Source organism: Rhodoferax ferrireducens (genome assembly GCF_003347515.1).
In the GTDB taxonomy this organism is placed as follows: Bacteria; Pseudomonadota; Gammaproteobacteria; order Burkholderiales; family Burkholderiaceae_C; genus Rhodoferax.
Window position 1 is genome coordinate 1 of the sequence record NZ_QEII01000232.1, and the last position, 56,860, is coordinate 56,860.

A 56,860-nucleotide genomic window follows, 5' to 3' on the forward strand; every position below is an offset into this window, starting at 1 on the left:
CCAAACTTAGCTGCCAGCACGGTGGTGATGGCCGCCGTCAAGGTGGTCTTGCCGTGATCGACGTGGCCAATGGTGCCGACGTTAACGTGCGGCTTGGTACGTGCGAATTTTTCTTTTCCCATTATCAATTCTCCAAAGAGCTAATTCCCGTGTACAGGTTTAATGTTTGCACGATGTTGCTGATTCGCCCCGCACGGGAACAGGGCGGCACACCGTCGCAGACAGCTTGAAATTACTTCGCCCGGGCAGCCATGATGGCTTCAGACACATTACGCGGCGCTTCCGAGTAATGCTTGAATTCCATCGTGTAGGTGGCACGCCCTTGCGACATGGAGCGCAAAGTCGTCGAATATCCGAACATCTCGGACAACGGCACTTCGGCTTTGATCGCCTTGCCGCCGCCAACCATGTCTTCCATACCCTGCACCATGCCGCGACGTGACGCCAAATCGCCCATCACATTGCCGGCGTAGTCTTCCGGTGTTTCAACTTCCACGGCCATCATGGGCTCCAGGATCACGGGGCCGGCCTTGCGGCAGCCTTCCTTGAATCCGAAAATGGCGGCCATCTTAAATGCCATTTCGTTCGAGTCAACGTCGTGGTAGGAACCGAAGTGCAAAGTCACCTTGACGTCGACAACCGGGTAACCCGCCAGTACGCCTTGCGTAACTGCTTCGTGGATACCTTTTTCAACCGCCGGGATGTATTCGCGGGGCACCGTGCCACCCTTGATCGCATCGACGAACTCAATGCCCTTGCCAGGTTCATTGGGCTCGATCTTCAACACCACGTGACCGTACTGGCCCTTGCCGCCGGACTGGCGCACAAACTTGCCTTCAGCGTCTTCCACCGTCTTGCGAATGGTTTCGCGGTAGGACACTTGCGGCTTGCCGACGTTGGCTTCCACGCCAAACTCACGCTTCATGCGGTCAACAATAATTTCCAAGTGCAACTCGCCCATACCAGCGATCAGGGTCTGGCCCGACTCTTCGTCGGTCTTGACGCGGAAAGATGGATCTTCCTGCGCCAAACGCTGCAAAGCAATACCCATTTTTTCCTGATCAACCTTGGTCTTGGGTTCCACGGCCTGGGTAATCACCGGCTCCGGGAACACCATGCGCTCCAACATCACGATGGCCGATGGATCGCACAGGGTTTCACCCGTGGTCACATCTTTCAAACCAATACAGGCAGCGATGTCACCGGCGACGATTTCACTAACTTCTTCGCGGTTGTTGGCGTGCATTTGCACGATACGACCGATGCGTTCTTTCTTGCCGCGAATCGGGTTATAGACGGTATCGCCTTTTTGCAGCACGCCGGAATAGACGCGCACAAAGGTCAACTGACCCACAAACGGGTCCGTCATCAGTTTGAATGCCAGGGCCGAGAACTTCTCTTTATCGTCTGCTTTACGCACCACTGGATTTTCATCTTCGTCCATACCCTTGACCGGAGGAATATCCACCGGCGACGGCATGAATTCAATCACGGCATCCAGCATGCGCTGCACGCCTTTGTTCTTGAACGCAGAGCCGCAAAACATAGGCTGGATCTCGCTGGCGATCGTGCGCGTGCGAATACCAAACTTGATCTCGTCTTCAGTCAAGTCACCTTCTTCAAGGTACTTGTTCATCAACTCTTCGGACGCTTCGGCAGCGGCCTCGACCATTTTTTCACGCCATTCCTTGGCGCTTTCCACTAGGTCAGCAGGAATCTCGCGGTACTCAAACTTCATGCCTTGTGAAGCCTCATCCCAAATGATGGCCCGCATTTTGATCAGGTCAACCACGCCAGTGAAGCTTTCTTCTGCGCCGATTGGAATCACCATAGGAACAGGGCTGGCCTTCAAGCGCAACTTCATCTGATCCACAACCTTGAAGAAGTTGGCACCCGTACGGTCCATCTTGTTCACAAAGGCCAACCGAGGCACTTTGTACTTGTTAGCCTGACGCCAAACGGTTTCCGACTGGGGCTGCACGCCACCCACAGCACAGTACACCATGCAAGCACCATCCAGCACGCGCATCGAGCGCTCGACTTCAATCGTGAAGTCCACGTGTCCCGGGGTATCAATGATGTTGATACGGTGCTCAGGCAGGGACTTATCCATCCCCGTCCAGAAACAGGTAGTGGCAGCGGAGGTAATCGTGATGCCACGCTCTTGCTCCTGCTCCATCCAGTCCATGGTGGCCGCACCGTCGTGCACTTCACCAATCTTGTGGCTCACGCCAGTATAAAAAAGCACGCGCTCGGTCGTGGTGGTTTTACCAGCGTCAATGTGAGCCGAAATGCCAATATTGCGATAGCGCTCAATGGGGGTATGGCGAGCCATGATGGATCCTTGGTTGATCTATATCTTCAATTCGCTACCCGCACAACGCGGGGTAGCGAGCGGCTTTCAATTCAGGTGCAGCCCGAAGGCCGCGCAACAAGCGCGGCGAAGGGCCGAGACGACGAATGAAAGCCGCGTTGTAGCCGTCTTAGAAACGGAAGTGGGAGAAAGCCTTGTTGGCTTCTGCCATGCGGTGAACTTCGTCACGCTTTTTCATGGCACCGCCACGACCTTCGGTGGCTTCCATCAACTCGTTAGCCAAGCGCAATGCCATGGATTTTTCACCACGCTTGCGCGCAGCTTCTTTAATCCAACGCATGGACAGAGCCAAACGGCGGACCGGGCGCACCTCAACAGGCACCTGGTAGTTAGCACCACCGACTCGGCGAGACTTCACTTCAACCATAGGCTTGACATTGTTGATCGCCATGGTGAAGGCTTCAACCGGGTCTTTGCCGGGGTTCTTCTTTTCGATCTGCTCAAGTGCACCGTAAATGATGCGCTCGGCAACCGCTTTTTTGCCGCCTTCCATGATCACGTTCATGAATTTAGACAGCTCGACATTGCCGAACTTAGGATCCGGCAGGATTTCACGTTTAGGGACTTCGCGACGACGTGGCATTTTTTCACCTCTTAATTGCTTCAGTTGGCATCAAAATTTGACACCGCAAAAACCATTCTGGTTTTCACTTACTCGACCCAACAACGGGTCACTACGTTGATTCACCGCGCCACGCGGGAAACAACACCTGTTTTTTTCGACCAAGCGAAAAGCTTATTTGGCCTTTGGCTTCTTCGCACCGTACTTGGAGCGCGACTGCTTGCGATCTTTCACGCCTTGCAAATCGAGCGAACCACGCACAATGTGGTAACGCACACCAGGCAGATCCTTGACACGACCGCCGCGAACCAGCACGACACTGTGTTCCTGCAGGTTGTGGCCTTCGCCGCCGATGTAGGAAATAACTTCAAACCCATTGGTCAGGCGCACTTTGGCGACTTTACGCAGAGCCGAGTTAGGTTTTTTGGGCGTTGTGGTGTACACACGGGTGCACACACCACGACGCTGTGGAGAGTTTTGCATCGCGGGGCTTTTTGACTTGATCGTTTCGACCTCGCGCCCCTGACGTACTAATTGATTGATGGTTGGCACTTATGCCTCCTAATGATGAAACGTCCCTAAACGTTTGGTAACTAAAAAACTTCGAAAACGTGAAACCCTTCGGAAATTCCGAAAAGCCCTCGACTATAGCAGGACAAGGGTTTGCCCGCAATCATTTAATCCACAGCCGAACCGCATCCCAGGCTCGGCCCAGCACACCGGCCTGCTCAACCGCTTCCAGCGCAAGCAAAGGCACATCCGCCAGGGTCTGCTCTCCGCTGGTGACTTTCAGCGTTGCCAATTGCTGCCCTTTGGTAAAGGGAGCCACCAGTGGATCGGGACGAACCACTTGCGTCTTGAGCTTAGCTGCGCTGCCCGTAGGGACGGCTATGACGATGGCCTGCGGGCGACCCAGCTTGACCGTCGACTCCTTGCCTTTCCAGACCGCAGGGGACACGACGGCCTGGTTGGCATCAAACAGCTTGACCGCCTCATAGGCGGTGTAGCCCCAGTTCAGCAGCTTCTGGGACTCATTCGCACGAGAATTCTCGCTGGCGGCACCCAACACAATGGACAGGAGACGACGGCTTCCCGTCGCGCCTGGCGAACCAGCCACAGCACCCTGTGTACCCAGGCTCGCGAAGTCACGCTTGGCCGTGGCGATAAGGCAATAGCCGGCGGCATCGGTATGCCCGGTTTTTAAACCGTCCACCGACGGATCGCGAAACAAAAGCAGGTTCCGGTTGCTGCCGTTGGCCGCCGGAGTGCCCTGATAACGGTAGTTTTTTATGGCGTAGTAGGCGACGTAGTCCGGAAAATCGTGCATCAGGCGGGTGGACAAAATGCTGAGATCACGTGCGGTGGTGGTGTGGCCGGGCTCGGTCAGGCCCTCCGGGTTTTTGTAGCTGGTGGACTTCATCCCCAGGGCCTTGGCCTGCTCGTTCATGAGCTGCACAAAACGCTCCGCTGTGCCGCCCACGCCTTCCGCCAGTGCCATGGTGGCGTCATTGCCGCTTTGCACAATCATGCCTTTGATCAAATCCTCCACCGGCACCATCATTTTGGGGTCGATGAACATGCGCGAACCCGGCATCTTCCAGGCGCGCAAACTGACGGGCAGCGTCTGCTTGATATCCAGTTTCTTGCTGCGCAAGGCATCAAAAACCAGATAGGCCGACATCAGCTTGGTCAGTGACGCAGGCTCCACCGCAACATCAATGTCTTTTTCCGCCAGCATCTGGTTGGCCGTGACATCAAACAGAAGGTAAGAGCGTGCCGCAATCTCAGGCGCTTGTGGCGTTTGTGCGGCGGCCGAGAAACACACGGCGGCGGCAAGCGTGGCAAGAAGTTTTTTCATAAGGATGTAGTGTTTCCGTCGATCTGGCGACCGAACTGGAAATGATTAGACTGCTATAAAAATAATAGCTTTATGCGCTTATTTCTCGGGGACTAGAGGCCAAAAAAGCTTAACGCCCAATGCTTGCGGGAATGAGCAGGCGCTCGACCACTTTCCCATTTTTCAGGTGCGACTCCACAATTTCGTCAATATCCTCGTTGTCCACGAAGGTGTACCAGACCGCCTCCGGGTAAACCACCGCCACCGGGCCGGCGGCACAGCGGTCCAGACAGCCGGCCTTGTTGACGCGAACCTTGCCCGGGCCGGACAAGCCTGCGTCCTTGACCTGGGTTTTGCACCGATCAAAACCCTCTTGTGCCCGATGGAGGGCACAGCATTCCTCGCCATTCCTCCGCTCATTGAGGCAAAAGAAGATATGCCGCTCGTAATAGGAAGTCCCAGTCCGGTCGTCAGGACCGGCGTCCGCTTGGTCGTCGCATTGTGTTTCAGTCATGGGGGGAGATTCTAGTTTTTTGGCTCCTGGCCCCAGGCCCGCGTGAACACATAGACCACCGCGGCATAGGGCCACAGCCAACCGAGCCATTGCGCGAGACCGTGAAAACGGATAAAACGACCCTGTTCCCAGGTGGCCAATGTTTGCTCGAAATAAGGGCTGGCGGGCACCTGATTGAGCAGGCTGAGGTAAATCCCCAGCGCCAGCAACACCAAGCCAGCACTCACACGCGATGGCACCCAGAGCAGCGAAGCCGCCAGCACCAGCGCCGTCACCAATCCGGCTTTCACCGGCAGGCCAAACCATGCCCAGGCATGCTCCGGCCCGTAACTCAGGGCCGCTGACAGGGCCGTCGACCCGATGCCGAGGGCAAACAGCAGCAACAGGAACTGGATTCGCCGCCCGACCGAGCGGATGATGCAAAAGCCAATCAGACAGGGGATCAGCACGCCCAGCATGACACACACCAGCTCGACGCCGGGCACCAAAGGCTGCAGTTCAATGTCCCGCACCGGCAACCAGTCCAGAAATGGCGTGTCCTGCAGAGCATCGGCCACTGCCGCCTCCAGCCGCTCCATCACCTGTCCAAGCCCGAACGGCACTGTCGCCGGAAACAGCAAGGCCATCGGCCACAGGGCCAGCAACACAAGCCCCCCGCGCGCCTCTGCCACAAACCAGCGCGCCCTGAAACGGCTCCAGTGGTCGATAACGCCGAGTTTTTCCAGCGCCCAAGCCAGTAAGGCCCCTATCCATGCCCCTAGCACATTGAGCCCCAAGTCCACATTGGACGGCACACGGGCGGGTAAATAGTTTTGCAGCGACTCCATCGTCAGTGACAGCACGCCGGCCACCAGGGTTGCCAGGCCGACGGCGAAACGCGCTCGACCGGTACGCAAGGCACTGAGCGCCAGCAAAAACCCGACTGGCACATAACCCAGCGCATTGGACGCCACATCAAAGCCGGTCCAGTATTTGGGCAAAGGGCTGCTCAAAAAGGCCCACGGCACGATGCCCTGATAGCGCCACTCGGCAAACGGATACAGACTGGCGTAAACAATGAGCCCTATGTAGACCAGGGCCAGGGGCCACGCCGACGTCTTGTGCATCTGCGCCGTCACGTCAGAACGGCTTGACGACCACCAAGATCACCGCCACCAACAGCAGCAGCACTGGCACCTCGTTGAACCAGCGGTACCAGATATGGCTTCGCTGACCGTCCCCGCGCATAAACTTTTTCAGCATCACGCTGCAGGCGTGGTGGTAACCCAGGGCCAGGACTACCACCAACAACTTGGCATGCAGCCAGCCATTGCCCGGGCCACGCCCAATACCGTAGCCCAGCCACAACCAGAGTCCCAAGCCGACGGCGGGCACCGCCAACATCGTGGAAAAGCGCAGAAGTTTGCGAGCCATCAGCAGCAAGCGTTCACGCTCGGCGACCGACTCCGGCGGCACCATGGCCAAATTGACAAAGATACGCGGCAGGTAAAACAAACCGGCAAACCAACTGGCAACAAAAACAATGTGAAGCGACTTGATCCAGAGCATGAGGCAGTTTAGGGCAAAAAAAAACCCCAGCACGTGGGCTGGGGTGGTAAGCCTATTTGCTGTCACACATCAAGGCCCCGCTCAGGGAGGAAAAGCGGGAGGCAGCGAACTGCCCACGCGTAATTTAGCAAACTTGACCCGTCCTTACAAGCTTTTCGATGAAATATTGTGTGGTCAGCTTGTAAAAACCATTCACCCATTACACTTTTCGCCATGACAACGCATGCTCCCTTCCCCTTGGGTCGTCCCCGGCGCTTGCGCCGCGACACGTTCACACGCAATCTGGTCCGTGAAAACATCCTCACTGCCCATGACTTGATTTACCCGGTTTTTGTTGTTGACGGAAAACAACAGCGCGAGCGTATTGCCTCCATGCCGGGGGTTGAACGGCTGAGCCTGGACCTGCTGTTGCCAGTCGCCGAGGAGTGCGTCAAGCTCGGTATTCCGGTCATGGCCTTGTTCCCGGTGATCGATCCGGCGCTGAAAACACCGGACGGGCGGGAAGCACTGAATCCGGAAGGCCTGGTGCCGCGCGTGGTACAGGCCTTGAAGAAGGAATTTCCCGATCTGGGCGTCATGACGGATGTGGCGCTGGACCCGTTCACCAGCCATGGACAAGACGGGCTGCCCGACCCGAACCCGGCAGAAAATGGCTACATCATGAACGACGCCACCATCGAAGTGCTGGTGAAACAGGCCCTGACCCAGGCCGGCGCGGGGGTCGATATCGTGGCCCCCAGCGACATGATGGATGGCCGCATTGGCGCCATCCGCCAGGCGCTAGAAGCGAATCACTTCATCCACACCCGCATCATGGCCTATAGCGCCAAGTACGCCAGCGCCTTTTACGGCCCGTTCCGCGACGCGGTCGGCTCCGCCGCCAACTTGGGAAAAAGCAATAAAAACCAGTACCAGATGGACCCAGGCAACTCCGATGAAGCGCTGCGCGAAGTGGCCATGGACATTGCCGAGGGCGCGGACATGGTGATGGTCAAGCCCGGCATGCCCTACCTTGACGTGGTGCGCCGCGTCAAGGACGAGTTCAAAGTGCCCACCTTCGCCTACCAGGTCAGCGGCGAATACGCCATGCTCAAGGCTGCAGCCCTCAACGGCTGGCTCGACCACGACGCCGTCATGATGGAAAGCCTGCTGGCGTTCAAGCGCGCCGGGGCCGATGGCGTGCTCACCTATTTCGCACTGGATGCGGCCCGATTGCTTCAAAATAAATAGCATCTTGCGCAATACGGACAAGGGCTAGAGGCCAATTTCTTATATAAATCGGTACAAAAGAAACCCCATGCGGATATTCACCGTCAACGGCAGCAGCGTCGCCGAGTCCGATGCGCAAACCCCGCTGGACAAGCTGCGGCTGCCGGAAGCCGGCTACCTGTGGATCGCCTGCGGGCGCCGCGAGTTCGAGGTCATGCAGGCGCAGATTCAGGCCGCCTTGCAGTCGCTGTGTGGCATGCAGCTGGTTGATCTGCACATATCCGACCTGCTGAGCAACCAGTTGCCCTCGCATTACGACTACACCTCACAGTACGACATTCTGGTGTTCCGCCGCCTGGCGGCCGGCAGCACCGAGACCGATTTGGCACAGCCCGGCCTGCCGCTGCACCGTTTGCCGGCGCGCGGCGGCCCGCCCATTCTGCGACGCATCGACACCAGCCCGGTCGGGTTTGCCGTGTTCGATCACATCCTGCTGACCGTGCATCCCACCGATTGCGGGGTGCGAGACGCCTACGCGGCCAAGCTGCTGAGTGCCGCGTCCGCAGCATCGCACGCGGCCGGGGCTCGGCTGCCCGGCAGCCCGGCGGACCTGATGATGCGCATCGTCAACCACATGGTGGACGGCTATCTGGAACTGCGGCGCGAACTCACGCACCAGCTTGACCACTGGCAGACGGAACTGTTGAAGCCGAGGACGCGCTTCAACAATTGGGGCGCCCTGCTGGATGCCCGGCTGACCTTGCACCATCTGGACGAGATCTGCGAAGACCAGCGCTCCGCCGTGCAGGACTGGGTCGAGGCGATCAAAACCTGGCCCGATGCCGAGACGCCCACCGGTCAGCGTGAACACGAGTTACTGCATGTGCGCAGCCGCGATGTGCTGGAGCATATTGAGCGTGTCGTGCATCACGTGCGGCGGCTGGAACAAAGTGCCGAGACTGCGGTTCAGATGCACTTCAACGCGCAAAGCCACCGCACCAACGAGATCATGCGCACGCTGACGGTGCTCACCGCCATCTTTTTGCCCTTGAACCTGATCGCCGGCATCTTCGGCATGAACTTCGACTTCATTCCCCTGTTGCACCAGTCCAATGGCTTCTGGTTTGCCATGGTCTTGATGCTGCTGACAGCGGTCGGGCTGGTGGTGTTTTTCTGGCGTAAGCGCTATCTGGAGCACTCGGGGCGCTGACCTGCCAGGCAAGCCTAGCGTCCGGGGCCCCGGACGTTGTTGACGACCTGATCCAGGCCGTGTTTTTTGAGCTTGGTATACAGGGTGCTCTTCGCAATGCCAAGGTGCTTGGCCACCAGGGTCAGGTTTCCTTGGCACGCTTCGATGGTCTCGCGGATAACTTCCCGCCCTGACTCTTCCAGACTTCCCCTGGATGCGAACGATCGTTCAGCCCCCGTCACACCACCGGCAACGCCCGGTGCGGCAATTTCAGGGGGCAGGTCATTCAAACCCAATGACGGTCCATCATTCAGCAGAAACATGCTCTCGACGACATTGCGCAACTCACGCACATTGCCCGGCCACGCATAATTTTCCAGGGCGGTTATGAGCTCGGGCTCGATCTGCTTGACGGGAACGCCGTACGGCTCGGCAAACTTCCCGAGGAAGTGTTCCGCCAACGTCCGAATATCCTCTGGCCGCTCCCTGAGCGGTGGAATAGGAATGCTCGTTACCGAAACCCGGTAAAAAAGGTCCATGCGGAACTGCCCTGCAGCCACCGCGTCCCGCAAATTCCTATTGGTCGCGGCGATCAGTTTGATGCTGATTTTTCGGGGCGTGGTTTCACCGATTCGGTAAATTTCCCCTTCCTCCAGCACACGCAAGAAGTGCGGCTGCAACTCCAACGGCATTTCACCGAGCTCGTCGAGAAACAGCGTGCCGCCATTGGCGGCCTCGACCTTGCCCACCATGCCACCCCGGCGCGCCCCGGTGAAGGCGCCCTCGCAATAACCAAAGAGTTCGCTGGCCAGCAGGTCCTTGGACAGACCACCGCAGTTGACGGCCACAAAAGGATGATCCGCCGTGGGCCCGGCGTGATGGATCCCCTGTGCAAAGTTTTCCTTGCCAACCCCGGTCTCGCCCAACAGCAGCACCGGCACATTGGTTTTTGCCAGCAGCCTGGCCTTTTGCACGGCTTGCGTCAAAACCGGGCTGCGACCCACAATGCCCGCGAAACCCCGTGTGTCCTCGGCCATTGCCGCATTCGTGGCTTTTTCTTTCTTGGAAAAATGGAATGCCACGCCTGACTGCGGCAAGCCGGGTATGGTCAACAGACTGCCGATCCGCTCCCCCGCCTCCATGATGGGTTCGACCCAATCGGTGCGCAACCATTCGGGCGCATCCACGCGCGTCGAGCCCGCGAACACCCCCATCCGCAGGGCCGGGATCTGGGTCGTGTTTTTGAGATCGAAATTGATGCCGCGCGCGCTCAGCGCCGTGGCGGCCCGCTCGTTGACCTTGATCGGATAACCGCGACGATCGCAAATAATGATGCCGTCGGTCGGGCTGGCCATTTTTGCCATGCCACGCTCCAGCAATTGGTAGCGGAAGTCCATCTCCAGTTTCGCCAACTGGCTCTCAATCCGGCTGGCCGTCGTGACCGCCAGGGCCAGACTGTGAGGACCGAAGGTCTTGCCCAAACCGGACACATCGACGGCCCCCAAAATCTTGCCGTCATAGGGATCGCGGATGACGGCCGCCGAACACGTCCACTGCTTGATGCCGGCACAAAAATGCTCGGCCGCATGAATCTGCACCGGCAGGCCGACGGACAAGGCGGTTCCGATCGCATTGGTGCCGCAAATCTGCTCGCTCCAACTGCTACCCACAATGAGGTGAATATCTTCAGCCGCGCCCAGGGCGCGAGGGTCCCCTTCGACGCTCAGAATCATGCCGCCCGGATCGGTCAGGATCATGATTGTTTCGGTTTCGGCCAGAAAATCCCGGGCCATCGCCATCACCGGTTTGCCGGCGGTGAGCAACTCCCGATGCTGGTGCTGCAAGGACGTGAGCGCCGCCTCATCGACGGGGGACGGCGCCTGCTGCCGGGTGGGGTCCACCTGCACGTCCAGGCAGCGCCGCCAGGAGTCATCGATCAGGCAGCGCAAGGCGTTGGGCGCCGGCGCCTGCCCACTGAGAAACCGCTCCCAGGTGGCCATGATCGTGCGGTTGTTTTCGGGATTGGACAGGCGTCGGTTTAGCTCGTTGGCAATCATGTTGTCTCCTGCTGGCGATAGGCCGTATTCCAGCGCTGCCACGCTGCTGCCATCTGCCCCTGATCGCGTACGGTGGCTTCTTAAAAAAAGGTTTTACTTGGCAATATAGCCGCGCCCGTCAGCCCGGGATACGCTCCAAAACCCTTGCTTGCGCGCGCACGATACAGGTGCTAACAGATGTCGCCTTCAGTTACGGAATGCGTCCCGGCCTTGGTCGCCGAACGACGTTCGATTTCCGAACGTTTTCAAGGCGACCGTCCGAAAAACAAACGCCCGAGCCGGCCATCGGCCACGTTTAAATCCAGCTGTTTCTTTACCTCTTTTCATTGGGGAAAACGATTTTTCCGGGCTCACTTTCAGGCACTGGCATGCCCGTTGCAATAAGGGCTAGGCGATCAACTTTTATTTGATGGCTGGATCAGCAAATCATTAACCCATTGAGGAGACAGACACTTATGCAAGCTCTACATTCACCCGTGCAGGTGATGGGCATCGATGCCGGCGGCACGATGACCGACACCTTCTTTGTGCGAGAGGACGGCTCCTTTGTCGTCGGCAAAGCACAGAGTAATCCTGGGGATGAATCCCAGGCCATTTACGAGTCGTCGATCGACGCGCTCGCCGAATGGAAGCTCAAGGTTGACGATGTTTTTCCGGAACTCTTGACCTGCGTCTATTCGGGTACCGCCATGCTGAACCGCGTGGTGCAACGTAAAGGCCTGGACGTCGGCCTGATGTGCAACCGGGGCTTCGAAGACATCCATTCGATGGGTCGCGCGGCGCAAAGCTACCTCGGTTATGCGCTGGAAGAACGCATCCATTTGAACTGTCACCGTTACGATGACCCGCTGGTGCCCCTGTCGCGCACACGCGGCGTCACCGAGCGCACCGACGTCCAGGGCCAGGTTGTGATTCCGCTGCGCGAAGAGGAAGTGCGCGTCGCCACCCGCGAGCTGGTGGCGCGCGGCTCCAAGGCGATCGTGATCAGTCTGCTGCAGTCGCACAAGAACGAAAAGAGTGAGTTACGGGCCCGTGATATCTGCCGCGAGGAATTGATCAAAATTGGCGCGAACATCCCGGTCTTCGCCACCGTCGACTACTACCCGTCGCGCAAGGAAAGTCACCGCACCAACACGACGATTCTGGAAGCCTACGCCGCGGAGCCTTCACGCGAAACCTTGAAAAAAGTCAGCGACCGTTTCAAGAAACACGGCGCCAAGTTCGACTTGCGCGTGATGGCCACCCATGGCGGCACCATCGGCTGGAAAGCCAAGGAGCTGGCGCGCACCATCGTCTCCGGCCCCATCGGCGGCGTGATCGGCTCCAAATTCCTGGGCGAAAAACTCGGTTACGAAAACATCGCCTGCAGCGATATTGGCGGCACCAGTTTCGACATGGCGATCATCACCAAGGGCAACTTCGCCATCCAGTCCGATCCGGACATGGCGCGCCTGTTGCTGTCCCTGCCGCTGGTGGCCATGGATTCGGTGGGCGCGGGTGCCGGCAGCTTCATCCGCATCGACCCCTACAGCAAAGCCATCAAACTCGGGCCCGACAGCGCCGGTTATCGCGTCGGCATGTGTTGGGCCGACAGTGGTCTCGACACGGTGTCCGTTTCCGATTGTCACGTCGTATTGGGTTACCTGAACCCGGACAACTTCCTGGGCGGCGCCATCAAGCTCGACGTCAACCGGGCGCGCAAATACCTGAAGGAACAAATTGCCGATCCACTCGGCTTGACGGTCGAAGATGCGGCGGCCGGCGTGATCGAGCTGCTCGATTTGAACCTGCGTGAATACATGCGTTCCGTCATCAGCGCCAAGGGCTACAACCCGGCCGACTTTGTCTGCTTCTCGTATGGCGGCGCAGGTCCGGTCCACACCTACGGCTACACCGAAGGACTCGGTTTCAAGGACGTGGTGGTGCCCGCCTGGGCGGCCGGTTTTTCGGCCTTCGGTTGCGCCTGCGCCGAATACGAATACCGCTACGACAAGAGTGTCGATATCGGTGTCGGCCCGAAAGCCACCGATGCAGAAAAAGTGCAGGCCTGCCAAACCCTGACCGAAGCCTGGGCCGAGCTGAGCGAAAAAGTCATCGAGGAATTCATCATCAACGGCTTCAAGCCGGAAGATGTCTTGCTGCGCCCGGGCTATCGCATGCAGTTCATGGGCCAGCTGAACGACCTCGAAATCAACTCCCCCATCACGCAGGCCTCCACCTTGGCGGACTGGGACAAGATGGTCCACGCCTTTGACCAGACCTACGCCCGCGTCTATGCCAGCTCTGCCAGTTCACCCGAACTGGGTTTTGGTGTGACCGGCGCCATCATGCGCGGCAGTGTGATTTCCTCCAAACCGGAACTGCCTGAGGAAGAAGACGCAGGTCCGATTCCGCCCAAAGCCGCGCATATCGGCAGCCGTCCGTTCTACCGCCACAAAAAATGGCAGGACGCGCAAATCTGGTCGATGGAAGCGCTCAAGGCGGGCAACCGCGTGGTCGGGCCCGCCATTGTCGAGTCACCGTCCACCACCTTCATCGTGCCCTTGGGGTTCGAAACCTATTGCGACAAACACCGTTTGTTCCATCTTAAAGAAGTGAAATAAGGAGATCCATCATGAATATGCTTTCAAGAAAAGAAATTGGTTTGCCTGATTTGCTGGGCAACGGCAAGACCCTCAAAGAGCATCGCGACGAGGTGCTGGAACGGACCAAAAGCACGGGCTTCTACAACGGCCTGGAAAAGCTGGAGTTCAAGGAATCCGACCCGATCACCTACGAAAAGCTGTTCTCCAGAATTCGCGGCGGCCTGGTGCATGCCCGCGAGACCGCGAAGAAGATTGCAGCCTCGCCCATCGTGGAGCAAGAAGGCGAGTTGTGCTTCACGCTGTACAACGCGGCCGGTGACTGCATCCTGACCTCGACCGGCATCATCATCCACGTTGGCACCATGGGCGCTGCGATCAAATACATGATCGAAAACGCCTGGGAGATGAACCCCGGCATCAACCCGGGCGACATGTTCACCAACAACGACTGCTCCATCGGCAATGTCCATCCCTGCGATATCGCCACCATCGTTCCTATCTTCTGGGACGGCAAGCTGATCGGCTGGGTCGGCGGCGTCACGCACGTCATTGACCTGGGTGCCATGACACCCGGTTCGATGTCAACCGGGCAGGTCTCGCGCTTCGGCGACGGCTTGCAGGTGACCTGTCGCAAGACCGGCATCAACGACACCCCACTGCGCGACTGGTTGCACGAGAGCCAGCGCAATGTGCGCACCACCAAGTACTGGATTCTGGACGAGCGCACGCGCATTGCCGGCTGCCACATGATCCGCAAGCTGGTGGAAGAAGTGCTGGAAGCCGAAGGCATTGAGAACTACACCAAGTTTGCCCACGAGATCATCGAAGAAGGTCGGCGCGGCCTGCAGGCACGGCTGAAAGCCATGACGGTTCCGGGCGTCTATCGCCGGGTCGCTTTTGTCGACATTCCGTATGACCATCCCGACATGAGCCTGGCGTCCGAGTTCGGCAAGATGAACAGCATCATGCATGCGCCGTGTGAAATGACGATCCGCCCGGATGCCACCTGGCGGCTCAATTTTGAGGGCGCCAGCCGCTGGGGCTGGCACAGCTTCAACGCCAATCAGGTGGCCTTCACCAGCGGTATCTGGGTCATGCTGACGCAGACGCTGGTGCCCACGGCGCGCATCAACGACGGTGCCTACTACGCCACCGAATTCAAGTTGCCCAAAGGCACCTGGATGAATCCGGATGACCGGCGCACCGCGCATGCTTACGCTTGGCACTTCCTGGTCTCCGGCTGGAGCGGCATCTGGCGCGGCATGAGCCAGTCCTACTTTGCGCGCGGCTACCTGGAGGAAGTCAATGCCGGCAATGCCAACACCTCCAACTGGCTGCAGGGCGGTGGTATCAACCAGGATGGCGAAGCCCATGCGGTCAACAGCTTTGAGCCCGCCGCCTGCGGCACCGGCGCCTGCGCCATCAAGGATGGCCTCAACCACGCGGCGGCGGTGTGGAATCCCGAAGGCGACATGGGTGACATCGAGATCTGGGAAATGGCGGAGCCGCTCCTGTACATGGGGCGCAACGTCAAGACCAATTCGGGCGGTTACGGCAAGTTCCGCGGCGGCTGTGGCTTTGAGACCCTGCGCATGGTCTGGAAGGCACAGGACTGGAGCATGTATTTCATGGGCAATGGCTACATGAACAGTGACTGGGGTCTGATGGGCGGTTACCCGTCGGCGACCGGCTACCGTTTTGAAGCGCACAAGACCGATCTCGAAGCCCGTATCAAGGAAGGCTTGTCGCTGCCTCTCGGCGCCGACCGCAATCCGGAAGATACCGAGTACGAACGTCACATCAGCGCGACGTCCAAGGTCAAGCGGGATCAGCAGTGCACCACGACGGAAGCGATCTTTGAAAACCACGATCTGTATTTGAACTACATGCGCGGTGGTCCCGGCTTTGGCGATCCGCTGGACCGTGATTGCGCCTCGGTTGAAAACGATCTCAACAACCGCTTCGTCTTGCCCGAGTACGCGGAGAAGGTCTACGGCGTCGTGCTGTCGCAGGACAAGGATGAGGTCTGGAAGGTCAACGAGGCCAAGACGGCGGCACGCCGCAAGGCCGTGCGCAAGGAGCGCATTTCCCGCGCCGTGCCGACACGCGAATGGATGAAGGAAGAGCGCGCCCGGATTTTGACCAAACACGCCACGGTGCAGGTGCGTCACATGTTTGCCACCAGCTTTGACCTCAGCGCCAAGTTCAAGAACGAGTTCAAGGCATTCTGGGAACTGCCCGCTGATTGGGAGCTGCCCGAGTCCGAGTTGGGCGTTCCTTCCTTCGGTTCCAAGTACCGGATGGACCTGTCGAAGTTGCCCGATGTCCGCACCGTGACCTTGGTCGAAGAGTGATTTGAAGTCGGGGCCTGGCCCCGGCTAACCTAACTTATTGGAGATACAAAATGTCAGTCTATACACAAGAGCAAGTGAACTACCTGGTGGAAGGCAAGCTGGACTGGGAAACCACCATGCGCATGCTGTCCATGCCGAAAGACGATGACCGTTTCCGCATGTATTTGAATACGCTGCAGTCCAAGGTGACGTGGGATGACAAGATCATTCTGCCGATCAGCCTGCACCTGTACGTCGCGCAAAACAAGACCAGCAAGCAATGGGTGACCAAATGCAGTTGCGGCCACGAGTTTGGCGACTACCGCAAGAACTGGAAGCTGGAAGCGCTGGTGTATGTGCGTGATACACCGGAAGCGATGCACGAGGTCTATCCCAAGCTGATGGCGCCGGACACCAACTGGCAGGTGTACCGCGAGTACTACTGCCCGGAATGCGGCACCATGCATGACGTCGAGGCGCCCACGCCCTGGTACCCGGTGATTCATGAATTTGAGCCGGACATCGAAGCGTTCTACACGGATTGGGTGCACCTGCCGCTGCCGGAAAAAGCCAACTAACTAAATCACCTCGGGAGCCCGGTTTTCCATCGGGCTCCTGATGATGAAGGTGATTCAATCAACCCCAGCGCGGGTGTGAAAGCCAGTATGAATATTGCAGCCTTGCTCGAAAAATCAGCGATTCAACACGGTGACCGGCCCGCGCTCACCGTGCACGATCAGGTCCACGCCAGCTACCGCGAGTTTGCGCAGTCCGTCAGGGCCATGGCCTTCAGCTTGCGCCATCGCCTGGACTTGAAGACGGGCGACCGAGTCGCCATCGCGATGAGCAACCGGCCCGAGTTTTTTGAAACCTTGTTTGCCATCTGGCATGCCGGATTGATCGGCGTGCCTCTCAACGCCAAACTGCACAGCAAGGAGTTTGAATACATTCTTTCCGACGCCCAGGCCCGCCTGTGTTTCGCCAGCCCGGATCTGATGGCGTCCCTCGCCCATCTGCCGGCTCAGATGACTGAGCTGGAGCGGGTGATCGCCACCGACAGCGCGGACTACCGTGCGCTGATGATGGATGACGAGCTCGCTATGACCGATGTGTCGCCGACCGACCCGGCCTGGTTGTTTTACACCAGTGGCACGACCGGCCGCCCGAAAGGGGCGACGCTGACCCACCGCAATCTGCTGGCCATGACGCTGAGTTATTTTTCCGACATCGACCCGATTGATGCCGACGACAGCATCATCCACGCGGCGCCGATGTCGCACGGCTCCGGGCTTTATGGCTTGCCGCATATCGCAAAAGGGGCTAACAACGTGGTGCCCGCCAATGCCCATTTCGACCCGGCTGAAATCTGGCAGCTGGTGACGCTGCACCGCGGCGTCACGATGTTTGCCGCGCCGACCATGGTCAAGCGCCTGACCGAAAACGCGCCAGCCACCATCCCGGCGCATCTCAAGACGATCATTTATGGCGGCGCCCCGATGTACCGCGCCGACCTGGAGCGAGCGCTGGAGGTGATCGGGCCGCGTCTGGTGCAGATTTATGGCCAGGGCGAAAGCCCGATGACGATCACCGCGCTGTCCAGAAAAGACCACGCCGACCGACACCATCCGCGCTACCAGGATCGGCTCGGATCGGTCGGGTTGCCGCGCACCGACGTGGAGGTACGCATTGTGGACAGTGACGGCGTACCGCTGGCGCCAGGCGAGATGGGGGAAATCACGGTACGTGGCGACGTGGTGATGGCCGGCTACTGGAACAAGCCGCAGGCCACGGACGCCGCCTTGCGGGACGGCTGGCTGCACACGGGCGATATGGGATGCTTTGATGCCGACGGTTTTGTCACCCTGATGGACCGCTCCAAGGATCTGATCATCAGCGGTGGCAGCAATATCTATCCGCGTGAGATCGAAGAAATCCTGCTGCGCCATCCTGCTGTGATCCAGGTTTCCGTGGTCGGAACGCCCGATCCGGAATGGGGCGAGGAAGTCGTGGCCCTGGTCGTGCTGGCGCCGGGCGCCTCCACTTGCGCCGAGGCGCTGGATGCTCTGTGTCTGGCAAATATTGCGCGCTTCAAACGGCCCAAGCGCTACCACTTTGTCGACGCCCTGCCCACGAACAACTATGGCAAGGTGCTCAAGACCGAGCTGCGCGAACTGCTCAGCCAGCTGGACACCACAGCCCACTAAACCCATGTTTCAAATATTTCCACGGGACGATTTCCCGTTCATTTTTTAACCCTAACGAAAGCATTTCATGTCTGACGAAAACCTGCAACCCACATTCCAAATTCAACGCGTGTACCTGAAGGGCTTGTCGCTGGAGCAACCCAACTCCCCTGCCATCTTTCTGGAACCCGCCTCCCCCACCATCGAGGTGGCCGTGTCGACGGTGGCCGAGAAGCAGGACGAGCACATTTTCGAGAGCACCGTGACCATCACTGTCACCGCGAAGATCAAGGACAAGGTGGCCTTTCTGGTGGAGGCCAAGCAGGCCGGTATTTTTGAGGTGCGCAATATCCCGCCAGAGCAGCTGGATGCCCTGCTTGGCATCGGCTGCCCCAACATCGTCTATCCCTACTTGCGCGCCAATATGGCGGACATCATTACCCGCGCCGGCTTCCCGCCGGTGCATTTGTCGGAAATCAATTTTGAAGTGTTTTACCGGCAGCAACAAAAATCAACGGCGGCCCAGCCGCAAGAGACCATGTTTGCCTAAAGGGGCGACTGCGCTCGCCAGGTCGTCTCCGCCGTCGAGCTGGCGACGTTGCCAATTACTATAAAAACAATAGCTTCTTACGCAGGAAGTACAAGGGCTAGAGGCCGAAAACCTATATAAAACTGCGGCGTCACAGGTTCTTACGCCAAATGCTGGGTCAAGAAGGCCAGCGTGCGTTCACGCGCCAGCGCGGCGGCGGTGGCGTCATAGGCGCTGCGATGGTCGCAGTTGAAGCCATGGCTCGCCGGGTACAGGTGCACCTGCACGTCAGGGTGCGCGTGTTTGAAAGCCTCCACGCCCGCCAGCGGGATCGAGGGGTCCTGACTGGCGAAATGCGCCAGCACCGGGCAGCGTGGCGTGCGCGCCACTTCGACGGCGCCGGTCATGCCGCCACCGTAATAAGGCACGGCCGCACTCACCCCTGACAGCGTGCAGGCGGCGCGCCAGACCAGCAAGCCGCCCCAGCAATAGCCGACCAGGCCGACCTTGGCCGCCCCATTTGCTTGGGCGGCGTAATCGATGGCAGTTTGTATGTCCGGCAGCACGCCGGGTGGGGGCAAGCCTTCCACGGCGGCTTTCAAAGCCACGCCTGCCGCCACATCGTCCGGGGTGTAACCGAGTTCAACGCCCGGTTTGACACGGTGAAAAGTGGCCGGGGCCACCGCCAGATAGCCGTCTGCGGCAAAGCCTTCCACCACCGCGCGGATATGCGCATTGACCCCAAAAATTTCCTGCAGTACAACCACCGCCCCTTTGGCCGGCCCGGCCGGGCGCGCCTCGTAAGCCGGAAAAATGAAGCCATCGGCCGCCGTCAATTCAATGTAATTCGCCATGTGTTTGCCTCTTGAAGTTATGTTGACTCTGGAATTCCCATCATATGAGCCCTGCGCAATATGGTTGATCCGGGGGGCCGATTGTGCTTATCGCGGCTACCATGAACCCCGCTCAAGCGTCTGTTTTTGCACCGATTTTTTGACCTTGCAGGAAGCACCATGAACCCAACTCTTCTGATCACCGGCGGCTCGCGCGGCATTGGCGCGGCCACCGCCCTGCTGGCCGCGCAACGCGGTTATGCCGTGGCCGTCAACTACACCGCCAACTCCCTGGCGGCGGACGAGGTGGTGCGGCAGATTCGCGCCAGTGGCGGCAAGGCCATCGCGGTGCAGGCCGACGTCGGCGTGGAAGCGCAGGTGATGGCAATGTTCGGCACCATCGACGCCAAGCTGGGGCCGCTGACCGCCCTGGTCAACAACGCCGGCGTGGTCGACGTGGCGGCCCGTGTCGATGAAATGAGCGTGGCGCGGCTCAGGCGCATGTTCGACATCAACGTGCTGGGCAGCTTTTTGTGCGCGCGTGAGGCTGTCAAGCGCATGAGCACGCGCCATGGCGGCGCGGGTGGTGCGATTGTCAATGTGTCCAGCGTGGCCGCGCGCCTGGGTGGCGCCGGCCAGTATGTCGACTACGCCGCCAGCAAGGGGGCTATCGACACCTTCACCGTGGGACTGGCCAAGGAAGTCGCGCTGGAGGGCATTCGCGTCAATGCCGTGCGGCCCGGCATTATTGAGACCGACATCCACGCCTCCGGTGGTCAGCCGGACCGGGCCCGCCAGATGGCACCGCTGGTGCCGATGCAGCGCGCCGGCAGTGCGCTGGAGGTGGCACAGGCGATCATCTGGCTACTCTCAAACGAGTCCAGCTACAGCACCGGGGCGCTGCTGGATGTGGCGGGCGGCCGCTAGCGCACGCGGCGGCCAGCTTGGCGCTTGCTCACCCCTGGTCATCGAGAAATGCCGCCACCTCCCGCAGCACCTGCGCGTCCTGGAGAATGCGCCGGTGCCCGAGCCCCTCAGTCGCCAGCAGCCGCGCACCGGCGATGGCCTGGCTGTAGGCCACGCCATCGGCAAAGCGGTTGATGCTGTCTTGCCGGTCGTGCACCACCAGCGTGGGCTGGTGAATGCGCGGGCCCACGGCGGCGGGTTCGAACTGCGGCATCAAAATGCCTTCGCGCGCTTCCATGCGCCGCTGCATGGCCGCGCGCGTGACTTCACTGAGGCCAAATACATGGGCAAAAAGCCGGGTGTACTCCAGCGGCGAAGCCGGTGGCGCCAGCAGCACCAGCCGGCGGGTGGCCAGGCCCCGGCTGACCGCATAGGCGCCGGCATTGGCCGCCAGCGAGTGCGCCACCACCGCGCGCAGCGTGTGGCCTTGCTGCAGCAGCCGCGCGCTCACGTACTCCAGCGCGCGGGCAAACTGCGGCAGATTGCTGGTCGCGCCCTGGCTGCGGCCGTGCGCGGGCATTTCAACCATGACCGGCTGCAGGCCACGCGCGCTCAGCGCGTCGGCCAGCGCCAGCATCTGGCCGGCGTGCCCGCCCCAGCCATGCGCCAGCAACACCACCGGTCTTTGCGCGGCGAGCGGGCGCGAGTACAGCGTCAGGCTGGTGTTTTCAAACGGCCAGGCTTCCATCTGCCAGTCGGGGCTCCAGCTTCTGCGGCGGTGCAGCCACTTGGGCGGCAGCGGTGTGCCAAACAGCCGGTAGGCTGCGCGCACGGCCAGCGCTGGCCAGACGTGCTGCGAGGCACCCAACCCCCAGCGGAAGACCCGCGTGATGGGGCTGGCGTTGTAATAGGCCGAGGTGGCCTGCAGGGATGTGCGTGTCATGGCGTCTTTCGTTTTCCACGTGTCAGTACCAAATCCAGTCTTCATTGCTGCGCGGCAAACCGCGCAGCGAATCCAGACCCGCCATCACGACGCGAACGCCGACCAGCAACCCCAAAGCGATCATCAGAATCAACATGATTTCCCTTTCTTCGCACGATCGTGCGAAATTAGAACAAACAAGCACACAAAAAATCTCTCCCTGCTCCCCTCACGTAGCGACTCAAGCCTGGTAGCTTTTGATCAGGCGCTGCCAGGACGCCTGCGCACGTTCTGCCGCGCTTCGGTCGCGCAGAAAACGGGCATCGTGCAACAGCCCGATCGACAGATTGCTGATTTCGCCCACGAGCTGATCGGCATCGGTGTCCGCCTGCAGATGGCCGAGCTCGACCGCCTGCAGCACGGTGCGCCGCAGCGCGGCACGCCAGCGCGTCACTTCCTGCAGCAGGGTGTCGCGCAGCTCGCCTTCGCGGTCGTCCAGTTCAAACGCGCCCGCCGTGTAGATACAGCCCGACTTGGCTTCGACATCGCGCATGCGCACGATCCAGCGCTGCACAATCGTGTCCAGCCGCGGCAAGCCCTTGGGCTGCTGCATGGCGGGCACAAACACATCGGCCAGGAAGCGCCGGCCAAACTCTTCAATGACCGCTTTTTGCAAGGCCTCACGCGAGCCGATGCGCGAGAACACGCCGCTCTTGGACAGGCCAATGCGGTCCGCCACCGCCCGCAGCGTGATCGCCTCCAGGCCTTCTGCCGACGCGAGATCAATCCCCGCGCCGATGATGGCGGTACGGGTCATCTCGCTTTTCTGGGTCTTGGCATCCATGCGGCAATATTAGCACGATTGTGCGAAATTACAAATACGGCGTGATTTCTGGCGACACGGACGCAGTCACGCTCAGGCAATCGTTTCGACCACACCCCCATCGACCCGCAGGGCCGCGCCAGTGGTGGCCGAGGCCTGTGGCGAGGCGGCGTAGACGACCATATTGGCCACCTCTTCCACCGTCGCCGCGCGCTGAATGAGGGAGCTGGGGCGGTGCTTCATCACAAAGGCCGCCGCCGTGTCTTCCATGGACAGGCCCGAGGCCTGCTGCTCGTCCTTCAGCATGGCTTCGAGGCCATCCGACAAGGTCGGGCCGGGCAGGATGGCGTTGACGGTGACACCGGTGCCGGCAACACGCTTGGCCAGGCCGCGTGAAATCGATAGCACGGCGGTCTTGGTGAAACCGTAGTGGATCATGTCGGCCGGAATGTTCAGCGCCGACTCCGAGGACAGAAACAGGACACGACCCCACTGACGCTGCACCATGCCGGGCAGATAAGCGCGTGACAGCCGCACCCCCGACATGACATTGACTTCGAAAAAGCGCGTCCATTCGGCGTCCGGAATCTCGAAGAAGTCCTGCGGCCCGTAAACGCCGACGTTATTGACCAGGATGTCGGCCGAGGGCTCAGCCGCCAGCAAGGCCGCGCAGCCCGCGGCCGAGCCGACGTCGGCGGCTACGCCGCGGAGCTTCGCGTCGGCTACCTCCAAACGCAGCTTGGCCAGCGCAGCGTCGACGGCGGCCTCTGCGCGGCCATTCAGCACCACCGCGGCGCCGGCCTGCGCCAGGCCTTTGGCGATGGCGTAACCAATGCCGGCGGTGGAGCCGGTGACGATGGCGGTCTTGCCGGAGAGATCGATTTTCATGAGGAAGGTCCTTTTTTGATGACGATGAGAGGTGCGCGTTCAGCGCGCGAAAAGTGCGTCCAGATCGACGGCGTCGGCCATCGCCTGGTTGCCGCGATCCCCGGGATGCAGGTGGTCGCCCGAGTCGAATTCAGGCTTCAGCCGGGCCGGATGCGCCGGGTCTCTGGCCAGCGCGTCGAAGTCGATCACTGTATCGAATTCACCGCTGCGGCGTATCCAGGCGTTGATTTGCTGGCGCAGCCGGTCCTTGTCGGCATGGTAATAATTGTCCAGCGGCGTGCCGGCCAAGGCGCCCTCGAACGGCGTCAGCGTGGCGCCGACGACCTGCACGCCACGGCTATGCGCACGCGCGATCAGCTGGCGATAACCGGCAATCAGCGCGTCGGCCGACGGCCGGATGCCTTGTGGGTCGAACGCCGTGCCGGGCCAGCTGATGTCGTTGATGCCCAGGAGGACCACGACGCTCTTGACCCGAGGCTGACTCAACACGTCCCGGTCAAAGCGCGCCAATGCATTGACTCCCATACGGTCGCCGAGCAGGCGGGCACCCGAGATGCCGGCGTTGAGCACCGCCACGTTTTTAGGCGCCAGGCGGGCCGCCAGGAAGTCGGGCCAGCGCGTATTGGCGTCGACGGTTGCACCGTTGCCGTCGGTGGTCGAGTCGCCGAGCACCACCACGGTCTTGGCAGGGGTTGGGGTTTCAACCTGGATGCCGCTCAGGAAGATGCGGGCGCCGGTGCTGTTGTCGGTCTGGAGGCGCGGGGCCGCAACCTGATTGCCCGGCACCAGGTAAGCGGTCTGGCGACCATCCCAATGGAAGGTGCTGGCCTGTGTCTGGTCCGGCAGGAAAAGGCTGACCGCCACGCTGGCCAGGGGCGTGACCGCCAGATCGACCGGATCGCTGACCAGCGGCGCGCCCGGCGGCACGATGGCCGAAGTTTTGCCGCCGAAGGTGATCGGCCGATCCGTGCCGGGCTTGGTGGCCGACCCTGTGCCGGCCAGCGCGACATGCGCCGCGCCGATGCGCAGCGGCTGCTTGCCGTACTCGTTGGAGAAGACGATGCGGATGCGCTGGCCGCCCAGGCTGATGCGGGCGACTTGGCGCAGGGTCTGGTTCTGCAGCGTGGCCGGGATGTTGGTGGGGAAGGCGAAGTCCGGCCCCCAGGTCGGTTGCGGGCTGGCGGCCCAGGAACCGATCCAGGCGCTGGCCTCGGCCGCGTTCACACCTGCCGGCACGGCCAGCGAGGCCGCCAGCGCGACGGCCATGAAGCGATGGCGCCAGGCCAGGCGGTGATCAACGGAGCGGGTAACAGGCTTGCTTGTCATAAGGATTCCTTTTCTTTGGTTAATTGGTTTCAGCGAGCACTTGGCCCTGACCAGGATGGCGCGGCCCCGGTTCCAGCCGGAGGGCCAGCAAGGCCACAGCGAAAGCCCCAAGCGGCAGCAGCGCCGCCACCCAGGTGATGGCGCCGAGACCGGGGCCATACGCGATGACGATGCCGCCCAGCCAGGCGCCAAGGGCATTGCCCAGGTTGAAAGCGGCAATGTTGAAACTCGAGGCCAGGCTCTGGCCCGCGCCCTGCGCCTTGTCCAGCACCCACATCTGCAGCGGTGCCACGGTGGCGAAGGCGGCGGCGCCCAGCAGGCCGACAAAGATGACGGCCAACACCCGGCTGTGCAGCGCCAACGTCATCAGCCCGAGCACAGCCGCCAGCACGATCAGGCTGCCGAGCACGGTCGGCACCAGATGGCGATCGGCCAGCCGGCCGCCCAGCAGATTGCCCCCGACCAGACCCCCTCCAAACACCAGCAGGATCGGCGACACCGCCGCCGCCTCAAAGCCAACCCGCTGCGTCAACAAGGGGGCGATATAGGTGAAGACCGCGAAGACACCGGCATAACCCAGCACGGTCGTCAGCAGGCCGAGCAGCACCGGGCGGCGCGCCATGGCGGCCAGATCGGCACGCCAGTCAGCGGCTTGCGGTGCCGTCGGGTCGCGCGGTACAAAGTAGCCGATGACGACGAGCGCGACCAGGCCGATGCCGGCCACCGCCCAGAAGGTGGTGCGCCAGCCAAACGCCTGGCCCAGCCAAGTGCCAAAGGGCACGCCCAGGATGTTGGCCACCGTCAGGCCGGTGAACATCAGGGCAATGGCGGAGGCACGCTTGTGCGGCGCCACCAGGCCGGTGGCGACTACGGAGCCGACGCCGAAGAAGGTGCCGTGGGCCAACGCGGTCAGCACCCGGGCCGCCATCAGGAGACCATAGCCAGGCGCCAGGGCGCAGGCGGCGTTGCCCAGTGTGAAGATCACCATCAGGCCCAGCAGCACCGACTTGCGCGACCAGCGCCCGGTCATCGCCGTCAGCAGCGGAGCCCCGACGACGACCCCCAGCGCGTAGCCGGAGATCAGCCAGCCGGCCGCCTGGATCGAGACGCCAAACTCGGCGCCCACCTCCAGCAGCAAGCCCATGATGACAAACTCGGTGACCCCGATGCCGAAGGCACCGGCGGTGAGAGCGTAAAGCGCAATTGGCATGTGTCCATCTCCTGTGAATTCAAATACGATTGGTAAATTGATTGTGAATTCAAAACAATTAATGCGATAGACTGGCCAGTGGCACAACACTTGTGAGTTCACTTCAATATGGCGCGTCTGGAAGTCAATCGATCGGGCGAAATGGAGGTCTTTGTCCGCGTGGTCGAGCTCGGCGGCTTCTCCGCCGCCGCGCGCGCCTTCGGCATGACGCCGTCGGCAGTCAGCAAGCTGGTCGGCCGGCTCGAGAGCCGGCTGGCGGTACGGCTGCTCAATCGTTCGACCCGGCAGGTTCAGCTCACCCCCGAGGGCTGTGTGTTTTACGAGCGCAGCGTCAAGGTGCTGGCCGACCTGGAAGAAGCGGAGCGCGGCGCCGCCACCAACGATGCGCCGCGGGGCCGTCTGAGCGTGAACGCCAACGTGGCGTTTGGCGAACACATCCTGCTGCCGCTGGTGCCCGAGTTCCTGGCCCGGCATCCCGACATCACGCTCGACATCGTGCTGACCGACGAGGTGATCGACCTGCTCGGATTGCGCACGGACGTGGCGGTGCGCGCCGGCCCGCTGAAGAGTTCGACGCTGCTGGCACGCAAGCTGGGCGAAACACGCATGCTCATCGTGGCGGCGCCCGCCTACCTGGCGCGCCACGGCGTGCCCAGCCAGGCCTCCGACTTGGCCTTGCACAACCGGCTGGGCTTCAACTATGCGCGGGCCATGGAGGGCTGGCCGCTGCTTGAGAACGGCCACACCCTTTACGTGGCGACCAACGGCAATGCCCAGGTCAGCGATGGCGAAGCCCTGCGGCGCCTGGTGCTGGCCGGGCTCGGGCTGGCGCGGCTGGCGGCGTTTCAGGTCAAAGACGACCTGGCGGCCGGACGCCTCAAGACCGTGCTGGAAGACTGCAATCCGGGCGATGCCGAGAAAGTCCATGCGGTCTTCCTCGGACAAGGCGGCTACCTGCCGTCGCGCGTGCGCGCCCTGCTCGACTTTCTGGTGGAGAAAGTCCGTCTTTGAACACACGGCGAATGCCGGACAATTGCGCTCCCGCTGTGGCAGCCTCTTAACTGCTGCCTGACGAACTTACCGAGAAAATTTCCATGGATTTCAAACCCCTCGTCACCTTGCTGGCCATCGTCAACCCGCTGGCCATCGTGCCGTTTTTTATTCACTACACGCAGGATTTCAGCAGCGCCCAGCGCCGGCGCACGATCTGGATTTCCTCGTTCAGCGCCTTTGTCGTGATCGCCACCTGCGCCGTGATGGGTTTGCACATCCTGGAGTTTTTCGGCATCTCGCTGGCCAGTTTTCAGGTCGGCGGCGGCATGCTGCTGCTGACCTCGGCGCTGGCCATGCTCAACGCCCAGCCGGCGGAGGCCAAATCCAACGAGGAAGAATTGCATGAGGCATCGGCCCGCGCCAGCATTGCAGTCGTGCCGCTCACCATTCCCCTGCTGACCGGCCCGGCCACCATGTCGACGGTGGTGATTTATGCCGAAAAGGCCAATACCGTCTGGCAGCTGGGCACCCTGGTCGCCTACGGCGTGGTCATCGCCCTGGTCACCGCCCTGTGTTTTTCCCTGGCCCAGCCGATCGCGCGTGGCCTGGGTAAAACCGGCATCAACGTCATGACCCGGCTGATGGGACTGATTCTGGCGGCGCTGGCGGTCGAGGTGATGTCGGATGGGTTGATCAAACTGTTCCCGATTCTGGGGAAGTAAACGTCCGCCTGGCGGCCACCAGACGCATGACTGCTAGGGCCGGGTACGGTTCTCCGCAAAGCGCTGCTCCATCTCACGTCGCATCTGCTTGCGGACTTCGGCAGCGGCGTGACGCCGATGCTCATCGACGGTGTCCGGCTGCAAAGGCAGCACCGGCACGGGTTTTCTGTCCTCGTCCACCGCCACCATCGTGAAGAAGCAGCTGTTGACGTGACGCACCACGCGGGAGCGTATGTCCTCGGCAATCACCTTGATGCCGATCTCCATCGACGACGTGCCGGTGTGGTTCACCGACGCGAGAAAGGTCACCAGCTCGCCCACATGAATGGGCTGCCGGAACATGACCTGGTCAACGGTCAACGTCACCACGTAGCGCCCCGCATAGCGGCTCGCGCAGGCATAGGCGACTTGGTCGAGCAGCTTGAGGATGGTGCCGCCGTGCACATTGCCTGAAAAATTAGCCGTGTCGGGGGTCATCAAGACCGTCATCGAAAGTTGGTGCGCTGGCAGATTCATCAAAAAGACCTCATGAAAAGAGAAGAACCGCTTGCAGTCTCGGTTCTCGGTCAGGACAAAATTTCTTCAGGCCAGGGTGTATGCCGTTTTGACCATCGTGTAAAACTCGGCCGCGTACCGACCCTGCTCGCGCGGGCCGTAACTCGAACCCTTGCGGCCGCCAAATGGCACATGGTAGTCAACACCGGCGGTGGGCAAGTTCACCATCACCATGCCGGCCTGCGCATGGCGTTTGAAATGCGTGGCGTATTTTAGCGAGGTGGTGGCAATGCCGGCGGACAAGCCAAAGGGTGTGTCGTTTGCCACCGCCAGGGCTTGCTCGTAGTCCTTCACGCGAATCACACTGGCCACCGGACCAAATATCTCTTCCCGGTTGATGCGCATCGCGGGCGTGCTGTCCACGAACAGCGCAGGCGCCATGAAATAGCCGTCCGTGGCGCGGCTGAGCCGCTCGCCGCCGATGAGCAGGCTGGCGCCTTCGGCCTGGCCTATCTCCACGTAGGAGAGGTCTTGCTCCAGCTGCGCCTGCGACACCACCGGGCCGATGTCGATGCCGGCCTGGCAAGCGTCGCCGACCTGAATGGCGGCCATGCGGCGCTGCATGGCGGCGATGAACTCGGGGTAGATACGATCCGTCACGATCAGGCGGCTCGACGCGGTGCAGCGTTGGCCGGTGGCGTAGAAACAGCTTTGCACGCTCAGCTCCACCGCCTGCGCCAGGTCCGCGTCGTCCAGGATGACTTGCGGATTCTTGCCGCCCATCTCAAGCTGCACCTTCTTGAGGTTTTGTGCGCAGGTCTGGGCAATGCGGCGGCCCACGCCGACCGAGCCGGTGAAGCTGATGGCATCGACACCGGGATGGTTGACCAGCGCCTCGCCAGTCACCCGGCCCGGCCCCATCACCAGATTGAACACGCCGGCCGGAATGCCGGAGCGGCTGATGATCTCGGCCAGGGCCCAGGCGCTGCCGGGCACCAGATCGGCCGGTTTCAGCACCACGCAGTTGCCAAAGGCCAGCGCCGGTGCAATCTTCCAGGCCGGAATCGCGATCGGGAAGTTCCAGGGCGTGATCAAGCCGACCACGCCGACCGGTTCACGGGTAATTTCCACCCCGATATTCGGGCGCACCGAGGGCAGGGTTTCACCCGCCAGCCGCAGGCACTCGCCGGCGAAGAACTTGAAAATCTGGCCGGCGCGGGTGACTTCGCCCATGCCTTCGGGTTGGGTCTTGCCTTCCTCGCGCGCCAGCAAGGTGCCGAGTTCTTCCTTGCGGGCCAGGATCTCGCTGCCGATTTTGTCCAGGGCATCGGACCGGGCCTGGATGCTGCCGTTACGCCAGGCGGGGAACGCCGCCTGCGCGGCCTGCACGGCGAGGTCGAGCTGAGCGGCATCGGCCTGGGTGTAGTGGCCAACGATGTCGGCCAGGTTGCTCGGGTTGTGGTTGGGGCTTTGGCTGTTGCCGGCGATCCATTCGCCGTTGATGAGGTTGTTGAAAGTGTTCATGAATTCAAAGGTTTGATTGAAGTGTCGGGAATGTCAATGCGGTAGAAGCGCAGGGCGTTGTCGCACATCACCGCGCGCTGTTGCGCCGGGCTCAAGCCATCGAGCATGCGCAGCAGGCTGTCGACCAGTTCCGGGTAGCCGATGCGCAAGCCCGCGACGGGGAAGTTGCTGGCGAATAGGCAGCGCTGCCAGCCGAAGATGGCCAACGTGTCGCGCACGATGCGGGCGTTGGCCTGCCCGTCCCAAGGCTGGTCGCGTAGGCCGAATTCGGACAGTTTCACGTGCACATTGGGCTGGCGTGCCAGCACCGCCATGGCGTCGCGCCAGCGCTTCAGGCCGTCCTCGCTGCGGTCCCAGGCAAAACCGTGGTGGTTGAGAACAATCGGCAACTTGGGAAACTGCGCCGCCACCTCCGCCGCTTCGGCCAGATGCCAATAGGGCACACGCAGATCCCAGCTCAAGCCCAGTTTGGGCAAGAGGGACAGGCCGCGCAGCCAGGTCTCATCCTGCATCGTGCCGCGCTGGCCGCGCACCGACTCGGTCGGCGACGCCGCCGTCACCGGCTTGCTGCGAATGCCCCGTACCAGCGGGTAGCGCAGGTGCTCCAGCAAGCGCTCGCCGGTTTCGGGGCGGTCCAGCCAGGCATGCGCCACCACCGCGTTGGGGATGCCGTGCCGCGCCTGCATCTGGTGCAGCCAGGCGGTCTCGGCCACTTGCTCGCTGCGGTCGCGCTCGGCCTCCACATGCACCGTGGCCACGACGCGGCAGCCGTGGCTGGCCGCGCGGTAATCCGAGGGCAGGAAGTTGCGGCACAAGGGCTGGTAGTCGCCCAGGAAGAACGCCTGCGGGTCGTAGTCCTCCTGCAGCCAGGGGTAGTGACCTTTCGACAAATCCCACAAGTGGTGGTGGGCATCGACGATCGGCATCGCATCCATCAATGCTGCCAGACGTAGGACGAGTCGGGTTCGCGCAAGGTCTTGATGGTCTGCTCGAACTCGAAGCTATCGAGGTTGAGGCGGCGCACGGTCTCGTCCTGGAACGAGATGTAGACCGCGCGGTCCACCGGGTGAAAGGACAGCGCCAGCGGATTGCTCGGCAGCGCGAAGTAACGCTGCTCCTCCAGGTCGGTACCAAAAATGGAGATCGACTGCTCGCCGGAATTGGTGGTCAACAGCAAGTCCTGCCCCTGCGCGCCGCGAAAGCGGTAGACCCGGTTCGGGTCTCGCCGGGTCTTGCCGCGCGCCACCACCCGCATGGTCGCGGTGTCCACCGCCACGATGGTGTCGTCGCCACGATTGGCCACGTACAGCAGCGACTCGTCGGCGGACAAGACATTGCCCTCGGGCACCGGCCCCGGCATCATCGCCACCGGCGTGAAGGTCGGGTCGTTAGGCTTGATCTTGGTGACGGTGTTGGACAGCAGGTTGAGCGCATACGCAGTCTGCGCGTCCCGGGTCAACGCGAACAAATGGGTCTTGTAGCCACCCGAGGCCACGGCCAGGTCCGGCACATGGCGGTTCACCGGGTCCGAGAAACGCAGCAAGGTGTTGTGCGCCTCGGACATGACGAACAGGCGGCCCTCGGCGTCCACCGTCAGCCCATGCGGGCGGTAAAACGGCCAGAGGTTGAGCGTGGCCACATGCTCGCGACGGTCCAGGTCGATCACGAACACCGAGTGGCCGCCGACATCGCCCAGGTGGCTGGCGGTCTCGATGCCGTAATGTCCCACATAGGCCCGACGCCGCACCGGATCGACCGTGAACTCATGCGGAAAATTGGGCAGCACGATGTGCTTTTCCGTCTGGCCGCTGGCCAGATCGTAAAAGCTGAAGGTGTGGGCGCATTTTTGCACCAGGAGTAATGTTTCTTTGGGTGTGCTCATTTTTTATCGGGTAACAGTGGCTGTGGTGGGGTTGACTGGTTTGGTCGGGCCTGAGAGGCGGTTGGAGAAATAGCGTGAGCTTTGGGTGATGGCCAGCACGCGGAAGGGCCGTGATTCGATATTTTCAAACACCTCCATGCGCTTGCTGCGCAGATCGGCAATCATGCTTGCTTCGGTCTTGGCGTTCATGCTGCGCTGGAAGTCCCGGCCAGCGACTGCTGCGTCCAGCAGGGCTTTCTGGTGGGCGGGCGATAGCGCGTTAAATCGTTTGGCGTTGATGGCCACCATCAGGGCGGTGTAGGCGTGCCGGGTGATGGTCACGTATTTCTGTACCTCGTACAGTTTTTCGCTGTAGGTAATCGACAGCGGGTGGTCCTGTGCATCCAGTTTGTCAGCCTTGATGGCCTCATACAACTCGCCTAGCGGCATGCTGATGGTGTGTGCGCCCAGTGCCCTGAAATATTCGGCCTGTGTGGCGTTGCCCACACGCAGGCGCAGGCCCTTGAAGTCTGCCGGGGTTTTGACGAAACCCTTATTGCTGGTGATGATGCGAAAACCTACCTCCCAGAACGACAGGCCCCGGATGCCGGCCGCCAAAGTCTCATTGAGCAGCGGTCTGCCGAAATAGGGGGAGTCGAGCTCATGCCAGGCCTCCTTCGGTGTTTGGAAAGAGTAGGGCAAGTCAATTTCGGCCAGCCGGGGCGCCAGTGACACAAAGTTACCGCTGCCGGCCATGGTCATGTCCAGCGTGCCGGCCTTGACGTCGGCAATCGACTTGGCGTCATTGCCCAGCTCGCTGTTGGGAAAAACGTCGATGCGCAATGTGCCCTGGCTCAGTTCGCTTGCGGTTTCGGCCATTCTCAGAGCCGCCAGGTGCTGGCTGGAGGTGGTCGAGCCGACATGTGACAGGCGCAGCACCACGGTTGAGGCGACGGCTGCCGGTTTGCTGGTCGTCTGGGCATGGCTGACAACAAGGCTTGTGACCAGGGTTATGCCCATGATGAGTTCGTAAAGATGTTTCATCTGTGACCTCGTTGCTTGTTTTGCTGTGCTTGCCTTCTGGCCGACCTGATGCGGTGTACAAGGCCGGGCGAAGCCGCCGGATTTACCGGAACCAGCCCGCGGGCACCATGACCAGCTGCGGGAATAGCACAAACAGGAACAACAGGATGGTTTGCGCTAGCAAAAACGGCCAGACCCCCCTTATCACACTGTCCAGGCTGGTCTTGGCCACGCCGGCGGCGACATTGAGCACGGTGCCTACCGGCGGTGTCAGCAAGCCGATGGCGTTGTTCATAATGAACATCACGCCAAAGTAAACCGGGTCGATGCCCGCCTGCTTGACGATGGGCATCATGATGGGCGTGAGGATCAGCACCGTGGGCATCAGGTCCAAAGCAGTGCCGACGACGATGACCACGAGCATCATCACGAACATCAGCAAGATCTTGTTGTCCATGAACGGTTGCAACAGGTCGGCCACTTGCGCCGGAATGCTGGCAATCGTGATGAGGTAGGCCGACACCATGGCGGTCGCCACCAAAAACATGATGGTGCTGGAGGTCTTGGCGGCGGCCAGCATCAGCGCGGGCAAATCCGGCAGACGCAGGCCGCGGTAGATGAACAGGCCGACCACCAGCGAATACATCACCGAAACCACGGCTGCTTCGGTCGGCGTGAACACGCCGAACTTCATGCCGCCGATGATCACGATCGGCAGAATCAGCGCCCAGACGCCGTCCAGCAGCGCCTTCAGCAAGCGCTCAAGCTCGAACTTTTGCGTGATGACGGGGGCTTCTTTTTTGGCGATCATCCACCAGGTCAGTCCCAGCGCCATGCCCATCATCAGCCCGGGGAATATGCCCGCCAAAAACAGCTTGGTGACCGAGACTTGCGCCGCGACGCCAAACACCACGAAGGCAATCGAAGGCGGAATAATGGGCGCGATGATGCCGCCGGCGGCGATCAGCCCGGCCGAGCGGGCCACGTTGTAGCCGGCCTTGCGCATCATCGGCATCATCATGGCCGCGACCGCCGCCGTGTCGGCCACCGCAGAGCCGGAAATGCTGGCGATGATCAATGCGGTAATGATGGCCGCATAGCCCAGGCCACCGCGAACATGGCCGACCATGGCTTCAGCCACCCGCACGATGCGGCCCGACAGACCGCCCGCATTCATCAGCTCGCCCGCCAGCATGAAAAACGGCACCGCCATCAGCGGGTAGTTGTTGACGCCTTCGAGTAGGTTCTGCGCAAGAATCTGCGTGTCGAAGCTGTCCATGTGCACCATCAGGGCCACGCCGCAGGATAACAAGGCAAAGGCAATCGGCATGCCCAGTGCCATGAACCCCAGCAGGGAGAGCATAAAAATAGTAATCGTCATGATGGCTCTTTGTTTAATCGACTTCGCTGCCGGCGTTCGGCACCAACTCTTCGCGCGGCATGCGCCCCGTGAGCTGGCGCCACAGCGAGTAGGCCAACACACCGGCCATGCCCACGCTGCTGATCAACAGGCACGAGTAGACCAGCCCCAGCGGAAGTCCCGCCACCGGCGAGCGGTCGTCCATGCCCAGCACCACCTGCTTCCACGTGCCATGCGCCAGCAAGCCGCAGCACAGCATGGCGATCAGGTCGGCCAGGAAGCGGCACAGGCGCTGCCCCTTTTCGCCCAGCCGGGCGACTACGCTCGACATCCCCAGGTGGGCGTTGTCCTTCATCACCAGCAGCGCCCCGATCAGGGTCAGCCACATGAAGACGAAGCGGGACACTTCCTCGGAAAAGGTAATGCCGGAGTTGAAGAGATAGCGCAGGACCACGTTGCCGAAGACCAGCACGATCATCACGCCCAGGAGCGCGATGAGCAGCCAGTCGACAGCACGTGAAACAGGATTGGATTTCATGTGCTTGGACCGCGCGAACTTCTTACTTGATGGCGTCCACAGCCGTCAGCAGCTCAGGCCCGTTCTTGGCGATGAAGGATTTGCGCAAGTCATCATTCACCAGGGTCTTGAAAGGCGCCGGGTCAAAGGTTTCGATGACCTGCATGCCGTTCTTCTTGAGTTCGGCAATGATGTGCGCTTCATTTTTCTGGTTCAGGTTGCGCTGCAGCAGCTTGCCGTCGGATGCCGCGGACAGGAGCACCTTTTGCAGCTCGGGCGAGAGCGCGTCGAACTTCTGCTTGTTGAACACCACCGGCATCGCCGTGAAGGCATGGCGCGTCATGGTGAGGTGTTTTTGCACCTCGTAGAACTTGGAGGCGTAGGTGATGTCAATCGGGTGCTCCTGCGCATCCACCGCGCCGGCTTCAAGCGCCTGGTACAACTCGCCCAAGGGCATCGGAACCGGATTCGTGCCCAGCAGTTTCCAGGCTTGAACGTGGGTCGGATTCGGCGTGGTGCGGATCTTCAGGCCCTTCACATCCGCCGGTGTGCGCACGGCGCGGTTCTTGGTGGTGATGGAGCGAAAGCCGACTTCCCAGAAGGCCAGTTGTTTCAGGCCGCCGGTCTCCAGCCCTTTCATCAGCGACTGGCCGATATCGCCGTCCACGGTTTTGTAGGCATGGGGCTGGTCGCGGAACAGGAAGGGGATGTCCAGCACGTCCAGGCGCGGCACCAGGCCGGCAAAGTTGCCGCTGCCGGCCATCATCATTTCGATGGTGCCGCCGCGCACCGCGCCAATCACGGTGGAATCATTGCCGAGCTGACTGCCGGGAAAAACCTGCACTTCGAGTTTGCCGCCGCTGCGCTCCTTGACCAGCTTGGCGAATTCGAGCGCGGCCTGGTGCTGCGATGTCGCTTCCGGCCCGGCATGGGCGAAGCGGATTTTGGTGACCTGCGCGTTAGCGCTCAAGCCGGCAACGAGCAAGGCGGTGGACAGTGCGAGTTTGAGGAAGTTGCGGTGTTTCATGGTTTTGTCTCCTAGGAATAAAAATTATTTAAGTTGCAATGAACGAACTACTTGTTCCAACGCAGCACCAGCGGGTCGAGTCGCCGGGCTGTCTCGATCAAGCCTTTTCGCACCTCGGGGTGCAGGGTTGGAAAGGGGTGACGCGGCGCTTCGCAGGCGATGACGCCACCCTCTTTCATCAGGGCTTTGGCCGTCAGGATGCCACCCTGGCGGTTCTCGTAATTGATGAGCGGCAGCCATTGGGTGTAGGCCGCAATCGCGTCCTCACGGCGTCCGGCCAGGTAGGCGTCGACGATGGTGCGAATGCCATCGGGGTAGGCGCCACCGGTCATGGCGCCGGTGGCGCCGGCGTCCAGGTCGGGCAACAGGGTGATGGCTTCCTCGCCATCCCACGGGCCTTCGATCGCGTCGCCGCCCAAACGGATGAGCTCGCGCAGCTTGCTGGCGGCGCCGGCCGTTTCGATCTTGAAGTAGGCGACGTGCTCGATTTCTTTCGCCATGCGCGCCAGGAAGGCCGCCGACAGCACCGTGCCACTGGCGGGCGCGTCCTGCACCATGATGGGAATGTTCAAGCCATCCGACATCCGGGCATAGAACTCATAAATCAGCGGCTCGGGCACGCGGAAGGTGGCGCCGTGGTAGGGCGGCATCACCATCACCATGGCGGCGCCCATGTCCTGCGCCCGGCGACTGCGCTCGGCGCAGACTTGCGTGCCAAAGTGCGTGGTGGTGACGATCACCGGCACGCGACCCTTGACATGTTCCAGGATGGCTCGGGTCAGCACCTCGCGTTCATCATCGGCCAGCAAAAACTGCTCGGAAAAGTTCGCCAGGATGCACAGACCGGTGGAGCCGGCATCGATCATGAAATCGACGCAGCGCAACTGGCTCGGCAAGTCCAGCGCACCCGCCTCCGTGAAGGTGGTGGGAACGACCGGGAAGACGCCGCGGTAGGGACGTAATGCAGCCATGGTCTTCACTCGATGATGTTGAACTGGTCGAGGAACTCGGTCTTGAGCGTCAGGCCCAGACCCGGCTTGTTGTCCTCGAGCTGCACAAAGCCGTTCTCGGCCACGGGCTCGCCATCGAAGATGTAATAGAACAGCTCGTTGCCGACTTCCACGTCGTGCATCGGGAAGTACTCGCTCATGGGCGAGGCCAGCGTGCTCATGGTCAGGTGGTAGTTGTGCATCTGGCCGGCGTGCGGAATCACCGGCACGCTGTAGGCCTCGCACAGCGCATTGATCTTGTGCGCGGCCGTGATGCCGCCGACGCGGTTGGTGTCGTACTGCACCACGCTCACGGCTTTTTTGTCCAGCAACTGTTTAAAGCCATAGAGGCTGAATTCATGCTCGCCGCCCGAGATCGGGATGCTGGTGAGCTGGTTCAGTTCGGCGTAGCCGTCGATGTCGTCGGCAATCACCGGCTCTTCGAGCCAGCGCGGCTCGAACTTCTCCAGCTTGGGCAGCATGCGCTTGGCGTACTCCAGGTTCCAGCCCATGTAGCACTCCAGCATCAGGTCGTTGTCGTAACCAATGACTTCGCGAATGGCTTCGACCGCTTTCAGGTTTTCAGCCACGCCTTTTTGCAGGTGCGCCGGGCCGTAGCCGAAGCGGGTCTTGAACGCGGTGAAGCCCTGGTCGAGAAACTTCTGGGCCTCGAGCTGCATTTCCTTGATGTCGGTGCGGTAGAGCTTGGAGTAGTAGCAGGGAATTTTTTCCTTGGTGCGCCCGCCCAGCAGCTTGAACACCGGCTTGTTGACCGACTTGCCCAGGATGTCCCAGATCGCCAGGTCAATCGCCGAGATCGCGGCCATGGTCACACCCTTGCGGCCCCAGGCGTGCGTGGCGCGGTACATGCGCTGCCACAGGTATTCGTAGTCCCACGGGTCCTGGCCCAGCACCAGCGGCGTGAGGTACTGGTCGATGATGGCTTTGGCGATGGCCGGTGCCAGCGCCACATTGCCCAGGCCGATGATGCCGTCATCGGTTTCGATCTCCACCACCGTCCAGGAGTGGAAGCGGAAGGTGCTCATGGATTCGGTTTTGGAGTACACCAAGTCCATGGCGTTGGAGCAGAAGTTGCCTTGGGGTGGAACGGTCTTGCCTTTCCACTCGAACACGCGGGCGCGTACGGATTTGATTTTCATATTGAAGTTCAGGAGTTAGGAGTTGGAGGTTTGCAAACGCGCCGCACCCATGCGGCACGCAATTCGGAAGGCGTTGAGAGTGGCGTTCACATCGGCCACACCCTGGCCGGCAATGTCAAACGCCGTGCCATGCGCGGGCGTGGTGATGGGCACCGGCAAGCCACCCTGCACCGTGACACCCTTGCTGAAACCAAGCAGCTTGATGGCGATCTGGCCCTGGTCGTGGTACATGGTGACGATGGCCTGGTACTGGCCGTCAACAGCCTTCAGGAAAATCGTGTCAGCAGGAAACGGACCATCAACCGGGATGCCACTGGCGCGCAGCTCGCGCACCGCCGGCTCGATGATGTCGATTTCTTCTCGTCCGCAGACGCCGCCGTCGCCGCCGTGCGGATTGAAGGCCGCCACCGCGACTTTGGGCTGCGCCGTGCCGCTGGCCTGCAGGGACAGGTAGATCAGCCGGGTCGCCTCCACGATGCGTTGCTGGCTCAGAACGGCGGCCGCGTCCTTGAGCGGAATGTGCGAGGACACGCGCGAGGTCCACAAGTCGCCCAGCGTGTTGAACTCGCAAAAGTAACCGGTGACGCCCAGGTACTCGGCAAAGTGGTGCAACTCGTCTTCGTGCTGGAGGCCACCCAGCTTCATCGCCTGCTTGTTCAGCGGCGCAAAGCAGATGGCATCGACCTCGCCGCGCTTGGCACCATCCATGCACAGATTGAGCACCTGCAACACCGACGCGCCACACGCGGCCAGCGCCTGGCTGCGCTGCACCTGTTCCGGGCGAATCGTGTCCACCGCCAGAAAAGCCGGCAGCGTCTGGTCAGGGCGCGCACGCACCTCGGCCAGGCTGGCCACGGCTTGCGTGGCCACCGTGAGCCCGGCCGTTTTTTGGCCCTCTTGCCAGAGCCAGGGGTCGCCCACCAGCACGATGTTGGCGCCGGTCGTGATGTGGGGCTGGCTCAAGAGTTTGGCGATCAGCTCCGGGCCGATGCCTGCGGCATCGCCCAGGGTCAGCGCCACGACGGGCATGTTTTGGGTACTCATGGTTTGTTCATTCCAGTTTGATGTTTTTCTTGGCGATCAGGTCGCCGTAGCGCTTGTTTTCATCGGTGTGAAACTGCGCGAATTGGGCCTGCGTCATGGGCGTCAGATCGGCCCCGATGGCGCCCAGACGGGCTTGGGTTTCGGGCATGGCCAGCACTTTGCTGACCTCGGCGTGCACGCGTTCCTGCACGGCCTTCGGCGTGGACACGGGCATGTAAATGCCATACCAGGCACTCATCTCCACACCCTTCAGGCCGGCCTCGGCCATGGTGGGCACATTGGGCAGCTGCGGATTGCGCTTCGCGCTGGCCACCGCCAGTGGCTTCATGCGCCCGTTCTTGATGTGACCAATCACCGAGGGCATGGTGTCAAAACTCAGTTGCACCTCGCCACTGATCAAATCCACCAGCGCGGGTCCACTGCCGCGGTAAGGGATGTGCGTGATGAAAACACCGGCCTGGTCCTTGAACAACTCGGCGGCAATGTGCTGGGTGCTGCCAGCGCCGCTGGTGGCGTAGTTCAATTTGCCGGGACGGCTCTTGGCCAGCTTGATCAGGGACTGCACGGAATCCACCGGCAGCGCGTTGTTGACCACCAGCACATTGGGCACGGCGCCGACAAACACCACGGGCACCAGGTCCTTGTTATTGTCATAGCCGAGTTTGAGCAGGTGCGGTGCAATCGCATGGGCGGTGGACACGCCCATCACCATGGTATGACCGTCGGTGGACTTGGCGGTCAGGTCGGCGGCCAGTGTGTTGGATGCGCCAGGGCGGTTTTCCGCCAGCACGGGCTGCTTCAGCAACGGGCCGAGCCGATCGGCCACGGCGCGGGCCATGGCGTCGGTGCCACCGCCGGGGGACGAGCCGACCAAAATCCGCACGGGTTTGGTGGGCCATTCCTGCGCACTTGCCATGCCGGAAGCCAAGGCGGACCAGCCCAGGACAATTGCGATTGCCAGAGTTTTCATCGTTGTCTCCGTTGTACCCACGCCGAGAGAGGGTGGGCTTATGGGCTGGATACTAGGTGTCAAATAGATCAACGTAAATTGAATGTTTACTAAGTATTGATATCATTTGGTTATCAATGAACCCGAACGATCCCATCCCTCAACTGCTGAATCGCCTGCGCATGCGGCAGGTTTCGCTGCTCCTGGCCATCGAACAACACGGCACCTTGCGCGGCGCCTCGGAGGCGCTGGGCCTGACCCAGCCCGGTGCCACCAAAATGCTGCACGAACTGGAAGACACCATAGGACACCCGTTGTTTGACCGAGTCGGTCGCGGTCTGCAGATCACCACATCCGGGCAATGCGTGCTCAGCTACTTCCGGGGCATGCGCGGCACCATGGAGGCCCTCAGCCGGGAACTGCAGGAACTCAAACTGGGCAGCGCCGGCAAGTTGTTCATCGGCAGCATCATGGCGGCCTCCCCTTCCCACCTGACCCATGCGCTGATTGAAATCAAGAAGCTGTTTCCGCTGCTGTCCATCGAGATCGTTGTGGGCACCAGCGACCACCTGGTGAAGTTGCTGCAGGAAGGCGCGCTTGACCTGGTGATCGGGCGCACGATTGGCCTGCCGGCCCGGGACTACGACTTTCGGCCGATCGCCGACGAAGCGCTGGCGGTGATCGTGTCGCAGACGCATCCGTTGACGGGCACCAGGTCGGTACCGTTCCAGGCCATGCTGCGATTCCCCTGGATATTGCAGCCCTCGGGCAGCCCGATGCGGGACGTGATGGAGAAGGAGTTCGGCATGCACAACGCCCCCATCCCCAAAGGCCTGATCGAGACAGCCTCGATCCTGACAACGACCAACCTGATTGCGCAGTCCGAGATGATTGCGGTGATTCCGGACTCCGTGGCCTCGCGCTACCAGCGCCACAAACTGCTCACCATCCTGCCGTACACCATCCAGAATTCCCTCGCCGCCTACGGCAGCATCGTGCGCCGGGACCGGCCCCAGAGTCTGGCGACGGCCCGGTTTCTGGCCCTGTTGCATGGCAGTGACGCCGGCTGACTCACGCCTCTCAATCCTGCTGATGACGCGGAGCTCGTCGATGAACAACGGCCTGCGTTTTCATTGAGGATTCGCAACGAAATCGGTGGCCCGAAAGCTATAGTGAAGTCGTACGTTGTGAGGATTGCGAAAGCGAACCGGAGGCGTACGGAGCTGGGGGGTTCAAGTAATTGAGCCAAGTTTTGGTGCTCGGCACCATGACGGATGAGAGCGTCCCCAGACGTGTCAACCTGACGAACTGACCCGGGGTTCTCACCACAACCGCCAGCCCCTGAAAAGGCTGGCGGGTCTGTTTCAAGGCCACGCTTTCATATGCCCGACATTGAGGCCAAGCTCAGGTTCTTGCAAGCATCCGAAAGCTACGGCGGCTCCCATCAAGATCTGGAATGCATTGAGACCCACATGTCGTGGGTTTTTCTGGTGGGCCAGCAAGTTTTCAAACTCAAAAAAGCGGTTTGCTTTCCTTTCCTCGACTTCACCACCCTGCAGGCGCGGGAATTCTATTGCCGGGAAGAAGTGCGGCTAAATGGGCGCATGGCGCCGGGCGTGTATCTCGGCGTGGTGGCGCTGCAGTGGTGCGACGACGCCTTCTCGCTGGTGCCCGACGCGCAACTACCCGCCCCTGGCGAGACCGTCGACTGGCTGGTCTTGATGCGGCGACTGCCGCCCGATCGGATGCTTGACCGATTGATGGCGAGCCAGCAACTGGTGCCGCCGGATATTGAAGCCCTGGTTAATGTGCTGGGCGCATTTTTTCGCTCCGCACCGATCGCATCCGTCAGCGCGGACGACTACCTGGCCCGCTTCCAGTATGAGCAGGCATCAACCCGTGAGGTCTTGCTGCGCCCGCAATTTCAGCTTCGGGATGCAACGCTGGCCATTGAACGCCTTGGCGAAGCCATCAACCAGGGCGCCGATTTGTTACGCGAACGCGCGGCCGGCCAGCATGTGCGGGATGGGCACGGCGATCTGCGTCCGGAACATGTCTGCCTGCTACGGCCGCCCGTGGTGATTGACTGCCTGGAATTCAACGCCCAATTGCGCCAGGTCGACCCGCTTGATGAAATCGCCTATCTGAGCCTGGAATGTGCCATGGCGGGCGCACCATGGATTGGCCCGCAACTCATGTCCGGCATCTCCCACGCACTGAACGACCGCCCTCACCCCGCCTTGCTACACTTTTATACCGCGCACCGTGCCTTGGTGCGCGCCCGGCTGGCGATGGCGCATTTGCTGGACCCACAACCGCGTTTGCCTGAAAAGTGGACGCCGTTGACACAGAGGTACATCGCGCGTGCCCTGGCGGCCAGCGAGGCCTTTAGCGCAGCCATGTCGCATGACTCGCCTTGATGGCCAGTGCAAACAGCCAGGCCGCCGATGCACAAACGAGCTTGCCACGCACCGCACCGGTCGGAGGCAGCCGGAATGCCGGCACGCTGTCCGTCACGATGATTTTCGAAATGCTGTCATCCGCCAGTGCATCCGCCGCCGAACCGATGAAGAGGCCATGCGCGGCACAGGCCACCACCTCGGTCGCCCCCGCCAGGCGTAGCGCGACCGCAGCACGCCGCAGGGTGTCGCCGCTGGCGATGAGGTCGTCAATCAACAACACCGTCATGCCAGACACATCGCCGGCCACCAGCTTGTCACTGCTGACCACGCCCGCACTGCGGCGCTTGTCGACCATGGCAAAGCCGACCGGGCGCTGAAGTGTCTTCTCCAGCGATTCACGCCAGAGTTGGGCACGTTTCACGCCCCCGGGGTCAGGCGAGGCCACCGCCAGCGCGTCCTGGCCAACCAGGTCGGCGACCAGCCGGTCGAAGGCGTGGTGCGCTTCAAGGTGCATGGTCGGGCAACGAAAGGCGTTCTGGAACGCCGCCACGTTGTGGGCCTCCAACACGATCAGCTGCGAGGTGCCGACGGCCTCGAACAACTGGGCCACACAACGCAGCGTGACCGGATCGAATGGTTTGGTCTGCCGGTCTTTGCGGGCGTAGGCGAGATAGGGCACCACCGCCGTGGTGCGCGCCGCGCCGTGCTCGCGCAAGGTGGCAATGAACATCCAGAGCTGCATCAGCTTGTCATGCGGGCTGTTCTGCGGATCGCCGTACAGGCTGTGAATGACGTAAGCATCACTGCCGCGCGGGTCCATCAGTGGCCTGAGCTTGTGCTCACCATCCTCAAAGCCGCGATTCTCATGCGGCGCCAGCGACACCCCCAGATTGGCGGCCAGTCCGCGCGCAAACGTGGCATCGGCGTCCAGCGAAAAAAGCATCATCCCTTGACCCTTTCATGAATGGCCTACAGCCGCCGGCAAGTTTCCCCACGGAGTGCCTGAAAACTCCTCCACGAAGCGCTCCAGCTGTTGCGCCGGCAAATGATCGATGCCCGCCGCCCCGCCCCGTCCATCGCCCCCATAACGGCGACAAAACTCCGCCGCGCCCACCGGCGCATTCACGGGCGCGCGCACGCTGACGAGGTAGTCACCCAAGGCCGTGGCTGTCAGCAAGGCATGGGCAAACTGGGGATGCGCCGCGGCGAGAACGTTGATAAAGCTGCCGGACACGCGCCGGCTCCATGGCGCATCCGGCAGAACGTAGACGCGCACCTGCGCGTTCTGCAAAGACGGGCGCAAGGTTTGCGCCCGTCGCAGATCGCTTTGGCGCCGGTCGTCAAGCTCCTGTCCAATGAATTCGTGTTCCAGAAACATCAGAGGATCCGGATAGCGAACGAGAAGTTCATACAGCTGCGCCGGTGCGATATGTACATCCTCCTCGCTGTCGCCATAGGCGTTGTAGTTGATCGACTCGCCCAAGATTTGCAGGCGCCTGCGGTCGTCAAAAGACAAACCCAATGCCACGGCCAGGCCCTCGGCCACGCCGGTCAGGTTGTCGCCATAAGCGCCGACCACGGCCCACGCCCGAAACCGCCCGCCTAGGTAGTGATCCACCAGCAGACTGGTGCAGGTGTTGCTGGCCACGTCAATATGCGTCTCCAGCAGCGGATGCAGCGGGATGTCGTCCACCTGGTGATGATCGAAGTAGCGCACCGACACACCGTCCTCCAGCAAGCGCAGCAGCGCTGGCCGGTTGCGCCGCAGGGACAGATCGCACACCAGCACATGGTCGCCGCGCCCGGCCTGGACCCGCTCCAGTAGCTCAATGTCGCGTTTCAGTCCGGTGATCAACTGGGCCGCCTGCGGCTCGTGCAAGCGCCACTGCACGACGGAACACAGGCCGTCGGCATCGCCATTGCATACATCGATGTGCATTTTTTATCTCCCCATTCAACTCATGCGCGCAGCACGCATTTTTCATAAAGTCCGAGCATGCGCCCGGCCGGGTCGTACCGGGCCTTGAGCGCCTGATAGTGCGCCAGCCCGTAGGCTTGGGCAAACTCATCCGGTGCGAAGTAGCTGTCCGAGTAGAGGGACTTGATGCCGCCCAGTCGCATCACCTCGCGCTCCACCAGCCGGTTGAAGTGACCCGGCTCGTACGACTGTGTGGTTTCGACTACATCCCAGAAGCCAAAGTTCACATAAAGCGTGTCAGGCGTCAACGGATACAGCGTGAACTCCGCCGCCGGCGCCGGCCCGCGTACCGGGCAAATCCAGACCGGCAGGATGCCGATTTCTCGCAGCAAAAAGGCAAGGAAATCTGAGGCGCTGGCGATCGGAATATCGACATCCTGAATCACGGATTCGGTAAAATGCCCGCGCCAGCGCGCCAGGCGGCGCGTCACGCCCCAGCGCGCGTTCCAGCGCATAACCCGGGTATAAAAGCGTGAATTGAGCCGGCTCCGGCCGAGCAGACGCCGCACCAGCGGCTGCTGCGCATGCAGGTTCTTCGAGCACCAGAACCAGTCCGTGTCCCAGCGCCAGATGTAGTCCTGCACCGTCAGGTAATCAACGCCCCTGTCCAGCAAGGAACGGTAGTAGATGTGCTCGAAACTGTAGTCGCTGAGCCAGGGCGCGGCATCGACAAAGCAGGCACGGTTGATGACCTGCTGTTGCGCGCCGAACACCACGCCATCGACAAAGTCGGCATCACCCTGGCACTGCCCCGCGAGCGCGCTGAAAAATGCGCCTGGCGCGTCAAACGGCAGATGCGCCACCTTGACATAGGGCTTGACCGGCAAGGTGCGCAGGCGCAGGCGCAGCGCATAACCGAGGGTGCCGTAGGAATTGGAAAAGCCGAAGAACAGGTCGCGGTATTCATTGTCTGGCGTGCAGTGCACGACTTGACCGTCGGGCAGCAACACGTCAAGCGCCAGCAATGTGTCGTGAACCAAACCCTGCCGGTGCGAGGTCGCTTCAATGCCGACGCCGGCGGCCGCGCCCCCCACGGTAATGGTCTTGAGCTGCGGCACCACCGCCGGCATGACGCCGTGCGGCAGGGTGTGCGCCACCAGTTCCTCGTACGTCGTCAGGCCTTCCACATCGACCCAGCCGCTGCTCGTGTCGATGTCGAGCACATGGCAAAAAGAACTCAGGTCCAATCGGCGCTTGGGCGCCTCGCGGCGGTCGCGAAACAGGTTGGAACAGCGCTTGCCCAGACCCAGCGGCGCCGCGCTGCCCGCACCACTGGACTGCATCGCGGCGGCCAGTTCGGCCCGGCGACTGGCATGGGCCATTTCATGATGCGTCATACAGATACGCCCGGCTCATCGGGTAGCTGGTCGGGGTGACATGGCCCTTGCTGAAGACGATCTGGAACAAATGGGTGTAGCCCACCGGCGAACGGAACATCTCGGCGCAACCCATCAAGTAGGTCCGCCAGACCCGGTAAAAGCGTTCATCAAAGCGCTGCGGGTCGAGGGCCTGGATGACACCCCATTGCGTCTCAAATCGCCGGGCCCACTCGTCCAGCGTCAAGGCGTAGTGTCGGCGCAGGTTCTCGATGTCAAGCACCTCCAGGCCGCTGCGCTCCATCTCAACAATCACCTCGGACAAGGCCGGAATCCAGCCACCGGGGAATATGTGCTTGCGGATGAAGAGGTCTGTCTCGCGCGGTCCGATATGGCCGATGAAATGCAGCAGGCCCAGTCCGCCGGGCTTCAGGAGGTTGGCGTGCGCCTGCACCACGGCGCCCAGCTGATCGCGCCCAGCGTGTTCGAGCACGCCGATGGAGACCACCTTGTCGTACTGGCCATCGACCGCGCGGAAGTCGGCCTCGCGCACCGAGAGCTGTTCGCCCAGGTCGCGGCGCGTGATCTCGCTGCGCAACCAGTCCACCTGCTCGGTTGCGGTGTTGAGACCGGTCCCGGTGGCACCGAGCGTTTCCCAGGCGCGGAACAGAAAGCCGCCAAAGCCGCAACCGATGTCGACGAAGTTCTCGCCGCGCGCCAGCCGGATCTTGCGGCAGACATGGTCGATCTTGTGCGCCTGCGCCTGTTCCAGCGTTTGCGTGCCTTCAGGCCAGTAAGCGCAGGTGTACATCATCAGCGGATCATCGAGCCAAAGGCGATAGAACTCGGCGCCCAGGCCATAGTGAATGCGGGCATTGGCCTTCGCCTGCGCCCTGCTCTGGTTGGAATGGCGCAGTTCGTGGAGACTGTTCTCGACATTGAGCAAGGCCTTGCCCTGCGTATCCAGGCCACTGAGCATGCCAGCCGCCAGTGCCGCCCCGTAATCGCCCTCGACGTCAACGCTCTGGTCGAAATACGATTCGAGCAGCCCCAGGTGCCCACGCGTGAAGGCCTGCAGCAGCGCGGCGTCGGTGTGGAACAGCACGGTGAACACCGGCTCGCCCAGGCCGGCACGGTAGCAGCCACCATCGGGCAGCTCAATCGCAAATGGCACGCCGGTGCGGGTATGCAAGGAGTCAACAATGTTCTGCAGGAGAAAAAGCATGCGGAGTCCTCCACTTGGGTGCCCATGCCCGGATGCCAACAGAAGGTGAATATGCGGGCTAACTTCGCCCGCATGCGTCACCCGCCTTCCGACAGTCTTTCCCGGGCACGACTGATTTCGCGACCCAGGGTCTTACCGGTTTCCTTCAATGCGTTCAGCATGGTCAAATTTCTCCCGAAATATTGACAGTCGAACCCACTCTAATGACACCGGATAACGGGCGGCTTGATATTTCACAAGCAACACCGAACGGTGTCTACACTTGAGTCGCCGGACGGGATTTGGCCTCAAAGTCCCGCAGATCGCGTCCCCGCGTTTCGACGCAGTACCAGCCCACCAGCCCCAGGGCCAGCAGCACCGGCACCATCACCATCCAGGCGCCGGCCAGCAGCGAAGGGGCCAGCGCCAGCAAGCCGAGCAACTGGGCAATCAGGCCGCCGCCCTTGGTGCAGGCTGCCACCCAACCGGTGGCGCGCCCGCGTATCTTTAACGGATAACTCTCAGCCGCGTAGGGCAAGAGCATGGCGATGATGCCGTTGATGCCGACAATCAGCAGCGCAATACTCCACACCGGGCTCACGCTGGTGCCTGCGGACAGCTCCAGATGGATCACGCCAACGAGACCCAGGGCGCTGACCACAATCGCGCCCATCAAGGCCCCCTTGCTACTCCAGCGGCTGTACAAAAAAGCGGCGACGAACACGGTGGGCAGCGCAATCAAGGCGGACGAGGCCAGCAGTTTGCTGGACAACTCCATCGAATAGCCCTTGGCCACCAGATGAGCAGGCATCCACAGCAGCAGGCCGAAGTTGATCAGCCCCCAGGCCAGCGCCGTGATGCTCAAGGCCCAGGTGGTGCCCGCTATGCGCGGACTGGCCGTTAACACGGTGACAGGCCGCTCGGGCGGTTCCGGCTCATGATCCACCACGTCCTTGGCCACACAGCCAAACCGGCGCAACATCTCGTTGGCTTCGCGCAGGTGGCCCTGTGCCACGAGAAACTTGGGGGACTCCGGAATCAGTCGGTTCAGGAAAATCAGGATCAGACCGGTCGGCAGGTTCAGAAACCAAAGAACTCGCCAACTGAATATTGGCTCCAGCCAGGCTGAAAACCCGCTGGCCGCCAGATAGCCACCCACCGACCCCAGACCGCCCACCAGCACCAGCACCCAACCGCGCTGACGCGACGGCATGGTCTCCGCCAGCAAGGCATAGGTCACGGGGAGCATCCCGCCGGCAGCGGCGCCCATCAGGAAACACATGCCCACGTTCCACCAGAACGAGGGCATGGCACCACAAATAGAGGTGCCAACAAACATCACGGCCGACAGCAAGATGGACGCGCGCCGGCCATACAAATCAGCCAGCAGCCCCCAGACCACCGAGCCAATCACCGTGCCGCACAGCGCTGCAAAAGGCAACCAGGCCACCATGACCGTGGACACGTTGTACTCGGCCTTCATGCCAGGCACGACAAAGCCCAGGCTGGCGGGCTTCATCACGTCAATGATGAGGGCGATGGTCAACACCAGCATCAACAGCCAGTGCGCGCCGCCCAGGGGCGCATCCTCGGGCGCTAGCACGATCACATGGTGATGCTGTCCATCGGACTCCACCGGCTTGCGCGGGCGCAGACCATACATCGCGACCAAGATGCCCACCACGATCAGCACCATGCCCCACCACATGCCATCGTCCATGGGCATGTCGGCCAAGCGAAAGCCCATGTTCCGCCCCATCCAGAACATGGGCAGGTGCAACAACACGCCCGCCGTCACCGCAACACAGCCCACTGAAAAAGCCCAGGGGTGTTGGCGGTCGGCGAGAACAGGAACTGTGGTCATAAGTGCGGCAACCGCTGGGTTGTGAAGCGCTGAATGGTAGCGCCTATTGCTTATCCAGCTTGGGGTCGCTGCCCTCATTGCGCAGGCCAAGGCCGGTTCGCAGTAGCGGAGCCGGCGGGCGCTCGTTAACGCTATCAAATACATAGCTTATTGCGCACATTCCACGCTGGCTAGAGGCCAATATGGCATTTGAAATACCCAGCGCCATCGATCACTCCATCGTAATCTTGTTGGCCTTCACGATGTCGCGGTACAGCGTGGCCTGGGGACCGACGAAGGCGCGCAGTTCACGCCCGTTCAGCGGGGCGACCGTGATGCCGGCTTCCGCCAGTTTCGTGCGCACCTCGGGCTGCGCGATGGCGCCGAGCAGGGCCTTCTCGTAAGCGGCGACGGTCGCGGCCGGCGTTCCCGATTTCACGAACAAACCTTGCCAGAGCGGCAGTGACATGCCGTTGAATCCGTCCTCCTCGCCAATGCGCTTGACGTTCGGCAACTGCGGTACGCGAGCGGTGTCGGACACCGACAGGGCCTTGATCTTGCCTTCCTTGAGAAAGGGCATGGCCGTTGACAGGACCAGCACCGCGCTGTCGACCTGACCGCCGACGAGGTCGTTGGCAATCTGGGCGCCGCCACGGTAGGGCACATGCAGCATCTCGACCTTCGCCTGTTTGTTGATGAGCGACCCGTAGATGTGCTGCATCGTCGCAATGCCCGGGGTTGCGTAGTTGAAACTTTCCTTGCCGCTCTTGCGCAGTGCGCTGACGAGATCTGACAGCGTTGCATAAGGCGAGCTCGCGGGAACGGCGAGGATCATCGGCACCGTGGTCATGCGTCCGACCGGCTCAAGGTCTTTCTCCCAATCCAGCTTGACCCTGGCGTTGACCATGGGCACGACGACGGTGTCGGTGCCGCCCATGTAGATGATGTTGCCGTCCGCCGGCGCATTGAGCACCTTCTGCACGGCGATCATGCCGCTGCCGCCCGCGACGTTCTCGATGATGACCGTGCGCCCCAGGCGCTTGCCCAATTCGGCACCGACGACGCGGGCGACGAAGTCGGCACTGCCACCGGCGGAATAGCCCACCACCAGCGAGATTGGCTTGTCCGATTGCGCATGGCCCATCCCGGGCAGTAGCGCGCCGGCGCTCAGCACGGCCAGCAGTTTCAGCAGTCTGCGCTTCATTGATGACTGCGCGTGTTTCGAGAAGGCCGCCGTCAGGGAGCTTGCTGCGGCAGGCGGGAAGGGGAATGTCTTCAAGGTCGTCTCCAGGTTAGGTTAAGCGTCAACGTTGTGGCGTTGGCGTACGCATTGTATGAATACATTACACATTATTCAAGTAAATGTATTTTCAGCATACACCTCTGACGAACTCACCAATGAAACAAGGAAGAAAATACCCGCAAAATATTGAACATCATTGCGATAACAAATACAATATGTACGATACGCACATCTCACGACACCCAACCCCTGACTGGAGTCACCCCATGAAGATCGGCATGTTCGAATCGTTTATCACCGGCCACTGGTTCAGCAGCGACGCCAAGCGCATCTGGAGCGATGTCGCCACCCTGCAGGCCTGGCTCGCCGTCGAAGCAGCGCTGGCCCGGGCCCAAGCCGAACTGGGCATCATCCCGGCCGACGCGGCCAAAATCATCGCGCAAAATGCTGATGCCAGGCAGTTCGATCTGGAGCGCCTGTCGCGCGACATCGCCTTCGCGCAGCACCCGCTGGTTCCCGTGCTGCACCAGTTCGAAGAACTCTGCGGCGAGCCTGCGGCCGGCTTCATCCACTGGGGGGCCACGACCCAGAACATCTTCGACACCGCCAGTTCCTTGCAGATGTTGGAGACGCACCAACTGTTGGTCGGCCACCTGGACAGGGCCATCGCCGCCTTCGGCCAACTGGCGCTGGCGCACCAGGCCACCGTGATGCCGGGCCGCACGCACGGCCAGCATGCCTTGCCCATGACCTTCGGCTTCAAGCTGGCCGGCTGGATCGACGAACTGGACCGGGATCGCGACCGGCTGCAGCAGCGCCTGGCCTCGTCGTTCGTCGCCTGCCTGGGCGGCGCCATCGGGACGTTCGCGGCGATGGGTGACGCGGGCCGCCGGGTCGAGGCCCGGATGGCCGAACAGCTCGGGCTGCAACCGGCCGGGCTGCCGATGCGCGCCTCGTACGACCGCGTCAGCGACTACATCTCGGCGCTGGGCCTGCTGGCCGGCACGGCGCAAAAGATCGCGCAAGATGTCGTGTTCATGCAGCGCACCGAGATCGGCGAGGTGGCAGAGGCCTTCCACATGGGCAAGGTCGGTAGTTCGACCATGGCGCAAAAGCGCAATCCATCCACCGCGCTGTTGTTGACTAGCCTGGCGCGCATGTTGCGTGCACGGCTGCCGCCAGCGCTCGAAGCCATGGTGCGCATGGACGAAGGTGATTCCTCCGCGACCAACGTGACCGATACGCTGCTGCCGGAAATCGCAATCATCGCGACCTCCATCGCCGAGACCTTGAGCACCTTGGCACAGGGCCTGGTCGTCTACCCCGAGGCGATGCGCCGCAACCTCGATCTGTCAAACGGCCTGATCGCCTCAGAGGCCGTGATGATGCGCCTGACCAAGCTGATGGGGCGACACGAAGCACATCAACTGCTCTACGAGGCGGCCCAGCGCGCCCAATCCGACGGCGTGCCCTTTCTGGCCAGCATCAGCGAGCTTCCGCGGTTTGCCAAACACGAGCTGCCGCAGGATTTGGCGCAGGCGCTGGATGCGAGTGCCTACGTAGGCGAATCGGTGGCGATCACGGTCGAGACGGTCGCGCGCGTGACGGGCTGCTCATGAACCTGCGGCAAGTGCCTCGCCGCTGGTTTTGACCAGCTTGCGAGAGGCCTGCGGCCCATCCGACTTCGGCGGCGCCGCTATCGATTCGCCGGTCCGCGTGGCGACGGGAATCAACCGCACGCCGTAGGGCGTGGATGGCTCGGCCCAGCGTGCCGTGATCGCCTGGTACAGGCACTCGATTTGATCCGCCACGCTGCACCCGATGGTGTCGAAGAAATCGGCGTGCTCGTTCGCGAGATCGGTACGCCCCAACAGCACCACGCTCAGCGCTGCGGGAATGGCCAACCCGATATCCGACAGCAGCCGGCGGACCTTGGCGCCATCCTCGATGCCCCACGCCACCAGCGCCGTGAACGGTGGCCGCCCCGATGCATCCAGGCTGGCCTTGATCATGTCCACCAGCCCGGTTTCGTAATTTTCATCCGGCAGATACGGCACGCTGATCGCCTGCAACTCGACACCTGTCAGGGTGCTTTGCAGGTAGTCGAAGCGCCGCCGCCCCAGCTGGCTGGCCAGGAACGGCTGCGACGTGGTGGCATAGGCAATGCGACGATGGCCTTGTTGCTGCAGGAGCGCGATCGCCGTGGCCAGGGGCTCGCCCCATTCCATGCCGACGGCATCGACGTCCGTGCCGGCGAGCGCCGCACCGTCCACGGCCAGAACCTCGCATTTCTCCCGCAAGGCGGCGAGGACCTCGATGGTGATGGTTTTGAAGGTCGATTGAATCACGCAGGCATCGAAGTTCGGCAAGCCTTTCAAGACCGTGCGCGCATGGTCGGGATCGGTGTAGGAGACCTCCAGCACCCTATGTCCATCGGCGGTGAAGCGTCGCTGCAGGCCTTCCAACAACACGCGGCCGCGCACGATGCTGATCGAGCGACGCAGCAACAGCACGGAGCGCACCGACGACGACCGGGCACCGACACTGATTGAGCCAGCACTGGTGGCGCCGGCGCTGACGATCGCCGGCCCTCCCTCCACCTGGAAATAGGTTCCGCGACCGACCTGCGAGGCGATCAATCCCCGGGCTTTCAGGCTTTGGAAGGCCCGCTGGACCAACATTTGCGAGGCGCCGAAGCGACGCATCAAATCGCGAATCGGCGGCAGGCGATCGCCGGGGCGGGCGTCGCGGGCGAGTTGGTCAAGAAACTGTTCCAGATCGGAGCTTGTATTACGCATATTCATACAATACAACACATTTCAGCGATGTGGATCGCTACATGGCATCAGACACTCGCCATCACCCGCAGAACCTCATCCCGGCCTCATTTTTGCATCGCGTTCAGGGCTGCCGCGTGTTCGGCAGCCCATTCAGCATCCATCGCGGCGACTTTGGCAAAACTGGGCCGCGCGCTCACACGCTTCACATAGTCCGCGATAACCGGGGTTTCCGGCACGATCTTGAACATCGTTCCCCATTGAAGCCCCATGCCCCACAAAAGGTCCGCCGCAGAAAAAGTATGCCCAAGCAGATAGGGCGAGCCAGTTAGCTGATCGACGATAGTGCCAAGCATGGTGTCGAAATCGCCATAAGTCGACATTGACAGCGGTGCCGGCTCGCGCTTCATCGCCCGATCGACCAAAGCGGGTTCGTAGCAGGCTGCGTAATAGACCATCCAGCGCAGATAGGGGCCACGCAGGGGATCGCCAATCGCCGGCGCCAGGCCGGCTTTGGGAAACAGGTCGGCGAGATAAATAAAAATCGCCACCTGTTCGGTGACGAGTTCTCCACGATGCTGGATGGCCGGCACCTTGCCGAGCGGATTGACCGCCAGATAGGCGCCCTGGCGCTGCTCGCCCGCCTTCATGTTGAGCAAGTGCAGTTCGAAGGGAGCGCCGAGCTCTTCAAGCAACATCAGCGTGCCTGACGAGCGGGATTGCGGCGCGTGAAACAAGGTGATGGTTTCGCTATTGATCATGGTGCTGACTCCTTACCAAAGGTTTTTTCCGTCGATGATTTTGACGGGGACTGCCGCGAGATCGAAATCGTCAAGCAAGCGCGCGTTGACCGAGATTATCGGATTATCGAAGTCAGCCACGCCGCTTGAGAAATCCGGGGTCTCGGTATAAGTGGCACATCCGCAAATGGCGCAGTGGTGGTGCTGGCAACTGTAAGAGCGCCATTGGTAGGTACTAACGCGGTCGCGCGCGGTCGTGAGTTTGAATTGGTTCGGTCGATAGTAGGCGTGAAGAGCCCCACGCTTCGAACAGAACGAGCAGGTGCAGTGGGTAACGCTGGCGGGCGCCTCACTGACCTCGAATTGTGTCGCCTTGCAATGGCAGCTTCCCTTGATGCTCATGGCTTTGTCCTCTCAATGGATGTGGTGTACGAGAAAATTTCAAGCTCAAGCCTAACAAGCCATACCTGTCAATTCATGTCAGGTTTGTTTAAAATTTGCAAATGCGCGCGAGTCGGCTTCCCTCCATCCTCACGATTCTTCAGGCACGCGGGCGGTCTTGCCACAACAGGCCGCCCAGCGTGCAGGCGTAGGCGGATTCCTACAACCGCGTCAGCACAGTCCGATTGACGGAAGTCCCCGCGACGAGGACGATTGGAGTCTTCTCATTGCAAGGAGACCGAGATGCAGAACCCAAGCTCGACCCTGGTCGACCTCGAAACGAAGTTTTGGCAGTCGATGGTGGACCAGGAGACCGACGTGACGCTGGACCTGCTCTGCGAGCCGGCGCTCATGGTCAGCGCGCACGGCGCGATGAAATTCGACCATGCGGGCTACCGCAAAATGGCTGACCACGGCTCCATGGTCGTCAACTCGTTCGAACTCAACGACATGGAGATCATATTTCCAAACGACTCGACGGCGATCCTTTCCTACCGCGTCAGGCAGGGTGTCGCGCCGCGCGGCAAGGGCGCGACCACTGAACAGGAAATGAACGACACCTCGACCTGGGTCAAGACCGAGCACGGCTGGCGCTGTGCCATGCACACGGAGACGCCGATCAATGCTCACTGAGCATCTTCAACTTTTCAGGAGAAACGAAATGGTCAGCAAGAACACGATCTGCCTCTGGTACGACGGCACCGCCCTCGATGCCGCAAAGTTCTATGCCGAGACATTCCCCGACAGCGCGGTGGGCGCCATCCACCGCGCGCCGGGCGACTATCCCGACGGCAAGCAAGGCGATATCCTCACGGTCGAGTTCACCGTGGCCGGCATCCCCTGCATCGGGCTGAATGGCGGCCCACACTTCAAGCACAGCGAGGCGTTCTCGTTTCAGATCGCGACCGACGACCAAGCCGAAACCGACCGCTTGTGGAACGCGATCATCAAAAATGGCGGACAGGAAAGCGAGTGCGGCTGGTGCAAGGACCGGTGGGGCCTGTCGTGGCAGATCACCCCCCGCGCCCTCACTGCGGCGGTGTTCGATGCCGATCCCGCGGTGGCCAAGCGCGCGTTCGAAGCGATGATGACGATGGGAAAGATCGACATCGCAGCGATAGAGGCGGCGCGGGCGAGCTGACGCCTCAGGTTGAACCAAACGTTTCCCGCAGGGCTCGGGAATCTTGGTGGCTCCGACACTTGAGTCAATGTCGGGACTGGAGCGAGCATTTCGGGTAGCCCTATGTCGGCAGCCAGTCTGCTGGAGACTGGCGACCTTCTCCAAAGCTGACCGCCAAAGTTGAAAGCCAGCAATGAAGCGCGGCATATTTCGGTTGTGCAGCGATTGCTGACCGCCGCGACCGGCAGGGTCCTGGAAGGTCATTTGCAATTGCTGGGCGTGGACTTTTCGTCATCCACCACGACCTCAAATACCCCGTCAACTATGCACCCATGGACGTGCACATGCCCATTCAGGCTGACGCAGAATCGTTGGATGAAAACCACTGCGCCGATGGGCAGGGCTGCCTTACCCATCTGGGTCGCACCAGGGCCGTGTGCCTGCAGGCTTTGCGCAATGGCTCGTAGGAAGATGCGCAGCACCATGTTCAGCCCAGCCCCGTCGCGTTGCATAATGCGCCGGGTGCTTCAGAACGGACAGACCCCACGGCCCTTGCAGACGAAGGCGACAAAGTAGTCGTGACGCCAGGGCGGCACCCGCCACCACGTACAGCGCAGCAAGCTGCGGTGACATAGCGTGGTGGTTGATGGCAGTAGCCAACCAGCTTTCAAATTACCACACGCGGAAGACCTCGCCGGTGCCAGCACCATCCACACTGCGGGCATAGGCCAAGGCCACGCGGGCAGCGGGCACGGATTCAAACCCAATGAAATACGGGCCGTAGACCGGCAAGGATTCGGTCAGCACAGTCGGACTCACCACGTTGATGCGCTGGCCACGACCCAACTCGATGGCCGCACCCATAGCAAAGCCTTCCAGCGCGCGGTTCACCGCCGAAGCGTTGACGATCTGGCGTATGAATGCGTCAACGGCAATGCCACTGGTAAGGGTGAACGAGCCACCGTCGTTCAAGTACTTTTGGCCCTGCAAGACCAACTCCACCTGACCCATGAGCTTGCTGTTGAGGCCAAGGCGAAACTGCTCGCCCGTCATCTCGGTCAGCGGACCGAAATGAATGTCCCCCACGGCGGCCACCACCGCGTCCACAGGCCCCACTTTCTTAAACAAGGCCGCAATGCTCCCAGGCTGGGTGATGTCCACCGGATGAGTGGCGCTGCTGCGACTAGCCTGAATGACTTCGTGACGCGGCGACAACTCTTTGACGACGGCCTGACCAATGGTGCCGCTGGCACCGACTACGAGAACTTTCATTTTGTTTTCCTTCAATTGATGTATGCCGAGAGGGCATGAAGGGATTGTTTATTGCAATCTATAAGAGATAAATAGGTATACATTTACTTCATATAGAACCAATAGTTTTTAATGGAGCGATGCCCAGCGTGGACAGATTGCAAAGCATGGCGGTATTCGTGGCCACCGTGGACCGCGGCAGCCTGAGCGCCGCCGCCGAGGTGTTCAACATCTCACCACCCATGGCGGGTAAGCACATACGGCAGTTAGAAGAGCGCCTGGGCGCACGCCTGCTTACCCGCACCACACGGCGCCAAAGCTTGACCGAAATGGGGCGCGTGTATCTGGAGCAGTGTCGCCAGATTCTGGAGCAGGTGCAGGCCGCCGAGTCGGGGGCTGCACAGTTGCGCAGCAACGCCAAGGGCCTGTTGCGCATCAACGCCCCTGTGTCTTTTGGCACGGTCATGCTGGCATCGGCTCTAACGCGCTTTTTGGAGCAACAGCCCGAGGTTCAGGTAGAACTGATTCTGAACGACCGGGTCGTCAACATCGTGGACGAAGGCTTTGATGTGGCGTTTCGCATCGGTGTGCTGACGGACTCCGGCTTGGTGGCCCGTCGCCTCAAGGACTATGGCGTGATGATTTGTGCCGCGCCCAGTTATTTGCACCGCTACGGCACGCCGCAACATCCCGATGAGTTGAGCGAACACCAATGCTTGGGTTTCACACACTGGTCCAAGAAGGGCGGCTGGGCTCTAGGCCGCAACGAGGCCCCGGCACGTGGCTGGCCGGTGAGTCGTTTCCAATCCAACAACAGCCTGGCCCTGCGCATGGCTGCGCTCGAAGGCTTTGGCATCGTGATGCAGCACTCCGTGATGCTGGCCGGTGACGTAGCAGAAGGGCGCCTGGTGGAACTACTGCCCAACTATTGCCCGCCACCGCGCCAGGTGCACCTGGTCTACCCGAGGGACAGGCAGCCCATGCCCAAGCTCAGCCGCTTCATTGAGTTTGTATTGGCCGAGTTTGGGCCCGCTCCGGCGGGCCATACTTGAG

General features: G+C 61.4%; 53 protein-coding genes and 1 pseudogene. 16 read left to right on the plus strand and 38 right to left on the minus strand.

Going from position 1 to position 56,860, the window contains the following annotated elements; all coding sequences use genetic code 11:
- From C5P05_RS04415 to C5P05_RS04450, 8 genes are all read right to left on the minus strand, one after another.
- The coding region (locus tag C5P05_RS04415; protein WP_232834345.1) for a GTP-binding protein at nt 1–122 on the minus strand (122 nt) is incomplete at its 3' end.
- Between the two features lie 110 nt (nt 123–232).
- Nucleotides 233–2,335 (minus strand): elongation factor G, encoded by a 2,103-nt coding sequence (gene fusA / locus C5P05_RS04420; RefSeq protein ID WP_114968650.1) that lies wholly within the window; start codon nt 2,333–2,335, stop codon nt 233–235.
- A gap of 148 nt (nt 2,336–2,483) precedes the next feature.
- On the minus strand, nt 2,484–2,957 hold the full coding sequence (rpsG, locus tag C5P05_RS04425; RefSeq protein WP_114968651.1) for a 30S ribosomal protein S7: 474 nt from the start codon (nt 2,955–2,957) through the stop codon (nt 2,484–2,486).
- Between the two features lie 153 nt (nt 2,958–3,110).
- Nucleotides 3,111–3,488 (minus strand): 30S ribosomal protein S12, encoded by a 378-nt coding sequence (gene rpsL / locus C5P05_RS04430; RefSeq protein ID WP_011466063.1) that lies wholly within the window; start codon nt 3,486–3,488, stop codon nt 3,111–3,113.
- 121 nt (nt 3,489–3,609) lie between these two features.
- Complete coding sequence (locus tag C5P05_RS04435) at nt 3,610–4,794, minus strand: D-alanyl-D-alanine carboxypeptidase family protein (RefSeq protein ID WP_114968652.1); 1,185 nt, start codon at nt 4,792–4,794, stop codon at nt 3,610–3,612.
- A gap of 109 nt (nt 4,795–4,903) precedes the next feature.
- A complete protein-coding gene (locus C5P05_RS04440) occupies nt 4,904–5,287 on the minus strand; it encodes a (2Fe-2S) ferredoxin domain-containing protein (RefSeq protein ID WP_232834343.1) in 384 nt (127 codons plus the stop codon).
- Between the two features lie 11 nt (nt 5,288–5,298).
- The gene (locus tag C5P05_RS04445; RefSeq protein ID WP_114968695.1) at nt 5,299–6,393 is read right to left on the minus strand and encodes a VanZ family protein; all 1,095 of its coding nucleotides are present in this window, start codon (nt 6,391–6,393) and stop codon (nt 5,299–5,301) included.
- Between the two features lie 13 nt (nt 6,394–6,406).
- Nucleotides 6,407–6,835 carry a CopD family protein gene (locus C5P05_RS04450; RefSeq protein ID WP_114968696.1) on the minus strand — a complete coding sequence of 143 codons (429 nt, stop codon included), beginning with the start codon at nt 6,833–6,835 and terminating at the stop codon, nt 6,407–6,409.
- 213 nt (nt 6,836–7,048) lie between these two features.
- On the opposite strand from C5P05_RS04450, the gene hemB reads away from it, so the two are divergent.
- On the plus strand, nt 7,049–8,065 hold the full coding sequence (hemB, locus tag C5P05_RS04455; RefSeq protein WP_114968653.1) for a porphobilinogen synthase: 1,017 nt from the start codon (nt 7,049–7,051) through the stop codon (nt 8,063–8,065).
- 67 nt (nt 8,066–8,132) lie between these two features.
- On the plus strand, nt 8,133–9,254 hold the full coding sequence (locus tag C5P05_RS04460; protein WP_114968654.1) for a magnesium transporter CorA family protein: 1,122 nt from the start codon (nt 8,133–8,135) through the stop codon (nt 9,252–9,254).
- Between the two features lie 14 nt (nt 9,255–9,268).
- Here the strand turns inward: C5P05_RS04460 and C5P05_RS04465 are convergent, their stop codons facing one another.
- Nucleotides 9,269–11,290, minus strand: a complete 2,022-nt coding sequence (locus tag C5P05_RS04465; RefSeq protein WP_114968655.1) for a sigma-54-dependent Fis family transcriptional regulator — start codon at nt 11,288–11,290, stop codon at nt 9,269–9,271.
- 455 nt (nt 11,291–11,745) lie between these two features.
- Between C5P05_RS04465 and C5P05_RS04470 the strand changes: the two genes are divergently transcribed.
- The 5 genes from C5P05_RS04470 to secB all read left to right on the plus strand — a co-directional run bounded on the left by C5P05_RS04470 (nt 11,746) and on the right by secB (nt 18,941).
- Nucleotides 11,746–13,893: a hydantoinase/oxoprolinase family protein gene (locus C5P05_RS04470; RefSeq protein ID WP_114968656.1), complete on the plus strand. Its 2,148-nt coding sequence runs from the start codon at nt 11,746–11,748 to the stop codon at nt 13,891–13,893.
- Nucleotides 13,894–13,904: 11 nt separating this feature from the next.
- Nucleotides 13,905–16,229, plus strand: coding sequence for a hydantoinase B/oxoprolinase family protein (locus C5P05_RS04475; RefSeq protein ID WP_114968657.1), 2,325 nt, complete (start codon nt 13,905–13,907; stop codon nt 16,227–16,229).
- A 50-nt stretch (nt 16,230–16,279) separates the two neighbouring features.
- Nucleotides 16,280–16,786 carry an acetone carboxylase subunit gamma gene (locus C5P05_RS04480; protein ID WP_114968658.1) on the plus strand — a complete coding sequence of 169 codons (507 nt, stop codon included), beginning with the start codon at nt 16,280–16,282 and terminating at the stop codon, nt 16,784–16,786.
- 87 nt (nt 16,787–16,873) lie between these two features.
- On the plus strand, nt 16,874–18,412 hold the full coding sequence (locus tag C5P05_RS04485) for an AMP-binding protein (protein ID WP_114968659.1): 1,539 nt from the start codon (nt 16,874–16,876) through the stop codon (nt 18,410–18,412).
- A 67-nt stretch (nt 18,413–18,479) separates the two neighbouring features.
- Nucleotides 18,480–18,941 carry a protein-export chaperone SecB gene (gene secB / locus C5P05_RS04490; protein WP_114968660.1) on the plus strand — a complete coding sequence of 154 codons (462 nt, stop codon included), beginning with the start codon at nt 18,480–18,482 and terminating at the stop codon, nt 18,939–18,941.
- 140 nt (nt 18,942–19,081) lie between these two features.
- Here the strand turns inward: secB and C5P05_RS04495 are convergent, their stop codons facing one another.
- Nucleotides 19,082–19,774: a dienelactone hydrolase family protein gene (locus C5P05_RS04495; protein ID WP_114968661.1), complete on the minus strand. Its 693-nt coding sequence runs from the start codon at nt 19,772–19,774 to the stop codon at nt 19,082–19,084.
- 159 nt (nt 19,775–19,933) lie between these two features.
- Between C5P05_RS04495 and C5P05_RS04500 the strand changes: the two genes are divergently transcribed.
- Nucleotides 19,934–20,680, plus strand: a complete 747-nt coding sequence (locus C5P05_RS04500; RefSeq protein WP_114968662.1) for an SDR family oxidoreductase — start codon at nt 19,934–19,936, stop codon at nt 20,678–20,680.
- A gap of 28 nt (nt 20,681–20,708) precedes the next feature.
- Here C5P05_RS04500 and C5P05_RS04505 read toward each other — a convergent pair whose 3' ends face one another.
- The 5 genes from C5P05_RS04505 to C5P05_RS04525 form a co-directional block, all read right to left on the minus strand.
- Complete coding sequence (locus C5P05_RS04505) at nt 20,709–21,602, minus strand: alpha/beta hydrolase (RefSeq protein WP_114968663.1); 894 nt, start codon at nt 21,600–21,602, stop codon at nt 20,709–20,711.
- 220 nt (nt 21,603–21,822) lie between these two features.
- Nucleotides 21,823–22,425 carry a TetR/AcrR family transcriptional regulator gene (locus C5P05_RS04510; protein WP_114968664.1) on the minus strand — a complete coding sequence of 201 codons (603 nt, stop codon included), beginning with the start codon at nt 22,423–22,425 and terminating at the stop codon, nt 21,823–21,825.
- Nucleotides 22,426–22,497: 72 nt separating this feature from the next.
- The gene (locus C5P05_RS04515) at nt 22,498–23,292 is read right to left on the minus strand and encodes an SDR family NAD(P)-dependent oxidoreductase (protein ID WP_114968665.1); all 795 of its coding nucleotides are present in this window, start codon (nt 23,290–23,292) and stop codon (nt 22,498–22,500) included.
- Nucleotides 23,293–23,331: 39 nt separating this feature from the next.
- The gene (locus tag C5P05_RS04520) at nt 23,332–24,558 is read right to left on the minus strand and encodes an SGNH/GDSL hydrolase family protein (protein ID WP_114968697.1); all 1,227 of its coding nucleotides are present in this window, start codon (nt 24,556–24,558) and stop codon (nt 23,332–23,334) included.
- A gap of 79 nt (nt 24,559–24,637) precedes the next feature.
- A complete protein-coding gene (locus C5P05_RS04525) occupies nt 24,638–25,828 on the minus strand; it encodes an MFS transporter (RefSeq protein ID WP_114968666.1) in 1,191 nt (396 codons plus the stop codon).
- Nucleotides 25,829–25,936: 108 nt separating this feature from the next.
- On the opposite strand from C5P05_RS04525, the gene C5P05_RS04530 reads away from it, so the two are divergent.
- Nucleotides 25,937–26,839: a LysR family transcriptional regulator gene (locus tag C5P05_RS04530; RefSeq protein ID WP_114968667.1), complete on the plus strand. Its 903-nt coding sequence runs from the start codon at nt 25,937–25,939 to the stop codon at nt 26,837–26,839.
- Nucleotides 26,840–26,922: 83 nt separating this feature from the next.
- A complete protein-coding gene (locus C5P05_RS04535; RefSeq protein ID WP_114968668.1) occupies nt 26,923–27,543 on the plus strand; it encodes a MarC family protein in 621 nt (206 codons plus the stop codon).
- 33 nt (nt 27,544–27,576) lie between these two features.
- On the opposite strand, the gene C5P05_RS04540 is transcribed toward C5P05_RS04535, so the two are convergent.
- The 12 genes from C5P05_RS04540 to C5P05_RS04595 all read right to left on the minus strand — a co-directional run bounded on the left by C5P05_RS04540 (nt 27,577) and on the right by C5P05_RS04595 (nt 39,513).
- The gene (locus C5P05_RS04540; protein WP_114968669.1) at nt 27,577–28,059 is read right to left on the minus strand and encodes an acyl-CoA thioesterase; all 483 of its coding nucleotides are present in this window, start codon (nt 28,057–28,059) and stop codon (nt 27,577–27,579) included.
- A 66-nt stretch (nt 28,060–28,125) separates the two neighbouring features.
- The gene (locus C5P05_RS04545) at nt 28,126–29,562 is read right to left on the minus strand and encodes an aldehyde dehydrogenase family protein (protein ID WP_114968670.1); all 1,437 of its coding nucleotides are present in this window, start codon (nt 29,560–29,562) and stop codon (nt 28,126–28,128) included.
- Entirely contained in the window at nt 29,559–30,497 is a 939-nt protein-coding gene (locus tag C5P05_RS04550) for an amidohydrolase family protein (protein ID WP_114968671.1), read from the minus strand. The genes C5P05_RS04545 and C5P05_RS04550 overlap by 4 nt, the downstream gene beginning before the upstream one ends.
- The gene (locus tag C5P05_RS04555; protein WP_114968672.1) at nt 30,497–31,444 is read right to left on the minus strand and encodes a YncE family protein; all 948 of its coding nucleotides are present in this window, start codon (nt 31,442–31,444) and stop codon (nt 30,497–30,499) included. Before C5P05_RS04555 ends, C5P05_RS04550 begins: the two co-directional genes overlap by 1 nt.
- A 3-nt stretch (nt 31,445–31,447) precedes the next feature.
- Nucleotides 31,448–32,467, minus strand: coding sequence for a DctP family TRAP transporter solute-binding subunit (locus C5P05_RS04560; RefSeq protein ID WP_114968673.1), 1,020 nt, complete (start codon nt 32,465–32,467; stop codon nt 31,448–31,450).
- An 82-nt stretch (nt 32,468–32,549) separates the two neighbouring features.
- On the minus strand, nt 32,550–33,827 hold the full coding sequence (locus C5P05_RS04565) for a TRAP transporter large permease subunit (protein ID WP_114968674.1): 1,278 nt from the start codon (nt 33,825–33,827) through the stop codon (nt 32,550–32,552).
- 13 nt (nt 33,828–33,840) lie between these two features.
- On the minus strand, nt 33,841–34,344 hold the full coding sequence (locus C5P05_RS04570; RefSeq protein WP_114968675.1) for a TRAP transporter small permease: 504 nt from the start codon (nt 34,342–34,344) through the stop codon (nt 33,841–33,843).
- A gap of 22 nt (nt 34,345–34,366) precedes the next feature.
- On the minus strand, nt 34,367–35,350 hold the full coding sequence (locus tag C5P05_RS04575) for a TRAP transporter substrate-binding protein (protein WP_114968676.1): 984 nt from the start codon (nt 35,348–35,350) through the stop codon (nt 34,367–34,369).
- Between the two features lie 47 nt (nt 35,351–35,397).
- The gene (locus tag C5P05_RS04580; protein ID WP_114968698.1) at nt 35,398–36,321 is read right to left on the minus strand and encodes a dihydrodipicolinate synthase family protein; all 924 of its coding nucleotides are present in this window, start codon (nt 36,319–36,321) and stop codon (nt 35,398–35,400) included.
- A gap of 5 nt (nt 36,322–36,326) precedes the next feature.
- Nucleotides 36,327–37,499 (minus strand): L-rhamnonate dehydratase, encoded by a 1,173-nt coding sequence (locus C5P05_RS04585; protein ID WP_114968677.1) that lies wholly within the window; start codon nt 37,497–37,499, stop codon nt 36,327–36,329.
- Nucleotides 37,500–37,514: 15 nt separating this feature from the next.
- Entirely contained in the window at nt 37,515–38,543 is a 1,029-nt protein-coding gene (locus tag C5P05_RS04590) for a 4-hydroxythreonine-4-phosphate dehydrogenase PdxA (RefSeq protein WP_114968678.1), read from the minus strand.
- A 7-nt stretch (nt 38,544–38,550) separates the two neighbouring features.
- Nucleotides 38,551–39,513, minus strand: a complete 963-nt coding sequence (locus tag C5P05_RS04595; RefSeq protein WP_114968679.1) for a Bug family tripartite tricarboxylate transporter substrate binding protein — start codon at nt 39,511–39,513, stop codon at nt 38,551–38,553.
- Between the two features lie 116 nt (nt 39,514–39,629).
- Here C5P05_RS04595 and C5P05_RS04600 point away from each other — a divergent pair, with 116 nt between their 5' ends.
- Both C5P05_RS04600 and C5P05_RS04605 read left to right on the plus strand, forming a co-directional pair.
- Complete coding sequence (locus C5P05_RS04600; RefSeq protein ID WP_114968680.1) at nt 39,630–40,562, plus strand: LysR family transcriptional regulator; 933 nt, start codon at nt 39,630–39,632, stop codon at nt 40,560–40,562.
- A gap of 402 nt (nt 40,563–40,964) precedes the next feature.
- The gene (locus C5P05_RS04605) at nt 40,965–41,912 is read left to right on the plus strand and encodes a hypothetical protein (protein WP_114968699.1); all 948 of its coding nucleotides are present in this window, start codon (nt 40,965–40,967) and stop codon (nt 41,910–41,912) included.
- Here C5P05_RS04605 and C5P05_RS04610 read toward each other — a convergent pair.
- The 6 genes from C5P05_RS04610 to C5P05_RS04635 form a co-directional block, all read right to left on the minus strand.
- Nucleotides 41,881–42,840, minus strand: a complete 960-nt coding sequence (locus C5P05_RS04610) for a ribose-phosphate diphosphokinase (RefSeq protein WP_114968681.1) — start codon at nt 42,838–42,840, stop codon at nt 41,881–41,883. The genes C5P05_RS04605 and C5P05_RS04610 overlap by 32 nt on opposite strands.
- 12 nt (nt 42,841–42,852) lie before the next feature.
- Nucleotides 42,853–43,833, minus strand: coding sequence for a hypothetical protein (locus C5P05_RS04615; RefSeq protein WP_114968682.1), 981 nt, complete (start codon nt 43,831–43,833; stop codon nt 42,853–42,855).
- Between the two features lie 20 nt (nt 43,834–43,853).
- Entirely contained in the window at nt 43,854–45,209 is a 1,356-nt protein-coding gene (locus C5P05_RS04620) for an FAD-binding oxidoreductase (RefSeq protein WP_114968683.1), read from the minus strand.
- The gene (locus C5P05_RS04625; RefSeq protein ID WP_114968684.1) at nt 45,196–46,413 is read right to left on the minus strand and encodes an SAM-dependent methyltransferase; all 1,218 of its coding nucleotides are present in this window, start codon (nt 46,411–46,413) and stop codon (nt 45,196–45,198) included. Before C5P05_RS04625 ends, C5P05_RS04620 begins: the two co-directional genes overlap by 14 nt.
- 256 nt (nt 46,414–46,669) lie before the next feature.
- Nucleotides 46,670–48,256: an MFS transporter gene (locus tag C5P05_RS04630; protein ID WP_114968685.1), complete on the minus strand. Its 1,587-nt coding sequence runs from the start codon at nt 48,254–48,256 to the stop codon at nt 46,670–46,672.
- Nucleotides 48,257–48,467: 211 nt separating this feature from the next.
- Nucleotides 48,468–49,514, minus strand: a complete 1,047-nt coding sequence (locus tag C5P05_RS04635) for a Bug family tripartite tricarboxylate transporter substrate binding protein (protein ID WP_232834344.1) — start codon at nt 49,512–49,514, stop codon at nt 48,468–48,470.
- A 230-nt stretch (nt 49,515–49,744) separates the two neighbouring features.
- Here C5P05_RS04635 and C5P05_RS04640 point away from each other — a divergent pair, with 230 nt between their 5' ends.
- Nucleotides 49,745–51,097 carry a class-II fumarase/aspartase family protein gene (locus C5P05_RS04640; protein ID WP_114968687.1) on the plus strand — a complete coding sequence of 451 codons (1,353 nt, stop codon included), beginning with the start codon at nt 49,745–49,747 and terminating at the stop codon, nt 51,095–51,097.
- Here the strand turns inward: C5P05_RS04640 and C5P05_RS04645 are convergent.
- The 3 genes from C5P05_RS04645 to C5P05_RS04655 form a co-directional block, all read right to left on the minus strand.
- Nucleotides 51,092–52,282: a GntR family transcriptional regulator gene (locus C5P05_RS04645; protein ID WP_114968688.1), complete on the minus strand. Its 1,191-nt coding sequence runs from the start codon at nt 52,280–52,282 to the stop codon at nt 51,092–51,094. The two genes, C5P05_RS04640 and C5P05_RS04645, sit on opposite strands and share 6 nt — an antisense overlap.
- A gap of 80 nt (nt 52,283–52,362) precedes the next feature.
- Complete coding sequence (locus C5P05_RS04650) at nt 52,363–53,016, minus strand: glutathione S-transferase family protein (RefSeq protein WP_114968689.1); 654 nt, start codon at nt 53,014–53,016, stop codon at nt 52,363–52,365.
- A 12-nt stretch (nt 53,017–53,028) separates the two neighbouring features.
- Nucleotides 53,029–53,397, minus strand: a complete 369-nt coding sequence (locus C5P05_RS04655) for a GFA family protein (protein ID WP_114968690.1) — start codon at nt 53,395–53,397, stop codon at nt 53,029–53,031.
- 282 nt (nt 53,398–53,679) lie between these two features.
- Between C5P05_RS04655 and C5P05_RS04660 the strand changes: the two genes are divergently transcribed.
- Both C5P05_RS04660 and C5P05_RS04665 read left to right on the plus strand, forming a co-directional pair.
- Nucleotides 53,680–54,069: a nuclear transport factor 2 family protein gene (locus tag C5P05_RS04660; RefSeq protein ID WP_114968691.1), complete on the plus strand. Its 390-nt coding sequence runs from the start codon at nt 53,680–53,682 to the stop codon at nt 54,067–54,069.
- A gap of 28 nt (nt 54,070–54,097) precedes the next feature.
- Complete coding sequence (locus C5P05_RS04665) at nt 54,098–54,577, plus strand: VOC family protein (protein ID WP_114968692.1); 480 nt, start codon at nt 54,098–54,100, stop codon at nt 54,575–54,577.
- 254 nt (nt 54,578–54,831) lie between these two features.
- Here C5P05_RS04665 and C5P05_RS04670 read toward each other — a convergent pair.
- Nucleotides 54,832–55,137: pseudogene (locus tag C5P05_RS04670) on the minus strand (transposase); the annotation flags it as partial.
- A gap of 91 nt (nt 55,138–55,228) precedes the next feature.
- Nucleotides 55,229–55,828: a short chain dehydrogenase gene (locus C5P05_RS04675; RefSeq protein ID WP_114968693.1), complete on the minus strand. Its 600-nt coding sequence runs from the start codon at nt 55,826–55,828 to the stop codon at nt 55,229–55,231.
- Between the two features lie 128 nt (nt 55,829–55,956).
- On the opposite strand from C5P05_RS04675, the gene C5P05_RS04680 reads away from it, so the two are divergent.
- Nucleotides 55,957–56,859, plus strand: a complete 903-nt coding sequence (locus C5P05_RS04680) for a LysR family transcriptional regulator (RefSeq protein ID WP_114968700.1) — start codon at nt 55,957–55,959, stop codon at nt 56,857–56,859.
- Nucleotide 56,860: the final 1 nt, after the last annotated feature.

Excerpts from the sequence above, each read along its gene's own strand:
- fusA (WP_114968650.1), bottom strand. The coding sequence starts at position 2,335 with ATGGCTCGCCATACCCCCATTGAGCGCTATCGCAATATTGGCATTTCG.
- rpsG (WP_114968651.1), bottom strand. The coding sequence starts at position 2,957 with ATGCCACGTCGTCGCGAAGTCCCTAAACGTGAAATCCTGCCGGATCCT.
- C5P05_RS04435 (WP_114968652.1), bottom strand. The coding sequence starts at position 4,794 with ATGAAAAAACTTCTTGCCACGCTTGCCGCCGCCGTGTGTTTCTCGGCC.
- C5P05_RS04440 (WP_232834343.1), bottom strand. The coding sequence starts at position 5,287 with ATGACTGAAACACAATGCGACGACCAAGCGGACGCCGGTCCTGACGAC.
- C5P05_RS04445 (WP_114968695.1), bottom strand. The coding sequence starts at position 6,393 with ATGCACAAGACGTCGGCGTGGCCCCTGGCCCTGGTCTACATAGGGCTC.
- C5P05_RS04450 (WP_114968696.1), bottom strand. The coding sequence starts at position 6,835 with ATGCTCTGGATCAAGTCGCTTCACATTGTTTTTGTTGCCAGTTGGTTT.
- hemB (WP_114968653.1), top strand. The coding sequence starts at position 7,049 with ATGACAACGCATGCTCCCTTCCCCTTGGGTCGTCCCCGGCGCTTGCGC.
- C5P05_RS04460 (WP_114968654.1), top strand. The coding sequence starts at position 8,133 with ATGCGGATATTCACCGTCAACGGCAGCAGCGTCGCCGAGTCCGATGCG.
- C5P05_RS04465 (WP_114968655.1), bottom strand. The coding sequence starts at position 11,290 with ATGATTGCCAACGAGCTAAACCGACGCCTGTCCAATCCCGAAAACAAC.
- C5P05_RS04470 (WP_114968656.1), top strand. The coding sequence starts at position 11,746 with ATGCAAGCTCTACATTCACCCGTGCAGGTGATGGGCATCGATGCCGGC.
- C5P05_RS04475 (WP_114968657.1), top strand. The coding sequence starts at position 13,905 with ATGAATATGCTTTCAAGAAAAGAAATTGGTTTGCCTGATTTGCTGGGC.
- C5P05_RS04480 (WP_114968658.1), top strand. The coding sequence starts at position 16,280 with ATGTCAGTCTATACACAAGAGCAAGTGAACTACCTGGTGGAAGGCAAG.
- C5P05_RS04485 (WP_114968659.1), top strand. The coding sequence starts at position 16,874 with ATGAATATTGCAGCCTTGCTCGAAAAATCAGCGATTCAACACGGTGAC.
- secB (WP_114968660.1), top strand. The coding sequence starts at position 18,480 with ATGTCTGACGAAAACCTGCAACCCACATTCCAAATTCAACGCGTGTAC.
- C5P05_RS04495 (WP_114968661.1), bottom strand. The coding sequence starts at position 19,774 with ATGGCGAATTACATTGAATTGACGGCGGCCGATGGCTTCATTTTTCCG.
- C5P05_RS04500 (WP_114968662.1), top strand. The coding sequence starts at position 19,934 with ATGAACCCAACTCTTCTGATCACCGGCGGCTCGCGCGGCATTGGCGCG.
- C5P05_RS04505 (WP_114968663.1), bottom strand. The coding sequence starts at position 21,602 with ATGACACGCACATCCCTGCAGGCCACCTCGGCCTATTACAACGCCAGC.
- C5P05_RS04510 (WP_114968664.1), bottom strand. The coding sequence starts at position 22,425 with ATGGATGCCAAGACCCAGAAAAGCGAGATGACCCGTACCGCCATCATC.
- C5P05_RS04515 (WP_114968665.1), bottom strand. The coding sequence starts at position 23,292 with ATGAAAATCGATCTCTCCGGCAAGACCGCCATCGTCACCGGCTCCACC.
- C5P05_RS04520 (WP_114968697.1), bottom strand. The coding sequence starts at position 24,558 with ATGGCCGTCGCGCTGGCGGCCTCGCTGGCCGTGCCGGCAGGTGTGAAC.
- C5P05_RS04525 (WP_114968666.1), bottom strand. The coding sequence starts at position 25,828 with ATGCCAATTGCGCTTTACGCTCTCACCGCCGGTGCCTTCGGCATCGGG.
- C5P05_RS04530 (WP_114968667.1), top strand. The coding sequence starts at position 25,937 with ATGGCGCGTCTGGAAGTCAATCGATCGGGCGAAATGGAGGTCTTTGTC.
- C5P05_RS04535 (WP_114968668.1), top strand. The coding sequence starts at position 26,923 with ATGGATTTCAAACCCCTCGTCACCTTGCTGGCCATCGTCAACCCGCTG.
- C5P05_RS04540 (WP_114968669.1), bottom strand. The coding sequence starts at position 28,059 with ATGAATCTGCCAGCGCACCAACTTTCGATGACGGTCTTGATGACCCCC.
- C5P05_RS04545 (WP_114968670.1), bottom strand. The coding sequence starts at position 29,562 with ATGAACACTTTCAACAACCTCATCAACGGCGAATGGATCGCCGGCAAC.
- C5P05_RS04550 (WP_114968671.1), bottom strand. The coding sequence starts at position 30,497 with ATGGATGCGATGCCGATCGTCGATGCCCACCACCACTTGTGGGATTTG.
- C5P05_RS04555 (WP_114968672.1), bottom strand. The coding sequence starts at position 31,444 with ATGAGCACACCCAAAGAAACATTACTCCTGGTGCAAAAATGCGCCCAC.
- C5P05_RS04560 (WP_114968673.1), bottom strand. The coding sequence starts at position 32,467 with ATGAAACATCTTTACGAACTCATCATGGGCATAACCCTGGTCACAAGC.
- C5P05_RS04565 (WP_114968674.1), bottom strand. The coding sequence starts at position 33,827 with ATGACGATTACTATTTTTATGCTCTCCCTGCTGGGGTTCATGGCACTG.
- C5P05_RS04570 (WP_114968675.1), bottom strand. The coding sequence starts at position 34,344 with ATGAAATCCAATCCTGTTTCACGTGCTGTCGACTGGCTGCTCATCGCG.
- C5P05_RS04575 (WP_114968676.1), bottom strand. The coding sequence starts at position 35,350 with ATGAAACACCGCAACTTCCTCAAACTCGCACTGTCCACCGCCTTGCTC.
- C5P05_RS04580 (WP_114968698.1), bottom strand. The coding sequence starts at position 36,321 with ATGGCTGCATTACGTCCCTACCGCGGCGTCTTCCCGGTCGTTCCCACC.
- C5P05_RS04585 (WP_114968677.1), bottom strand. The coding sequence starts at position 37,499 with ATGAAAATCAAATCCGTACGCGCCCGCGTGTTCGAGTGGAAAGGCAAG.
- C5P05_RS04590 (WP_114968678.1), bottom strand. The coding sequence starts at position 38,543 with ATGAGTACCCAAAACATGCCCGTCGTGGCGCTGACCCTGGGCGATGCC.
- C5P05_RS04595 (WP_114968679.1), bottom strand. The coding sequence starts at position 39,513 with ATGAAAACTCTGGCAATCGCAATTGTCCTGGGCTGGTCCGCCTTGGCT.
- C5P05_RS04600 (WP_114968680.1), top strand. The coding sequence starts at position 39,630 with ATGAACCCGAACGATCCCATCCCTCAACTGCTGAATCGCCTGCGCATG.
- C5P05_RS04605 (WP_114968699.1), top strand. The coding sequence starts at position 40,965 with ATGTCGTGGGTTTTTCTGGTGGGCCAGCAAGTTTTCAAACTCAAAAAA.
- C5P05_RS04610 (WP_114968681.1), bottom strand. The coding sequence starts at position 42,840 with ATGATGCTTTTTTCGCTGGACGCCGATGCCACGTTTGCGCGCGGACTG.
- C5P05_RS04615 (WP_114968682.1), bottom strand. The coding sequence starts at position 43,833 with ATGCACATCGATGTATGCAATGGCGATGCCGACGGCCTGTGTTCCGTC.
- C5P05_RS04620 (WP_114968683.1), bottom strand. The coding sequence starts at position 45,209 with ATGACGCATCATGAAATGGCCCATGCCAGTCGCCGGGCCGAACTGGCC.
- C5P05_RS04625 (WP_114968684.1), bottom strand. The coding sequence starts at position 46,413 with ATGCTTTTTCTCCTGCAGAACATTGTTGACTCCTTGCATACCCGCACC.
- C5P05_RS04630 (WP_114968685.1), bottom strand. The coding sequence starts at position 48,256 with ATGACCACAGTTCCTGTTCTCGCCGACCGCCAACACCCCTGGGCTTTT.
- C5P05_RS04640 (WP_114968687.1), top strand. The coding sequence starts at position 49,745 with ATGAAGATCGGCATGTTCGAATCGTTTATCACCGGCCACTGGTTCAGC.
- C5P05_RS04645 (WP_114968688.1), bottom strand. The coding sequence starts at position 52,282 with ATGAATATGCGTAATACAAGCTCCGATCTGGAACAGTTTCTTGACCAA.
- C5P05_RS04650 (WP_114968689.1), bottom strand. The coding sequence starts at position 53,016 with ATGATCAATAGCGAAACCATCACCTTGTTTCACGCGCCGCAATCCCGC.
- C5P05_RS04655 (WP_114968690.1), bottom strand. The coding sequence starts at position 53,397 with ATGAGCATCAAGGGAAGCTGCCATTGCAAGGCGACACAATTCGAGGTC.
- C5P05_RS04660 (WP_114968691.1), top strand. The coding sequence starts at position 53,680 with ATGCAGAACCCAAGCTCGACCCTGGTCGACCTCGAAACGAAGTTTTGG.
- C5P05_RS04665 (WP_114968692.1), top strand. The coding sequence starts at position 54,098 with ATGGTCAGCAAGAACACGATCTGCCTCTGGTACGACGGCACCGCCCTC.
- C5P05_RS04675 (WP_114968693.1), bottom strand. The coding sequence starts at position 55,828 with ATGAAAGTTCTCGTAGTCGGTGCCAGCGGCACCATTGGTCAGGCCGTC.